The 56,183-nt window shown below is 68.2% G+C and carries 56 protein-coding genes (1 of these 56 running past the window's edge); 32 read left to right on the top strand and 24 right to left on the bottom strand.

Annotated features, from left to right (window positions below; all coding sequences use genetic code 11):
• The 3 genes in view from AC5592_RS23980 to AC5592_RS23970 are tightly spaced (each overlapping or abutting the next) and all read left to right on the top strand, a layout consistent with a single transcriptional unit that may run on beyond the window.
• Positions 1-788, top strand: the 3' portion of a protein-coding gene (locus tag AC5592_RS23980) for a bifunctional MaoC family dehydratase N-terminal/OB-fold nucleic acid binding domain-containing protein (protein WP_083870558.1). The gene continues 160 nt to the left of window position 1, outside the view; only the last 788 of its 948 coding nucleotides appear in the window; the start codon falls outside the window, past its left edge; its stop codon occupies positions 786-788.
• Positions 785-1,204, top strand: a complete 420-nt coding sequence (locus AC5592_RS23975; protein WP_036497534.1) for a MaoC family dehydratase — start codon at positions 785-787, stop codon at positions 1,202-1,204. Before AC5592_RS23980 ends, AC5592_RS23975 begins: the two co-directional genes overlap by 4 nt.
• Complete coding sequence (locus tag AC5592_RS23970) at positions 1,201-2,376, top strand: lipid-transfer protein (protein WP_036497536.1); 1,176 nt, start codon at positions 1,201-1,203, stop codon at positions 2,374-2,376. Before AC5592_RS23975 ends, AC5592_RS23970 begins: the two co-directional genes overlap by 4 nt.
• A 123-nt stretch (positions 2,377-2,499) precedes the next feature.
• Here AC5592_RS23970 and AC5592_RS23965 read toward each other — a convergent pair whose 3' ends face one another.
• The gene (locus AC5592_RS23965; protein ID WP_063065479.1) at positions 2,500-3,096 is read right to left on the bottom strand and encodes a TetR/AcrR family transcriptional regulator; all 597 of its coding nucleotides are present in this window, start codon (positions 3,094-3,096) and stop codon (positions 2,500-2,502) included.
• Positions 3,097-3,183: 87 nt separating this feature from the next.
• Between AC5592_RS23965 and zapE the strand changes: the two genes are divergently transcribed.
• The 6 genes from zapE (at position 3,184) to AC5592_RS23935 (ending at position 8,619) form a co-directional block, all read left to right on the top strand.
• Positions 3,184-4,239, top strand: coding sequence for a cell division protein ZapE (zapE, locus tag AC5592_RS23960; protein WP_232329518.1), 1,056 nt, complete (start codon positions 3,184-3,186; stop codon positions 4,237-4,239).
• A gap of 215 nt (positions 4,240-4,454) precedes the next feature.
• A complete protein-coding gene (locus AC5592_RS23955) occupies positions 4,455-5,393 on the top strand; it encodes a DUF4129 domain-containing protein (RefSeq protein WP_232329517.1) in 939 nt (312 codons plus the stop codon).
• A gap of 5 nt (positions 5,394-5,398) precedes the next feature.
• Entirely contained in the window at positions 5,399-5,890 is a 492-nt protein-coding gene (locus tag AC5592_RS23950) for a hypothetical protein (protein WP_063065510.1), read from the top strand.
• A gap of 49 nt (positions 5,891-5,939) precedes the next feature.
• A complete protein-coding gene (locus AC5592_RS23945) occupies positions 5,940-6,902 on the top strand; it encodes an AAA family ATPase (protein WP_036497539.1) in 963 nt (320 codons plus the stop codon).
• Positions 6,899-8,173, top strand: coding sequence for a DUF58 domain-containing protein (locus tag AC5592_RS23940; RefSeq protein WP_063065478.1), 1,275 nt, complete (start codon positions 6,899-6,901; stop codon positions 8,171-8,173). Before AC5592_RS23945 ends, AC5592_RS23940 begins: the two co-directional genes overlap by 4 nt.
• The gene (locus tag AC5592_RS23935) at positions 8,170-8,619 is read left to right on the top strand and encodes a hypothetical protein (RefSeq protein WP_036497542.1); all 450 of its coding nucleotides are present in this window, start codon (positions 8,170-8,172) and stop codon (positions 8,617-8,619) included. Before AC5592_RS23940 ends, AC5592_RS23935 begins: the two co-directional genes overlap by 4 nt.
• A gap of 270 nt (positions 8,620-8,889) precedes the next feature.
• Here AC5592_RS23935 and chsH3 read toward each other — a convergent pair whose 3' ends face one another.
• Entirely contained in the window at positions 8,890-9,753 is an 864-nt protein-coding gene (chsH3, locus tag AC5592_RS23930) for an enoyl-CoA hydratase ChsH3 (protein WP_036497575.1), read from the bottom strand.
• Positions 9,754-9,938: 185 nt separating this feature from the next.
• Positions 9,939-11,651: a 3-oxosteroid 1-dehydrogenase gene (gene kstD, locus AC5592_RS23925; protein WP_051024162.1), complete on the bottom strand. Its 1,713-nt coding sequence runs from the start codon at positions 11,649-11,651 to the stop codon at positions 9,939-9,941.
• 143 nt (positions 11,652-11,794) lie between these two features.
• Here kstD and AC5592_RS23920 point away from each other — a divergent pair, with 143 nt between their 5' ends.
• From AC5592_RS23920 to AC5592_RS23895, 6 genes are all read left to right on the top strand, one after another.
• Positions 11,795-12,580 carry a 2-keto-4-pentenoate hydratase gene (locus tag AC5592_RS23920; protein ID WP_030517292.1) on the top strand — a complete coding sequence of 262 codons (786 nt, stop codon included), beginning with the start codon at positions 11,795-11,797 and terminating at the stop codon, positions 12,578-12,580.
• A gap of 10 nt (positions 12,581-12,590) precedes the next feature.
• Positions 12,591-13,502, top strand: coding sequence for an acetaldehyde dehydrogenase (acetylating) (locus tag AC5592_RS23915; RefSeq protein ID WP_036497544.1), 912 nt, complete (start codon positions 12,591-12,593; stop codon positions 13,500-13,502).
• 13 nt (positions 13,503-13,515) lie between these two features.
• Entirely contained in the window at positions 13,516-14,568 is a 1,053-nt protein-coding gene (gene dmpG, locus AC5592_RS23910; protein ID WP_036497546.1) for a 4-hydroxy-2-oxovalerate aldolase, read from the top strand.
• Positions 14,569-14,815: 247 nt separating this feature from the next.
• Positions 14,816-15,301: a hypothetical protein gene (locus AC5592_RS23905; protein ID WP_157122156.1), complete on the top strand. Its 486-nt coding sequence runs from the start codon at positions 14,816-14,818 to the stop codon at positions 15,299-15,301.
• A gap of 507 nt (positions 15,302-15,808) precedes the next feature.
• The gene (locus tag AC5592_RS23900) at positions 15,809-16,411 is read left to right on the top strand and encodes a TetR/AcrR family transcriptional regulator (RefSeq protein WP_036497578.1); all 603 of its coding nucleotides are present in this window, start codon (positions 15,809-15,811) and stop codon (positions 16,409-16,411) included.
• A gap of 157 nt (positions 16,412-16,568) precedes the next feature.
• Positions 16,569-16,976 (top strand): cupin domain-containing protein, encoded by a 408-nt coding sequence (locus AC5592_RS23895; protein ID WP_036497550.1) that lies wholly within the window; start codon positions 16,569-16,571, stop codon positions 16,974-16,976.
• 140 nt (positions 16,977-17,116) lie between these two features.
• Here AC5592_RS23895 and AC5592_RS23890 read toward each other — a convergent pair whose 3' ends face one another.
• Complete coding sequence (locus AC5592_RS23890) at positions 17,117-17,434, bottom strand: hypothetical protein (RefSeq protein ID WP_063065477.1); 318 nt, start codon at positions 17,432-17,434, stop codon at positions 17,117-17,119.
• Entirely contained in the window at positions 17,434-18,651 is a 1,218-nt protein-coding gene (locus tag AC5592_RS23885) for a 3-ketosteroid-9-alpha-monooxygenase, oxygenase component (RefSeq protein ID WP_063065509.1), read from the bottom strand. The genes AC5592_RS23890 and AC5592_RS23885 overlap by 1 nt, the downstream gene beginning before the upstream one ends.
• 225 nt (positions 18,652-18,876) lie before the next feature.
• On the opposite strand from AC5592_RS23885, the gene hsaA reads away from it, so the two are divergent.
• The 5 genes from hsaA to AC5592_RS23860 all read left to right on the top strand — a co-directional run bounded on the left by hsaA (position 18,877) and on the right by AC5592_RS23860 (position 23,673).
• Positions 18,877-20,046 (top strand): 3-hydroxy-9,10-secoandrosta-1,3,5(10)-triene-9,17-dione monooxygenase oxygenase subunit, encoded by a 1,170-nt coding sequence (hsaA, locus tag AC5592_RS23880; RefSeq protein ID WP_063065476.1) that lies wholly within the window; start codon positions 18,877-18,879, stop codon positions 20,044-20,046.
• Entirely contained in the window at positions 20,046-20,927 is an 882-nt protein-coding gene (gene hsaD, locus AC5592_RS23875) for a 4,5:9,10-diseco-3-hydroxy-5,9,17-trioxoandrosta-1(10),2-diene-4-oate hydrolase (RefSeq protein WP_063065475.1), read from the top strand. The genes hsaA and hsaD overlap by 1 nt, the downstream gene beginning before the upstream one ends.
• Positions 20,928-20,994: 67 nt before the next feature.
• Positions 20,995-21,894, top strand: coding sequence for an iron-dependent extradiol dioxygenase HsaC (hsaC, locus tag AC5592_RS23870; protein WP_036497555.1), 900 nt, complete (start codon positions 20,995-20,997; stop codon positions 21,892-21,894).
• 24 nt (positions 21,895-21,918) lie between these two features.
• Positions 21,919-22,509 carry a 3-hydroxy-9,10-secoandrosta-1,3,5(10)-triene-9,17-dione monooxygenase reductase subunit gene (gene hsaB / locus AC5592_RS23865; RefSeq protein ID WP_063065474.1) on the top strand — a complete coding sequence of 197 codons (591 nt, stop codon included), beginning with the start codon at positions 21,919-21,921 and terminating at the stop codon, positions 22,507-22,509.
• Positions 22,510-22,764: 255 nt separating this feature from the next.
• Entirely contained in the window at positions 22,765-23,673 is a 909-nt protein-coding gene (locus AC5592_RS23860) for an AraC family transcriptional regulator (protein ID WP_063065473.1), read from the top strand.
• A gap of 57 nt (positions 23,674-23,730) precedes the next feature.
• On the opposite strand, the gene AC5592_RS23855 is transcribed toward AC5592_RS23860, so the two are convergent.
• The 8 genes from AC5592_RS23855 to AC5592_RS23820 form a co-directional block, all read right to left on the bottom strand.
• Positions 23,731-24,480: a DUF427 domain-containing protein gene (locus AC5592_RS23855; RefSeq protein ID WP_036497592.1), complete on the bottom strand. Its 750-nt coding sequence runs from the start codon at positions 24,478-24,480 to the stop codon at positions 23,731-23,733.
• Positions 24,481-24,798: 318 nt separating this feature from the next.
• Positions 24,799-26,052 (bottom strand): MFS transporter, encoded by a 1,254-nt coding sequence (locus AC5592_RS23850; RefSeq protein WP_036497593.1) that lies wholly within the window; start codon positions 26,050-26,052, stop codon positions 24,799-24,801.
• An 8-nt stretch (positions 26,053-26,060) separates the two neighbouring features.
• Positions 26,061-26,561: a MarR family winged helix-turn-helix transcriptional regulator gene (locus AC5592_RS23845; RefSeq protein WP_232329515.1), complete on the bottom strand. Its 501-nt coding sequence runs from the start codon at positions 26,559-26,561 to the stop codon at positions 26,061-26,063.
• A 203-nt stretch (positions 26,562-26,764) separates the two neighbouring features.
• A complete protein-coding gene (locus AC5592_RS23840) occupies positions 26,765-27,850 on the bottom strand; it encodes an acyl-CoA dehydrogenase family protein (protein ID WP_063065472.1) in 1,086 nt (361 codons plus the stop codon).
• Between the two features lie 31 nt (positions 27,851-27,881).
• Complete coding sequence (locus AC5592_RS23835; RefSeq protein ID WP_063065471.1) at positions 27,882-28,886, bottom strand: acyl-CoA dehydrogenase family protein; 1,005 nt, start codon at positions 28,884-28,886, stop codon at positions 27,882-27,884.
• Positions 28,887-28,941: 55 nt separating this feature from the next.
• Positions 28,942-30,072, bottom strand: a complete 1,131-nt coding sequence (locus AC5592_RS23830) for an acyl-CoA dehydrogenase family protein (protein ID WP_063065470.1) — start codon at positions 30,070-30,072, stop codon at positions 28,942-28,944.
• Positions 30,073-30,975 carry an enoyl-CoA hydratase gene (locus AC5592_RS23825; RefSeq protein WP_269750206.1) on the bottom strand — a complete coding sequence of 301 codons (903 nt, stop codon included), beginning with the start codon at positions 30,973-30,975 and terminating at the stop codon, positions 30,073-30,075. It abuts the gene before it with no gap.
• A complete protein-coding gene (locus AC5592_RS23820) occupies positions 30,972-32,519 on the bottom strand; it encodes a FadD3 family acyl-CoA ligase (protein WP_063065469.1) in 1,548 nt (515 codons plus the stop codon). Before AC5592_RS23820 ends, AC5592_RS23825 begins: the two co-directional genes overlap by 4 nt.
• A 243-nt stretch (positions 32,520-32,762) precedes the next feature.
• Here AC5592_RS23820 and AC5592_RS23815 point away from each other — a divergent pair, with 243 nt between their 5' ends.
• The 5 genes from AC5592_RS23815 to AC5592_RS23795 all read left to right on the top strand — a co-directional run bounded on the left by AC5592_RS23815 (position 32,763) and on the right by AC5592_RS23795 (position 37,637).
• Positions 32,763-33,944 carry an acyl-CoA dehydrogenase family protein gene (locus tag AC5592_RS23815; protein WP_036497619.1) on the top strand — a complete coding sequence of 394 codons (1,182 nt, stop codon included), beginning with the start codon at positions 32,763-32,765 and terminating at the stop codon, positions 33,942-33,944.
• 76 nt (positions 33,945-34,020) lie between these two features.
• A complete protein-coding gene (locus AC5592_RS23810; RefSeq protein ID WP_063065468.1) occupies positions 34,021-34,815 on the top strand; it encodes an SDR family oxidoreductase in 795 nt (264 codons plus the stop codon).
• 182 nt (positions 34,816-34,997) lie between these two features.
• On the top strand, positions 34,998-35,732 hold the full coding sequence (locus AC5592_RS23805; RefSeq protein WP_036497603.1) for a hypothetical protein: 735 nt from the start codon (positions 34,998-35,000) through the stop codon (positions 35,730-35,732).
• 45 nt (positions 35,733-35,777) lie between these two features.
• Entirely contained in the window at positions 35,778-36,440 is a 663-nt protein-coding gene (locus tag AC5592_RS23800) for a TetR/AcrR family transcriptional regulator (protein ID WP_036497604.1), read from the top strand.
• A gap of 45 nt (positions 36,441-36,485) precedes the next feature.
• Positions 36,486-37,637, top strand: a complete 1,152-nt coding sequence (locus tag AC5592_RS23795; RefSeq protein ID WP_063065507.1) for an acetyl-CoA C-acetyltransferase — start codon at positions 36,486-36,488, stop codon at positions 37,635-37,637.
• A gap of 88 nt (positions 37,638-37,725) precedes the next feature.
• On the opposite strand, the gene AC5592_RS23790 is transcribed toward AC5592_RS23795, so the two are convergent.
• On the bottom strand, positions 37,726-39,042 hold the full coding sequence (locus AC5592_RS23790; protein ID WP_371507436.1) for a lipase family protein: 1,317 nt from the start codon (positions 39,040-39,042) through the stop codon (positions 37,726-37,728).
• Between the two features lie 543 nt (positions 39,043-39,585).
• Here AC5592_RS23790 and AC5592_RS23785 point away from each other — a divergent pair.
• Together AC5592_RS23785 and AC5592_RS23780 are read left to right on the top strand one after the other, a co-directional pair.
• Complete coding sequence (locus AC5592_RS23785) at positions 39,586-40,491, top strand: cyclase family protein (RefSeq protein WP_063065466.1); 906 nt, start codon at positions 39,586-39,588, stop codon at positions 40,489-40,491.
• 48 nt (positions 40,492-40,539) lie between these two features.
• Positions 40,540-42,060, top strand: a complete 1,521-nt coding sequence (locus tag AC5592_RS23780; protein ID WP_063065465.1) for a long-chain-fatty-acid--CoA ligase — start codon at positions 40,540-40,542, stop codon at positions 42,058-42,060.
• A gap of 126 nt (positions 42,061-42,186) precedes the next feature.
• Here the strand turns inward: AC5592_RS23780 and AC5592_RS23775 are convergent, their stop codons facing one another.
• The 6 genes from AC5592_RS23775 to AC5592_RS23750 are packed head-to-tail and all read right to left on the bottom strand — an operon-like array spanning position 42,187 to position 48,041.
• On the bottom strand, positions 42,187-43,566 hold the full coding sequence (locus tag AC5592_RS23775; protein WP_371507434.1) for a phosphotransferase family protein: 1,380 nt from the start codon (positions 43,564-43,566) through the stop codon (positions 42,187-42,189).
• Complete coding sequence (locus AC5592_RS23770) at positions 43,563-44,750, bottom strand: acyl-CoA dehydrogenase family protein (RefSeq protein WP_198163925.1); 1,188 nt, start codon at positions 44,748-44,750, stop codon at positions 43,563-43,565. The genes AC5592_RS23775 and AC5592_RS23770 overlap by 4 nt, the downstream gene beginning before the upstream one ends.
• Complete coding sequence (locus AC5592_RS23765) at positions 44,747-45,136, bottom strand: nuclear transport factor 2 family protein (protein WP_036497613.1); 390 nt, start codon at positions 45,134-45,136, stop codon at positions 44,747-44,749. Before AC5592_RS23765 ends, AC5592_RS23770 begins: the two co-directional genes overlap by 4 nt.
• 31 nt (positions 45,137-45,167) lie before the next feature.
• Positions 45,168-46,079 carry a hydroxymethylglutaryl-CoA lyase gene (locus AC5592_RS23760; protein WP_036497614.1) on the bottom strand — a complete coding sequence of 304 codons (912 nt, stop codon included), beginning with the start codon at positions 46,077-46,079 and terminating at the stop codon, positions 45,168-45,170.
• Complete coding sequence (locus AC5592_RS23755) at positions 46,076-47,371, bottom strand: CaiB/BaiF CoA transferase family protein (RefSeq protein WP_083870560.1); 1,296 nt, start codon at positions 47,369-47,371, stop codon at positions 46,076-46,078. The genes AC5592_RS23760 and AC5592_RS23755 overlap by 4 nt, the downstream gene beginning before the upstream one ends.
• Positions 47,372-47,405: 34 nt before the next feature.
• Complete coding sequence (locus tag AC5592_RS23750) at positions 47,406-48,041, bottom strand: TetR/AcrR family transcriptional regulator (protein ID WP_036497616.1); 636 nt, start codon at positions 48,039-48,041, stop codon at positions 47,406-47,408.
• A gap of 123 nt (positions 48,042-48,164) precedes the next feature.
• On the opposite strand from AC5592_RS23750, the gene AC5592_RS23745 reads away from it, so the two are divergent.
• Together AC5592_RS23745 and AC5592_RS23740 are read left to right on the top strand one after the other, a co-directional pair.
• Positions 48,165-48,731, top strand: coding sequence for a VOC family protein (locus tag AC5592_RS23745; protein ID WP_036497627.1), 567 nt, complete (start codon positions 48,165-48,167; stop codon positions 48,729-48,731).
• Positions 48,732-48,774: 43 nt separating this feature from the next.
• Positions 48,775-49,413, top strand: coding sequence for a carboxymuconolactone decarboxylase family protein (locus AC5592_RS23740; RefSeq protein WP_036497629.1), 639 nt, complete (start codon positions 48,775-48,777; stop codon positions 49,411-49,413).
• Between the two features lie 73 nt (positions 49,414-49,486).
• On the opposite strand, the gene AC5592_RS23735 is transcribed toward AC5592_RS23740, so the two are convergent.
• The 4 genes from AC5592_RS23735 to AC5592_RS23720 all read right to left on the bottom strand — a co-directional run bounded on the left by AC5592_RS23735 (position 49,487) and on the right by AC5592_RS23720 (position 53,054).
• A complete protein-coding gene (locus AC5592_RS23735; protein WP_036497630.1) occupies positions 49,487-50,578 on the bottom strand; it encodes an NAD(P)H-dependent flavin oxidoreductase in 1,092 nt (363 codons plus the stop codon).
• The gene (locus AC5592_RS23730) at positions 50,575-51,333 is read right to left on the bottom strand and encodes a CoA-transferase subunit beta (RefSeq protein ID WP_036497631.1); all 759 of its coding nucleotides are present in this window, start codon (positions 51,331-51,333) and stop codon (positions 50,575-50,577) included. Before AC5592_RS23730 ends, AC5592_RS23735 begins: the two co-directional genes overlap by 4 nt.
• On the bottom strand, positions 51,330-52,214 hold the full coding sequence (locus AC5592_RS23725) for a CoA transferase subunit A (RefSeq protein WP_036497632.1): 885 nt from the start codon (positions 52,212-52,214) through the stop codon (positions 51,330-51,332). Before AC5592_RS23725 ends, AC5592_RS23730 begins: the two co-directional genes overlap by 4 nt.
• A 75-nt stretch (positions 52,215-52,289) precedes the next feature.
• A complete protein-coding gene (locus AC5592_RS23720; protein WP_063065463.1) occupies positions 52,290-53,054 on the bottom strand; it encodes an enoyl-CoA hydratase family protein in 765 nt (254 codons plus the stop codon).
• 50 nt (positions 53,055-53,104) lie between these two features.
• Between AC5592_RS23720 and AC5592_RS23715 the strand changes: the two genes are divergently transcribed.
• The 3 genes from AC5592_RS23715 to AC5592_RS23705 all read left to right on the top strand — a co-directional run.
• The gene (locus AC5592_RS23715) at positions 53,105-53,899 is read left to right on the top strand and encodes an SDR family oxidoreductase (protein ID WP_371507432.1); all 795 of its coding nucleotides are present in this window, start codon (positions 53,105-53,107) and stop codon (positions 53,897-53,899) included.
• Between the two features lie 69 nt (positions 53,900-53,968).
• Positions 53,969-54,886 (top strand): SDR family oxidoreductase, encoded by a 918-nt coding sequence (locus AC5592_RS23710; RefSeq protein ID WP_063065462.1) that lies wholly within the window; start codon positions 53,969-53,971, stop codon positions 54,884-54,886.
• 328 nt (positions 54,887-55,214) lie between these two features.
• Positions 55,215-56,183, top strand: a 969-nt coding sequence (locus AC5592_RS23705; RefSeq protein ID WP_371507431.1) for a hypothetical protein, incomplete at its 3' end; no start/stop codon positions are given.

Genomic DNA, 56,183 nt, shown 5'->3' with positions numbered 1-56,183 from the left:
GCGCCGCCGGACATCCCGGCATCGTCGCGCCGCCGGCCATGGCCCAGGTGTGGACCATGCCCGGCCTGCACGGATCTCGGCCCGCCGACGATCCGATGAACGCGGTCAACGATCTGCTCGACGCCGCCGGCTACACCTCGGTGGTGGCGACCAACTGTGAGCAGACCTACCACCGCTACCTACGCCTCGGCGAGCGTCCGGTGGCGCGGACCAGGCTGCGAGAACTGGTGGGGCCCAAGCGCACCGGCCTAGGTGAGGGCTGGTTCGCCACCTACCTGCTGACCTGGTACGTCGACGACGAACCGGTCACCGAGATGCTGTTCCGGATGTTGAAATTCGCACCCGGTACGGCCGAGCCCGCCGCGGCCCCCGGCGAGGTGTCGGCGGAGGATCTGGCGAAGCGGGTCCGGCCCACCGTGTCGAAGGACACCGAATTCTTCTGGGACGGAACGAAACTCGGCGAACTGCGGATCCAGCGCCGGCCGGACGGGACGCTGCAGCATCCGCCGGTTCCGGCGCTGTGGAAGGACCACACCGAACAGTCCGATTACGTGGTGGCCTCCGGCCGCGGCACCGTCTTCAGTTTCGTGGTGCACCACGCGCCGAAGGTGCCCGGCCGGCAGGTGCCCTACGCCGTCGCCCTGGTCGAACTCGAGGAGGGCGTGCGCATGCTCGGCGAGCTGCGCGGCATCGACCCCGCCGAGGTCGAGGTGGGGCTGCCCGTCGAAGTGGGCTTCCAGCGGCTCGACGACGACAACACCGTGCCCTACTGGAAGGCCGTGCGATGACCTCCACGATTCAGCCCGCCGCCGTGCAGGTCGGAACCACCCTGCCCGAGTTGGTGATTCACGCCGACCCGACGTTCGTGGTCTCCACCGCGCTGGCCACCCGCGACTTCCAGGACGTGCACCACGACCGCGACAAGGCCGTCGAGCGCGGGTCGAAGGACATCTTCGTCAACATCCTCACCGACACCGGCCTGGTGCAGCGATTCGTCACCGATTGGGCGGGGCCGGGGGCGATCGTGAAATCCGTCGCCCTGCGCCTGGGGGTGCCGCTGTACGCGGGCGACACCTTGACGCTCAGCGGAACCGTGGCGGCCGTGGACGGCGCGGACATCACCATCGATGTGGTCGGCAAGGACAGCCTCGGCGACCACATCACGGCGAAAGCCGTTATCTCCCTGCAGGAGGCACGCCAGTGACGGGTCTGAGCCGCCGCGCCGCGATCGTCGGCATCGGCGCCACCGATTTCTCCAAGGACTCCGGCCGCAGCGAGCTGCGCCTCGCCGCCGAGGCCGTCACCGCCGCCCTCGCGGACGCGGGGCTGACCCCCGCCGATGTGGACGGCCTGACGACCTTCACCATGGATACCAACACCCAGGCCGCGGTCGCGCGGGCCACCGGTATCCCGAGCCTGAAGTTCTTCAGCAACATCCCGTTCGGCGGTGGCGCGGCGGCCGCGACCGTGCAGCAGGCCGCCATGGCCGTCGCCACCGGAGTCGCGGATGTCGTGGTGGCCTACCGCGCGTTCAACGAGCGGTCCGGAAATCGCTTCGGGCAGTTCGCGACTCATCTGGCGACCGGCAATCCCAGCTCGTCGGGTGTGGACAACGCGTTCTCCTATACGCACGGCCTGGGCACTCCGGCCGCGCAGGTCGCCATGGTGGCCCGGCGCTATATGCACGTATACGGCGCGAGCAGTGCGGATTTCGGCCGGGTGGCGGTCGCCGACCGCAAGCACGCCGCGGTGAATCCGGCGGCCCACTTCTACGGCAAGCCGATCACGCTCGACGACCACCAGGCCTCGCGCTGGATCGCCGAACCGTTGCATCTGCTGGATTGCTGCCAGGAGACCGACGGCGGTGTGGCCATCGTGGTCACCAGCGCCGAGCGCGCCCGGGACCTGCCGAACAAGCCCGCGCTGATCGCCGGTGCGGCCCAGGGTTCCGGTGCGGACCAGTACGTGATGACCAGCTATTACCGCGACGCCCTGACCGGTCTGCCGGAGATGGGCCTGGTGGGTGACCAGCTGTGGGCGCAGAGCGAGTTGCGGCCCGACGATATGCAGGCCGCCATTCTCTACGACCACTTCACCCCGTTCGTGCTGATGCAGCTCGAGGAGCTGGGCTTCTGCGGTCGCGGCGAGGGTAAGGATTTCGTCGCCGACGGGGCGATCGAAATCGGCGGCCGGCTGCCGCTCAACACCCACGGCGGCCAGCTGGGCGAGGCCTACATCCACGGCATGAACGGCATCGCCGAGGGGGTGCGCCAGATCCGCGGCAGCTCGGTGAATCAGGTCGAGGGCCTGGAGAACATCGTCGTCACCGCCGGAACCGGCGTGCCGACATCCGGGCTGGTGCTGACCGCGGCCTGACGGACCGGCCGGGCCGGTCGTCTGCTCCGAGCCTGAACTTTTCGTGCAAACCTCCGCGAAATCGGCGGAAAACCGCCGAAATCGCCGAGGTTTGCACGATTAGTTCACGGCACACGCTGTCGCTTATGCAATCGCGGCGCGCAGCTGCGCACGCAACGGCCGGGCCAACTGCTCGGCGCTCTCCCGAGTCCCCGCGGCCGATTCCCTTCGCGCACCGGCGAATCGGTCGAATACCAAGCCCTCGATGACGGCGATGTAATCGGCTGCGGCCGTGTCGGGATCGGCTGCCCCGAGCGCGCGGAACAGTTCACGCGCGTGCCGATGGGAGAACAGGCTCGCGACCAGTCGCGGGTGCAGCTCGCGGTCGCCGAGTAGGTCGGTGATCAGCATGTGGCGGGCGATCAGATGGTTGCGGCGTTGCGCCAGTAGGTCGTCCAGCCATGCGGCCACCGCGGCGGCGATATCGTCCGGGTCGGTGGCCGGCAGGTCGGCGGCGCGGAAATCGGTGCGCGACCGCTCGGTGATCGCGTCCACGATCGCCTCGATCAACGCGCGTTTGGTGCGGAAGTAGTACGAGGTCGAGCCGGGCGGTAGGCCGGCCTCGGTATCGAGTGCCCGATGGGTCAGCGCCCGCAGCCCCTCGCGGGCGATCAGGTCGATCGCCGTGCCGGTGATGAGTTCGCGCCGGTCCGCCGCGCGCACCTCCGGATCTGTGGACATCGTCACCTTCTCTCGTCTCGCACCGAATCATCCTCTACAAGTGTAGAGGTGCTCTACGGATGTAGAGCCCTCAGGAGGGTGGAGATCGTGGACGGACCGGTTCTCGATGACGATCAGCGTGCGGCCGCGGCGGCACTGGCTACGGTGGCCGGACGATTGGGCCGGCGCCGCTGGGCATTTCCGCGCGGCTTCGGTTCGCAGGTCCTGCCGTCGGCGTTCTCGCGGCCGGTGCGCGGGGTGTACCTGCACGGTCGTCCCGGCCGCGGCAAGACGATGCTCATGGACGAATTCTTCGCGCGAGTGGATTCGACACGTAAGTGTCGCTACCACTTTCATCAGTTCTTCGCCCGGCTCCATACCGCGATCGCCGAATCCGGCGGTCTGCCGGCCGCGTTGGACGCACTGCTCGGCGACACCGAACTGATCTGTTTCGACGAATTCCATGTTCACGATGTCGGCGACGCCATGCTGCTGACCCGCCTGCTCCAGACACTGTTCGCGCGCCGCATCGTGCTGGTGGCGACCTCGAACTATCCGCCCGAGCAGCTTCTGCCCAATCCGCTGACGCACGCGAAATTCGAACCCGCCATCGCGCTGCTGCGGGCCCATCTGGCCGTGGTCACCGTCGACGGACCGCAGGATTACCGCGCTCGCGGGTACCGGGACCGGATCTGCGATGGGACCGGATTCTCCAGCGGGCGCTACGTGCGCGGGCACCGGCCCGGCGCCGACCGTCCGGCCGCGATGCCGATCGCCCATCTCCTGCTGCGGGCGAGGGCCGCGGAGGCGGACCTGCTGGTCGTCGATTTCGACGAAATCTGCGGAAAGCCCTTGTCGGCCATCGACTTTCTGGACCTCACCCACACCTACCGGCGCTGGGTGGTGTGTGCGGTGCCCCCGCTGCGGCGGGTTCCGGTCGACGCGGTGACGCGCTTCGTCAACCTCGTCGACGTGCTCTACGACGCCGACCTGCCCCTCACCCTCTACACCGAGGTTTCGCTGCCGGAGTTGGTCCGCGACGTTGCCGCCGCCCCGGATCTCGAGCGCACCGCGAGCCGGCTGAGCCGGTTGCCCGGTGCTCGCCCGGCGAGCGTCGCCGAGCCGGCCGAATCGGCGGGAAGCATGGTGGCCGACCTCTCGTGAGGGTCTGCCGAAGTGAAGTGCACTCGTTTGGACGGATCTGCCGGAGACGAGGCCATTTGCTGTGCGCGGTCACAGTTTCGCCGGCTGTCAACTGGCGGCTAGGGGCATAGACCGCACCGGTCACCGTCCGGTGTCACGATTTCCCTCCTCACGGACCGTTCGGCATGTAACGATGTGCCTGTTTGTGCAGTTCGGATGTTTTCTGGGAGAGGCCCGTGGCCGGGGTGAGAACGGCGATACCACGCGCGATCGGGCTGATCGCATTGATGGCGTGCGTCGTCTTCGCGTTGCGCGGATACCTGCCGGGCACCGGCGGCCCGCATGCGCCGTCCCCGCCCTCGGCGGTGACGGTGGCACTCATGCCGGTGCTGTCGCTGGTATCCGTGGTGATCCTGCTGGCCGGGGTGCTGACCAGCCAGCACCACGCGCCGCTGGCGATGGCCGAGGTCGACCGGGACCGCAAGCGGCAGCCGTTCCGATTGAGCCGGTTCGGGATCGTGATCCTCATCGGCACCGCCGTCGCGGCCGTGCTGACCGCGATCGTGTGGGCGGTGTATCTGCTCGCCGGCGGCCGCGAGGAAGCTCCCGCGCCGCGTTCGAATCCGCCCGCCACCGCACAACAGCCCGAAACGACCGCGCCGCCGACCACCCAGCCGTTCTCCGGCACCCCGGAGCTGAGCGGCCACGCCCTGCTGTTCGTCGGCGTATGCGCCGCGGTGCTGGTGGCGGTCGCGATCCTCGGTCTCGGCGTGGTGGCCTTCGGCGCCCGCGATGGCCGCGGCGCACCGGCGGTTCCGTCGGTGCCCGCACCCGCCGAGGCGCCGGTATCGCTGGCACAGGTTGCCGAAATGGGCCTGGCCGCGATGATGGCCTCCGGAAAGGATGCGCGCGCCGCGATCATCGCCTGCTACGTCGCGATGGAGAGCGGTCTGGCGCAGGCCCGCGAGGTGGCGCCACTGATTTCCGACACCCCCTCGGAGGTGCTGGCGCGGGCCTTCGATCGCGGCGTCCTGCACGACGCCTCGGCCCGCGAACTGGTGACGCTGTTCGAGGAGGCCCGGTTCAGCCCGCATTCGATCCTGGAATGGCAGCGCATGCGTGCCGAACAACTGCTGCGCATCGTGCTGGCGGATCTGCAGGGGGCGCGGCTGTGACCCGGATGACGATCGTGGTCGGCGCGGTGGCGATGATCGCGTTGATCGAGCTGGTCGGTCTGAGCAACCAGCGTGAGATGTTGCCGCTGCTGGTCGGGGTGCCGGTGCTCGGCGCCCTGGCCCTGCTGCTGTGGTCGCTGGTCGAGCGCTCCCGGGCGCGGGACGGTGCCGACGACGACCACGACTTCGAGAACGGCCCGGCCGAAATGCTGAGCCGCTGGCACGCGCGGGCACAGATGCTCGCGACCCGCGCCGACGGCACCCGGGCCGATTGGGATCGCTATCTGCGCCCGCTGCTGGCCAAGGAGTTCGAACTGTCCAGCGGTCATCGGATCGCGAAGAACCGCAAGGCCACCGAGGCCGCCGGACGGCTGCAGTTCGGTCCGGAACTGTGGCGCTGGGTGGATCCGGCCAATTCGTCGCCGCGTGATCAGACCACGCGTGCGCCCGGCCGGGACGCCCTCGACGAGATTCTACGTCGCTTGCAGAGCATGTGAGCAGCTTGCCGAACAGGTGAAATGGGTTGGAACTAATGCGAGATCGGATATGACGACACCTTTGGATGTGACCATCAAACGCACCGATGCGGTGCTGCGGGAGATCGCCCGCGCCGTGGTCGGCAAGCGCGAAGAGCTGCAGCTGATCATGATCGCGGTGCTGTCGGGCGGCCACGTCCTGATCGAGGACCTACCGGGCCTCGGTAAGACACTCATCGCCAGATCCTTCGCCACCGCATTGGGATTGGACTTCACGCGCGTGCAGTTCACCCCGGATCTGCTGCCCGCGGATCTGATCGGCTCGACGATCTACGACATGGCCTCGGGCCGGTTCAACTTCCGGCGCGGGCCCGTATTCACGAATATGCTGCTCGCCGACGAGATCAACCGCACCCCGCCCAAGACACAGGCCGCGCTGCTCGAGGCGATGGCCGAGGGGCAGGTCAGCATCGACGGCGAAACCTTCCCGCTGCCACAGCCTTTCATCGTGCTGGCCACCGACAATCCGATCGAGTACGAGGGCACCTATCCGTTACCGGAGGCCCAGCTGGACCGATTCGCCATGCAGTTACGGCTGGGATATCTGTCGGAGAAGGACGAGACCCAGATGATCCGCCGCCGGCTCGAACGCGGCGCGGTCACCCCGCAGGTGGGGCAGGTGGTGGACGCGCAAGGCCTGGTCGAAATGCGGCAGGCGGTCGAATTCGTCACCGTCCACCCGGATGTGGTGACGTATGTGGTCGCGCTGGCCGCCGCCACCCGCGGTCACCCACAGGTCGAGGTCGGTGCGAGTCCGCGCGCCGAACTGGATCTGGTGCAGATGGCCCGCGCCCGGGCGCTGCTGCTGGGGCGCGACTACGTGATCCCGGAGGATGTGAAGGCGCTGGCGGTTCCGGCGATGGCGCACCGGATCACGCTGCGCCCGGAGATGTGGGTGCGCCGAATCCGCGGCGAGGACGTGATCTCCGAATTGCTGCGCCGACTGCCCGTACCGCGCGCGACGGTGACATGAGACATCGCGACACCACCTCGGCGAGCGAGGTCGATCTGCGCTGGCGGCCAGCACCACTGGTGTACATGCTGGCGGTGGCCGCCGCGGTCGCGCTGGTGCCGGCGATCATGCTGGATCGGTGGCAGCTGGCGGTCTTCGCGGCGCCGATGCTGGGCGTGCTGGCCACCGCGCCGATTCAATCGGCGCGCACCAGGGTTCAGGTCGACGGTGGCGGGATTCTGCGCTGCTTCGAATCCGAGGAGGTCGAGCTGCCGGTCGCCGCGTTCGTCGAACACGGGCACGCGCTGCTGCGCTGTCGTCCCGAGGAGGCGAGCGGGCTGGAGCTGCGGGTCGAGGAGTCCTCCGATTCCGGGCCCGCGCCGGCCGGTCTGCGGCTGGCGCTGTCGACCCAGCGCTGGGGCCGCTATCCGGTGACTGTCCGGCTGACGGCGTTGAGCCCGGCGGGGCTGGCCCAGGCCTCCGCGAGTGTCGCGGCCGGTGAGGTGTATGTGTACCCGATCGCCGATCCGCAGCGAATGCGATTGCCGCGCACCGAACTTCCGGAACGGATCGGCACCCATCTGACCCGCCGGCACGGGCCCGGCGTGGAGTACGCCGATATCCGCGCCTATGCGCCCGGCGACCAGTTGCGCATCGTCAACTGGCCGGTGAGCGCACGCCGCGGCCGCCTCTACGTCACCGAGCGGCTCACCAACCGGGCCGCGGATGTCGTTGTGCTGGTGGATACTTCGCTACAGGCTCCGGGTCCGGCCTCGGATTCGATGGAGCTGACCGTGCGCGGTGCGGCGCAGGTCGCGCAGACCGCGCTGCAGGCGGGCGACCGCACCGCCGTGGTGTGCCTGGGCCGCGCGCCGCGCTGGCTGCGGCCCGATATCGGGCGGCGCCAGTTCTATCGCATCGTCGACACGGTGCTCGGCGTGGGCGACGAGCACATCCCGAATGTCGGCACGCTGGCCCCGCATACGGCCGTGCCGATCGGCGCGATCGTGGTCGCGTTCTCGACCCTGCTCGACACCGAATTCGCGCTGGCCCTGATCGATCTGCGCAAGCGCGGCCACGCCGTGGTGGTTGTCGACGTGCTGCGCGGCACGCCGTTCAAGGACGGCCTGGATCCGACGCTGGCCCGGATGTGGCAGTTGGAACGCACCGCGATGTACCGCGATATGGGCACCGTCGGAGTGGATATCGTGGCCTGGCCCGACGGTGCCCGCCTCGACCAGGCGATGCGGCTGCTGCCCGACCATCGGCGCATGGTGCGGGTGAAGCGATGACGCGATTTCTGGCCGTACTGTCCGGGCTGCTGCTGACCACCGCGGTCGGCATCGTGCTGCCGTGGGCGGCGATTCCGGTTTTCGTCGCGGTGGTCGTCGGCTGGCGGTTCCGCACGGTGGCGGTGGTGGCGGTGCTGGTCGCCCTGGGTGCGCTGGCGTGGGCCGATACCGGTGCGCTGGCCGCCGCCGGGACGGGTCTGGTCGCGACCACCTATCTGCTCAACACCGCCACGCTGCACGCCCCGGCCGGTGTGGTTCCCACCACATTGCCGTCGGTCGTCGGGGCGCTCGGATTCGCGGCGGCGGCGGTGCTGGCGACGCTGATTCCGGGACGGCTGGCGTGGCTGCCGCTGCTGGCCCCGGTGCTGGTCATCGTGTTGTACGCGGCGATCGTGCAGGGCCTGATCGGGCACGACGACGCCCCGGATACCGCCGAACCGACGTAGTCGACCGAGCGTGATATACCCCACAACCAGGGTGTTTGCCCTACTACGCGATGTCGTGGTTTCCTACTACACCTTGTAGTCTGGTGGCATGTGGATTATCCCGATCATCGCCGTCATCTGTTCCGTCGCGATCGCCGGCCTGTTCGCCACCGGCTTCCCGGACTGACGCCGACAGGCCCCGCCCGGAACATCAGCGAACCGGGATAGAAGAAACCGCCCGACCGGCACTGCCGGTCGGGCGGTTCTTCGTTCGGTGGCCAGTCGCGCCGATCAGGCGGTGAAGCTCAGCCGCACGTCGCTCAGTACCGGGGCGTCCTCGCGTTCGACCACGGTCGCGCCGATGACGAGCTCGTCGCCCTCGCGCCAGATCCGCGACCGGATCGTCTCGCCCGGATACAGCACGCCGGCGAAGCGCGCCCGGAAGCCGGTCACCCGGCTCGCGTCCGAGTCCAGCACGGTATCGGTCGCGGTCTTGCAGACCAGGCCGTAGGTGCACAGGCCGTGCAGGATCGGGTTGGGAAAGCCTGCGGCACGGGCGAATTCGGGGTCCGAATGCAGCGGGTTGCGGTCACCGCACATGCGGTACAGCAGTGCCTGCTGCGGCAGCGTCGGCGTGAGGACCTCGAAATCCGGGGCCCGGTCGGGGAGCACGGCCTTGCTGCTCGGGCCGCGCTCACCACCGAAACCGCCCTCACCCTTGGCGAAGATGGAGGAGCGGGCCGTCCACAGCGGCTGCCCGTCGGATCCGGTGATCACGGTCTCGTGGGCGATCACCGCGGCCGAACCCTTGTCCCACACCTCGGTGATCCGGCCGGTGCTGCTCGCCTTGCCCTCGGCCGGAATCGGCCGGTGCACAACGATTTCCTGGCTGCCGTGCACGACCTTGGCCAGGTCGATCTCCACGCCCGGATAGCTCACCTTCGGTGGTTCGGTGACCCGCATCGTCGGTGCGACGGTCGCGAAGGTCGGCAGCACCTGCGGCTCCCGATCGTCCAGGTATCGCAGTTCGCCCGGGTCGGTCCAGCGGGTACCGGCGCTCAGGCCCAGGTGGTACAGCTGCACATCCGAGGGCGTCCAGGAGAACTCCTGGCTCGGAAGTTCCGCTCCGAGAGCGGTTTTCAGGTCGATAGGCATTGTGTGTTCCTTGTTCGCCGACGTATCACGAGTTCCGATCGAGGGCGTCCGGGATCCGATCCGATCGGCCGGACCACCCTCGATCGGCAGTGGTGTCGCGGACGCCGCCGCGGGTGGCCCGACCGCTCCCATGGTGCCGGGATCGGCCCGGGCCCCCGCTGCGGGTCCCGCTCACCGGTGCCTGCCTACTTGCTCGCCGCGCCGGTGGGGGCCTTCTCCGCGCGCGCCTTCTCGACGATATCCATGACCGCCAGATAGCCGAAGGTCAGCGCGGGCCCGATGGTCGCGCCGGGGCCGGCGTAGGTATGGCCCATCACCGGGGTCGAGGAGTTGCCGGAGGCGTAGAGCCCCTCGATCACGGTGCCGTCCGCGCGCAGCACCCGCGCCGCGGTGTCGGTGACCAGACCGCCCTTGGTGCCCAGGTCGCCGGGCACGATCTTGGCGGCGTAGAACGGGCCCTGCACCAGGGCCGCCAGACACGGGTTCGGCTTCACGGTCGGATCGCCGTAGTAGCGGTCGTAGTGACTCTTGCCGCGGCCGAAGTCCTCGTCCACGCCCTTCTCCGCGAAGGCGTTGAAACGGGCGACGGTGGCGGCGAGATTGTCCGCCGGCACGCCGAGACGCTGGGCCAGCTCCTCGAGGGTGTCGGCCTTGACGATGTTGTCGTTTTCCATCCAGCGGGACGGAAAGCGCTGGCCCGGCTGCAGCCCGGCGAAGATGTAGCGGTTGCGGTAGCGCTGGTCGAACACCAGCCAGGCGGGGATGTTCTCGCCCGGACCGTCGCCCTGACCCCATTTGCCGCCGTACATGGTGTGCACGGCCTCGACGTAAGGAGCGGACTCATTACCGAATCGCTTACCGTCGGCGTTCACCATGATCGCGCCGGGCAGATTGCGCTCGGCCAGCGCGAACCACGGCTTGCCACCCTTGAAAATGGTCGGCCCCCACCAGGAGTCCTCCATGAACCCGATATCGCCGCCGACCTCCATACCGGCCCGGATGCCGTCACCGGTGTTGGCCGCCGCGCCCGTGGTCCACTCGGTGGTGATGGGCTTGCGCTGGTACTGCTCGCGCATCTCGGCGTTGTGCTCGAAACCGCCGGTGCCCAGCACCACGCCGTAGCGGGCCTTGAAGATCGTCGGCTCGCCGTCGACGGTCGCCTCCACGCCGACGACCCGGCCGTCTTCGGTGATCAGCTTGGTCAGGGGAGTGTTGAGCAGCACCGGGACATTCGCGTCCTGCAGGCCCTTGCGCATGGCCGCGATGATGGCCTGGCCCATACCCACGATCTGCTTGCCGGTGAATTTCGCCAGGTAGGTGCGGGCGCCGACCCGCATGGCGCGCATCATGCCCTTCGGATGCCGCTTGATCAGGTTCAGGCGCACGAAGTCGGTCTGCATGACGACGACGTTGAGCGGGGCCTTGGCGTAGGGCGGTTCCAGATTCGCGGCCTCGGCGCCGAGCGTCTTCAGATTGAACGGCTTCGGCTCGCAGGAGCGGCCGGAGCCCAGGCCGCCGGGGGCCTCGGGGTGGTAGTCGGAGTAGCCCGGCACCCAGGTCATCTTCAGCGGGGAGTGATCGAGGACGAAGTCGAATGCCTCGGCACCGCGGTCGATGTAGGTGTCGATCTTCTCCTTCGGCACCACGTCACCGATGATGCTGTGCAGGTAGCGGCGGGCTTCCTCCCGGTCGTCGGGCCGGCCGGACGCCTTGAGCGCCTTGTTGCCCGGGATCCACACACCGCCACCACTACGCGCGGTCGAACCGCCGTAGTGCGCGGCCTTCTCGATGAGCACCGCGCGCAGTCCGTGGTGCGCGGCGGCGAGGGCGGCGGTCATTCCGGCGGCGCCGCTGCCGACCACCACCACGTCGTATTCCCGATCAGTCATGTAGAACACGTTATAGAATCGGATCAGGTTCGGTCTATATTGGTCTGGCAGATGGGACTGCTGACACGAGAAAATGCAGGAAAACTCGTTTCAGTTTGTATCCCGTTCACCGGCTGGTCCCCAGACCGAGCGCCCCAATGGAAGGAACAAGCGTGCTGTCCGACGCGGTACGGAATGAACTGGCCGCGGAGCTCGCGGTCGCCGAACGAGACCGGGTGCCGATCGATCCGCTGGTCACGCGGTACGCGGCGATCGACGTGGTCGACGCCTACGAGATCCAGCTCATCAACATCCGGCAGCGGCTGGCCGACGGCGCGAAGGTGGTCGGTCACAAGGTCGGGCTCTCCTCGAAGGCCATGCAGGAGATGATGGGCGTCGACGAACCCGACTACGGCCATCTGCTCGCCGATATGCAGGTGTTCGAGGACGTTCCGGTCGACACGTCGAAGTACCTGTTCCCGCGCGTCGAGGTCGAGGTCGGTTTCGTGCTCGGCGCGGATCTGCCGGGTGAGGAGTGCACCGAGGCCGACGTGCTGGCCGCGACGGTCGCCTATGCCCCCGCGATCGAGCTGATCGACACCCGCATCAAGAACTGGAATATCGCGTTGTGCGACACCATCGCCGACAATGCGTCTTCGGCCGGCTGGGTGCTCGGGCCGGAGCGGGTGGCGCCGGATGCGCTGGACATCAAGGCCATCGACGCGACTCTGACCCGCAACGGCGAGGTCGTCGCGCAGGGCCGCAGCGACGCGGTGCTCGATGATCCGACCATCGCGGTGGCCTGGCTGGCCCGCAAGGTCGCCTCGTTCGGGGTGCGGCTGAAGGCCGGCGACATCGTGCTGCCGGGTTCGTGCACCCGCGCCATCGACGCCCGTCCGGGTGACGACTTCCATGCCGAGTTCGCTGGACTCGGTTCCGTCCGTTTGACATTCAGCTGAGGGAGATCAAGTGCCTAGCAACGGGAAGGTTACAGCCGCGATCGTCGGCTCCGGCAACATCAGCACCGATCTGCTGTACAAGCTGCTGCGGTCGGAGCGGATCGAGCCGCGCTGGATGATCGGTATCGATCCGGACAGTGAGGGTCTGAAGCGGGCCCGCGGGCTGGGTCTGGAGACCTCGCACGAGGGCGCCGACTGGCTGCTCGCGCTGCCGGAGAAGCCCGACATGCTGTTCGAGGCCACCTCGGCCTACGTGCATCGCGAATACGCGCCGAAGTACGAGGCGGCCGGTATCCGCGCGGTGGATCTCACCCCCGCCGCGGTCGGCCCGGCGGTCGTGCCGCCGGTGAACCTCGGCGCGAATATCGACACCCCGAACGTCAACATGATCACCTGCGGTGGGCAGGCGACGATTCCGATCGTCGCGGCCGTTTCGCGCGTGGTCGAGGTGCCCTACGCCGAGATCGTCGCCTCGGTTTCCTCGGTCTCGGCCGGGCCCGGCACCCGCGCGAACATCGACGAGTTCACCAAGACCACCAGCAAGGGTGTGGAGACCATCGGTGGCGCCAAGCGCGGTAAGGCGATCATCATCCTCAACCCGGCCGAGCCGCCGATGATCATGCGCGACACCATCTTCGCCGCCATTCCCGAGGATGCGGACACCGATGCGATCAGCGAATCCATCCACCGGATGGTCGCCGACATCCAGGAGTACGTGCCCGGCTACCGGCTGCTCAACGAACCGCAGTTCGACGAGCCGAGCGTGATTTCCGGTGGGATGGCGAAGGTTTCGGTCTTCGTGGAGGTCGAGGGCGCGGGCGACTTCCTGCCGCCCTACGCCGGCAACCTCGACATCATGACCGCCGCCGCCACCCGGGTGGGCGAGGTCATGGCCGAACAGATCCTCACGGCTCGGGTCTAGGAGGGACCAGATCATGAACTACGTATTGCAGCCGTTCTCCCAGGAACTCGACGTCCGCGTCACCGACACCTCGCTGCGCGACGGTTCCCATCACAAGCGCCACCAGTTCACCGCCACCGAGGTGCGCGATATCGTCGCGGCCGTCGACGCCGCGGGTGTGCCGGTGATCGAGGTGACCCACGGTGACGGCCTCGGCGGTTCCTCGTTCAACTACGGGTTCTCCAAAACCCCTGAGCAGGAACTGATCACGATCGCGGCGCAGACCGCGAAACAGGCCAAGATCGCGGTCCTCATGCTGCCCGGCGTGGGCGTCAAGGAGGACATCAAGATCTCCCAGGACAACGGCGCGTCCATCGTCCGCATCGCCACCCACTGCACCGAGGCCGACGTCTCGATCCAGCACTTCGGCTATGCCCGCGACCTCGGCATGGAAACCGTCGGCTTCCTGATGATGTCGCATTCGCAGCCGCCGGAGGTGCTCGCCAAGCAGGCGCGCATCATGGCCGACGCCGGATGCCAGTGCGTCTACGTCGTGGACTCCGCGGGTGCGCTGGTACTGGATCAGGTGTCCGACCGCATCGCCGCGGTCGCCGCCGAACTCGGCGACGACGCCCAGGTCGGCTTCCACGGCCACGAGAACCTCGACCTCGCGGTCGCCAACTCGATCTACGCGGTGAAGGCCGGCGCCAAGCAGATCGACGGCAGCGCACGGCGTTTCGGCGCCGGTGCGGGCAACACCCCGGTCGAGGCGTTCGTCGGCGTCGCCGACAAGATCGGCATCAAGACCGGTATCGACTTCTTCGCCATCGCCGATGCCGCCGAGGACGTCGTGCGCCCGGCCATGCCGCAGGAATGCCTGCTCGACCGCCAGGCCCTGATGATGGGCTACGCGGGCGTGTACTCGAGTTTCCTCAAGCACGCCGAGCGCCAAGCCGAACGCTACGGCGTCTCGGCGGCCGAAATGCTGGTGCGCGCCGGTAAGCGCAAGCTGGTCGGCGGCCAGGAGGATCAGCTGATCGACATCGCGCTGGAACTGCAGCGGGAAAAGCAGGGCGCCTCCGCCTGACCATGTCGAAACGACGGGCCGCGAACGGTATTCGTTCGCGGCCCTTTCGCGTTCGGGCGAGCGTCCCACGGTGGTGAATTCACCGGGGGTATGCGGCCGGATGGTGAACGGCAGTTTCGAGGTGACCGTGTGTTAACGCGCGGGTTCTTCCACGCGATCCGAATACGGGTCTGGGAAGCGCTGTACTCTTGCGCGGCAAGCAATTCTGCTCTCGATCATCCGCGCGGACGAAAACATAGGAGTTGCTGTGAACATACGAGCGTTGATCGGCGGATCTGTTGCCGCAGTGGCGATTTCGATGGCCGGTGGGGCGGTGGCGGATGCGCAACCGTTCGTCGCCGCGAACGGGCCCACGGTGCAGAACCCGGCCGATTATCTGGTGGGCGACACGGTGTATTTCAGTGCCGGGTACGCCAATTGCTCGATGCACCCCAACGGTGACGTCGGCTGTGACATCAGCCCCGGAGTCGCCACTCTGTTCGGAATTCCCATCAGCAATGTCGCCATCGACCTGCCGTTCCTCCCGGCGCATCCGACCTTCGGCCTGACCGGCCCGCTGGGTCGCGCCGGCAGCCGATCCATCGACTCGGGGCCCGCCTCCGACGGCTACGACTACGGCGGCGTCATCAATTACGGCGGCGCCACCTGCAGTGCCGGTGGTCGCGGTGCGGTGCAGTGCAGCTCGAAGGGGCACACCTTCAACTTCGGCTGGTCGGGCACCAACCTCAGCTGATACCGGCACGGATTCGGCGCAGCGGGCCGCGAAGGGGGGAGCGTGCGCGGCCCGCGGTCGGCTGCACAGCTTCCCTGAGCCTTGCCGGTGTGCGTTCCGTCGCGATGCGCGGGTCACTGTGCTCGCCGGCACGCTGCCGACCGGCGAGGGGAGGTCGCCCCGGCCACCGCGCCGGCACGGCGGTGCGCCGGCGGCTCGTGATGCTCGACGAAGCCGGGCACCGTCACGGAATCCGGCTCGAGGATCTGGTGCTCGGCGCCGCAGCCTACGCAGGCGGTCGAGAAACCCTCGCGGAACCAGCCGGTTGATACACTCGTGTATCCATATGTCCAGGGAGAGGAAGCGCTCGTGACGTCTCTCGGTGCCCGGCGTTCGTCCGAGCCCGGACACGGCCGCGCGCGGGCACGTCGCGGCGACTCGACCGCCGAATCGGTGCCGGCCGGCGGAGCTCTCCCATCCGTGGACGATGCCGCCGGGGCGAGCGGCGCGTCACGGCGCGAACCGCGAATGACCAAGCGGCGGGCCGAGACTCGGCAACGGTTGCTCGACGCCGCGTTCGACGCGTTCGCCGAAGAGGGGTTCGGCCGGTGCACGGTCGAGCAGATCTGTGAGCGCGCCGGATTCACCCGCGGGGCGTTCTACTCGAACTTCAGCTCGCTGGAGGAACTGTTCCTGGCGATGTGGGAGTTGCGGTCGGCCGAGATGCTGCGCGAACTGACGGGAGTTCTGGAGTCGGAGTCCGGCGCCGATGTCCACGATCTGCGCGCCGGTGTGGAGCGGGTGCTGCGGGCGGTTCCGCTGGACGACAAGTGGTTTCGCATCACCGCCGAATTCACCGCCCACGCCCTGCGCAACCCGTCGCTGCGGCGGGTCATGGTCGCGCGGGAGAACGCGATCGTCGCGGCCCTGCTGCCGGTCCTGGAGGCGCTGCTCAACCGCGCCGGACGCACTGTCACCGACCGCGAGGGCCTCGGCCGCGCGGTGGTCGCGGTCCACGACGGCACCTCGCAGCAGTGCCTGCTCGAACCCGGCGACGCCGCGGTCCGCGAGCAACGCACGACCCTGTTCGCCCACGTCGCGATGGCCTACAGCGCGGCCCGGGACCTGTGATGCGCCCCCATGGTCGGCGTCGACGAGAAGACGCGCGCCGGGTCGTCGGGCGGCCGGGCAGGCGGTAGCAGGGCGTGTGACCACGCCGCCGGGTGCGCGGTATCGCTCCCGACCGCGCAGAATCCGCAAGCAACCGATTACCCCGCAGGAGGCGACGATGTCCGAACGACCCGCGCTGGCCGAGGCACTGGATCTGCAACCGCATCCCGAAGGCGGCTGGTTCCGCGAAACCTACCGCAGCCCGGTCGAATTCGAGCCGGACGGCTACGACGGCCCGCGCGCGTCCGCCACCGCCATCCACTTCCTGCTGCTGCCGCACGAGAAGTCCGCGCCGCATACCGTGCGCTCGGACGAGATCTGGTTGTGGCAGCGCGGTGGCCCGCTACTGCTGAACATCGGCGGCGACGAAGTGATTCTCGGCCCGGACGTCGAACGGGGCCAACTTCTGCAGGCCGTGGTGCCCGCCGGTGTCAGCCAGGCCGCACGCCCGGCCGGTGACGACTACGTGCTGGTGAGCTGCGTGGTCGCGCCCGGATTCGATTTCGCGGACTTCCGGCTGGACTGATCGCCGGGGTGAACAAATCGTGCAAACCTCGCTGATTCGGCGCGATTTCCGCCTTTCGCGCGGAGGTTTGCACGAATAGTTCAGGCCCGCCCACCGTATCCCTGTCGAATACGGTGGGCGGGCCCGAGCAACACGCCTGCTTACTCGTCGATCGCCAGCATGCCCTCATCGATCGCATACTGGATCGACTTCTCCAGGTCCGGGCACGGATCCGGCCGCCCCGGCCCGGCCAGTTTCGCGAAGACCGGGCAGTGTTCGGCCGGGCTGACCGTCCACTGCACCGAACGCTGGTGCGAGGAGGACTTGCGGACCAGGACTTCCACTCCGCATGCCCGGCAGCCCACCGGCGTCAGGCCGTCTTCGAGATAGCGCTGCCTGTCGACGACCGTCTGGGCACGCACCTGTTCCCGGCGTTCCGGGCGGTCCGCGAAATCGGGTGCTTTGGCCCAGGAGACCATCAGGCACCCGCCTCCTGCTTGACGGCAGGGTCCTGCTGTGCCGCGTCCTCTTCCTTCTTGCGCCGCAGATTCTCGGCGACCTCGGCCTCCCAGTGCTCGTTGGCCTTGGTGGTGTCGACCTCGAATTCGAAGCGCTGCACCATCTTCGGGTCGATATCGGCGACGTCGACGTAGAACTGGTCGTACCAGCGGCGCAGCTGGTAGACCGGGCCGTCCTCCTCGCAGAGCAGCGGGTTGTCGATCTTGGACTTGTGCTTCCAGATCTCCACGTCCTGCAGGAAGCCGTCACCGAAGAAGTCGGTCATGGACTTGGCCAGCTTCTCCGCCGTCTCGTCGTCGATGCCCTTGGGCTTCTCGACCGACAGGCCGTACTGCAGCACGAACGAATCCTGCGTCACCGGGTAGTGGCAGTTGATCAGCTGGACCTTGATCTGGTAACCGCCGTAGATATTGGTCAGCGGGTTGATCATGTAGGACGGGCCGAAGTAGGACGCCTCCGACTTCAGCAGCGTCTCCCCGCCGTACTTGGCGGCCATGCCGATGTCCGGACGGCCCTTCGTCTCGAGGAACTGCGTGGCCACGTGGCCTTCGAAGACGTTCTTGAAGTACGTCGGGAAGGCGAAGTGGATGTAGAAGAAGTGGGCCATGTCCACCACGTTGTCCACGATCTCGCGGCAGTTGGCGCCCTCGATCAGCATGGTGTTCCAGGTGAACGGGGTCCAGTCGTTGTTGCGCTCTTCGACCGGGTTGCCGTCGGCGTCGGTGTAGGGCCCCTCGATATAGGGGATGGTGACCTCGTCCGGCGGCGGATTGCCCTCGTGGTCGTGCCAGACGTAGAGCTGGCCGTTGCGCTCGAGGGTGGTCCAGGCGCGGGTGCGGGCCAGCGGCGGCACGCGCCGCGCGTACGGGATCGAGGTGCAGCGGCCGTTGCCGCCCCAGCGCCAGTCGTGGAACGGGCACGCGATGGAGTCGCCCTTGATCTCGCCCATGCTGAGATCGCCGCCGAGGTGGCGGCAGTAGGCGTCGAGCACCTTCAGCTCGTCGTTGCTGTCGGCCCACACCACGAGTTTGGTGCCGAAAGCCTGCACGGCATGTGGCTTACCGTCGCGAAACGTCTCGGCCAGGCCCAGGCAATGCCAGCCCCGCGCGTACCGCGTCGGTGTCGAGCCGACGTCGATCTCGCGGACCTTCCCGCTCCGCTGTGCGGTTTCTGCCATCGTCATCCCTCCTCTGGAAGTACTAGAACACGTTACAAAATTGAGCGGCCCAGCGCCAGCTATTCCGTTGACTACCAGGCAAAGGTGTTCGTTATGGGACAATGAACACCCGTTCTCGACATAAATAAGAACGTGTTCTAGTCTCAAGACAAGTATCGGTTCCGCAGAACGGAATGCGACCGATACACCCGTTCCGATTTCGACCAGGCAGGAGCAGCCCCCGAGATGACGCAAGAAGTAACCGAGCGGGTCGAAGCACTGTTGCCGAAGCTGCGCGAACAAGCGCAGGAGGCAGAAGATCTGCGCCGCATCCCAGACGAGACCATGAAGGCGCTGCAAGAGACCGGTTTCTTCAAGCTGCTGCAGCCGCGCCAGTGGGGCGGATACGCCGCCGACCCGGTCGTGTTCTACGACACCGTGCGCAAGATCGCCAGCGCCTGCGGTTCCACCGGCTGGGTGGCCGGCATCATCGGCGTGCACAACTGGCATCTGGCGCTGTTCGACCAGCAGGCGCAAGGGGAGGTCTGGGGCGAGGACACCCAGGTCCGCATCTCCTCCTCCTACGCCCCGATGGGCGCCGGCGTGGTGACCGAGAGCGGCGACGGCTACATCGTCAACGGCTCCTGGGCCTGGTCGTCGGGTAGCGATCACGCCACCTGGACCTTCGTCGGTGGTCCGGTGATCAAGGACGGGAAGCCGGTCGACTTCGGCAGCTTCCTGGTTCCGCGCACCGACTACCGCATCGACGACGTGTGGAATGTGGTGGGCCTCAAGGGCACCGGCTCCAACACCCTGGTGCTGGAGAACGTCTTCGTGCCGCGGCACCGCTTCCTCAGTTACAAGAGCATGAACGACCTGACCGCGCCCGGTCTGCAGCAGAACACGGACCCGGTCTACAAGATGCCGTGGGGCACCATCCATCCCACCACCATCTCCACGCCGATCGTCGGCATGGCCTACGGTGCGCTGGACGCGCACGTGGAGCATCAGGGCAAGCGCCTGCGCGCGGCCTACGCCGGGGAGAAGGCCAAGGACGACCCGTTCGCCAAGGTGCGCATCGCCGAGGCCGCCAGCGATATCGACGCCGCGTGGCGGCAGCTGTCGGGCAATGTCGCCGACGAGTACAAGCTGCTGGTCGCCGGCGAGGAGATTCCGTTCGACCTGCGCGTGGCGGCCCGTCGCGATCAGGTTCGCGCCACCGGCCGGGCCATCGCCTCGATCGACAAGCTGTTCGAGAGCTCGGGTGCGACCGCGCTCGCGAACGGCACTCCGCTGCAGCGTTTCTGGCGCGACGCACACGCCGGCCGCGTGCACGCCGCCAACGATCCCGAGCGCGCCTACATGATGTACGGCACCCACGCGTTCGGCCTGCCGGTCACCGACGGGATGGTGTGATGACCGCCGTCTCCGAGTTGACCTACGAGTCCACCTCGAAGTTCGCCCAGGTCCGCCCGGATCTGAAGCTGCACTATCACGAGGCCGGCGAGGGCAACGGTCCCACCATCGTGCTGCTGCACGGCGGTGGCCCGGGCGCTTCGTCGTGGTCGAACTTCGCGCGCAACATTCCGGTGCTGGCGCGGCACTTCCACGTGCTGGCGGTGGATCAGCCGGGCTTCGGGCAGTCGGACAAGCCGACCGACCACCCGCAGTACTTCGTGCACAGCGCCTCGGCGCTGAAGGATCTGCTCGACACCCTCGGCATCACCGAACGCGTTCACCTGCTGGGCAATTCGCTCGGCGGCGGCGCGGCGGTGCGCTTCGCGCTCGACTATCCGGACCGGGCCGGCAAGCTGGTTCTGATGGGTCCCGGCGGACTGAGCACCAACCTGTTCGCGCCGGATCCCACCGAGGGCGTCAAGGCGCTGGGCAAGTTCAACGTCGAGCCCACCCGCGACAATCTGGAGAAGTTCCTGCGGATCATGGTCTTCGACCAGTCGCTGATCACGCCGGAACTGCTCGACGAGCGCTTCGCCTCGGCCGGCACGCCCGAAGCGCTGGCCGCGACCCGCGCGATGGGTAAGTCGTTCGCCAGTGCGGATTTCGAGAAGGGCATGCTGTGGCGGGAGGCGTACAAGTTGCGCCAGCCGGTGCTGCTCATCTGGGGCCGTGAGGACCGGGTGAATCCGCTCGACGGTGCCCTGGTGGCGCTGAAGACCATCCCGCGCGCGCAACTGCACGTGTTCGGCGGGTGCGGACACTGGGCGCAGCTGGAGAAGTTCGACGAATTCAACCGGCTGGCAACCGATTTCCTCTTCGGTGTGAAGGAGGCACGATGACCTACCATTGCGCAGCCGGTCATCGGGCCGATCGGGTGCGGGTGTCCCGCAAAGCGAAGGAGGCACGATGAGTATTCGTGCGCTCGGGTACATGCGCATCGAGGCGACCGACGTGGCCGCCTGGCGCGAGTACGGGCTCAAGGTGCTCGGCATGATGGAGGCCGACGGACCCGACCCGGATGCCCTCTATCTGCGGATGGACGATTTTCCCGCCCGCCTGGTGATCGTGCCGGGTGAGCAGGACCGCCTGCAGGTCTCGGGCTGGGAGGTCACCGATGCCCCAGGGCTGCAACGGCTTCGGGAGACGCTGACCAAGGCCGACGTCGCCTTCGACGAGGGCACCAAGGACGAGCTCGCGGAGCGGCGCGTCGAGGGCATGATCCGCTTCCAGGACCCCTCCGGCAATACGCTCGAGGCGTTCTACGGCGCCCAGTACCTTGCCCGGCGTTTCGTCAGCCCCTACGGTCACAAGTTCGTCACCGCCGAACAGGGCCTGGGACACGTCGTGCTGACCTGCTCCGACGATGCCGAAGCGCAGGCGTTCTATCAGGACGTCCTGGGGTTCCGGCTGCGCGATTCGATGCGGCTGCCACCGCAGGTCGTCGGCCGGCCCGCCGACGGTGACCCGGCGTGGCTGCGCTTCTACGGCTGCAATCCGCGCCACCACGCGCTGGCGTTCCTGCCGCTGCCGAATCCGACCGGCATCGTGCACCTCATGGTCGAGGTGGAGAATTCCGACGACGTCGGTCTCTGCCTGGATCGCGCGCTGCGCAAGAAGGTCAAGATGTCGGCCACCCTCGGCCGCCACATCAACGACAAGATGTTGTCGTTCTACATGAAGACCCCCGGCGGATTCGACATCGAATTCGGCTGTGAGGGTTTGGAAGTCGATGACCACTCCTGGATCGCGCGGGAATCCACCGCGGTGAGCCTGTGGGGTCACGACTTCACGGTGGGATTCAAGTAGCGAAGCGCGGAGAGGGCGACAACCATGACCGCCACGGGCGAATACCCGGAGATCGACGGCCGGCAGTTCCGGAATGTGCTGGGACAGTTCTGCACCGGCATCACGGTGATCACCACCTTCACCGAGGCCGAGGACGCCGAGCGGGCGCCGATCGGTTTCGCCTGTCAGTCCTTCGCCGCCCTCTCCCTCGACCCGCCGCTGGTACTGTTCTGCCCCACCAAAGGGTCGCGGTCCTGGGCCGCGATCGAGCAGTCGGGACGGTTCTGCGTGAACGTCCTGGCCGAGGAGCAGCAAAAGGTGTGTGCCCGCTTCGGTTCCCGCGAACCCGACAAGTTCGCCGGAATCGGCTGGAGCACTTCGGATCTGGGACTTCCGGTCCTGGGCGACGCGCTGGCCACGATCCAGTGCACGGTGGACAGCGTCGTCGACGGCGGCGATCACTACATCGTGATCGGCCGGGTACTGGCCCTGTCGGAGTCCACGGACTCCGGCAGGCCGCTTCTCTTCTACCGCGGCCAGTACACCGCCATCGAACCCGAGAAGACCACCCCGGCCCCCTGGCGGGCCGACCTCGAGCACTTCCTCACCACGACCACCCTGGATACCTGGTTGTAGATCTCGCGAACACAGAACGAGGGCGGTCACCTTTCGCGGTGGCCGCCCTCCGCTGTTTCGCGCGGCCGAGGCCGTAGTGGGCCCGCACGTCGGCGTAGCACGGTGACAGTTCGGTCATGGTGACCTCCGATGGTCGGCGCGGACGGGCTCGGATTCGTCAGGCGCTGCCGTGTCCGGTGGGTGCGTTGACCGTGACCGGATCGGTCAGCATGCTGGTGATCGTCGCGGTGTGAGTTCTGTCGATCGGGGCAGTGTGTGGATATCTTGAGTGAGACGGTGGCGGCTGTGCGAACCGGAATGCCCGCCTCGGGCCTGTTCGTGCGGCACGCGCCGTGGGGAAGGCGGTATCCGCTGGTCCCGGGCGCCGGTTTCCATATCGTGCTGCAGGGCGAATGCTGGTTGCTGGCACCGGATTCGGAGCCGGTGCGGATGGGGCCCGGCGATGTGTTGTTCATGCCCCGTGGTGCCGCGCATGTGATCGCGGACAGTCCGCACAGTGCGATCACCGAGGTGGCGACCCCCGGAGAGCCGCGTGAGATTACCGGGCCGGGATCACGGACCACCCTGTTGTGCGGGGCATACGAGGTCAGCCGGAGTCGTCGTCATCCGCTGCTGGACCAACTGCCCGACTTCCTGCACCTACCCGCCGATCCGGACCGCTACCCGGCCCTGCGTGCCGCGGTGGATCTGCTCGTCGGCGAGCTCACCGAACCGCGGCCGGGCACCGACGCCGCCGTACCCGCGCTGTTGGATACGCTGCTGTTGTTCGTCCTGCGCTCCTGGTACGAGCAGGCCGAAACCTCGGGGTGGGCGGGCGCTTTCGCCGATCCGGCGGTGTCGGCCGCGCTGCGCTCCATCCACGCCGACCCCGCGCGAGCCTGGACCGTGCCCGAGCTGAGCGCGATGGCGGGAGTATCTCGCGCCACCCTGGCCCGCCGATTCGCCGCGACCGTGGGTGAAGCGCCGCTGGCGTATCTGACCCGCTGGCGCATGCTCACCGCCGCACGCCTGCTGCGCGAGACGGACCTGCCGATCGCGGCGATCGCGCACCGGGTCGGCTACGGCTCCGAATTCGCCTTCGCCAAGGCGTTCAAGCGCGAGTACACCCTCGCGCCCGGGCGTTATCGCCGCGCCGAGGAGTTGCCGCCCGTCCTCGCGGTGTGAGGAGGCCGAATGCGTCCGGAAAACCCTGTGCCGCTGGGCCGGAGGTAGCGCCGTGATTCAGCTGAACGGGGTCGAGTGTTCCTGCCGGACCCCGTCCACGTACAGCTCGACCTTCTCGTTGTAGAAGCAGACCAGCCCGGCGACCTTCTGACTCTCCGGCAGGGGCGTGCGGTAGTACCAGACCAGATCGGGATAGTCGGTGTCGCCGACGCGGATGTTGTAGTACTCGGCGGTGCCCTTGTAGGGGCAGCTCGTCGTGGTGGCCGAGGGCGTGAGCAGATCCATCCGCACATCGGTCAGCGGCAGGTAATAGCGCGGGACGAGACCGGTCTCGTAGAGAATGTGCGGCGAATTCGATTCCGCCACAACCTCTCCGCCGATCTCCACCCGCACCGTGCGGGAACTGGCGAGGATGTCGACGCGCGTATAGGGATTGCGCGGATGGACGTAGATCGGCTCGTCCTCCTCGAACCACCGGTCCATCTGTTCCCAGTCCAAGCGGATGTGCTCGCGCAACTCCGGGATCGGCGACTCCGGATAGCGAAGGGCCGCAGCAGGTCTGGTGCTTCCGCCGATCACCACGTCGTAGATGTCGCCCTCGCCGCGACTGGTGGAATGTTTGGTCGATCCGGTCGCGACCAGTTCCGCGCGAACGTCCTCGGCCGGCACATAGTAGGTGGGATAGTAGGGACTCTCCCAGACCAGCAGCGGACGGATGGTATCCGCGACGACCTGCCCGTCCACATAGGCCCGAATCCGCCGATGCCCCGCCTCGGTCCGTACCCGCCCCCGATTCGTCTCGGTCATCTCACCACGGTACGCGCGGAAGGTGACAACCCCGGGTAAGTGGTCGACGGGGCACCGGCCCGCAGCGATGTGCCCGAACTTTTCGTGCAAACCTTGGCGGAAATGCGAGGAAACTGCCCAGAACGGCTGGGTTTGCACGATTTGTTCACCGCTACCCGACGCACGAGCGACAACTGGCCGTGGACAGGAAAAGGCCGGAATCCCCTGCGGGTTTCGCGAGGGGATTCCGGCTCACCGCCGTTGCGGTCAGAGAAGGGGTACCGCAGCGGAGGGTGCCGTCGGGGCGAGGGGGTGGGTCGCCCGCGACGACGAGTTCGGTCAGTCGTCGCCGACGGTGATCGCTTCGGCTTCGGCCGGGCTGTGTTCGGCCGGGTCGTGGTCGTCCACGTGGGACAGGGCCGACCGGCCGCCGAGCAGTACCAGCACGCCGACCGCGGTACACGCGGCGCCGACCCAGAACGGGAGGGCCATCTGATGTTCGCCGAGCTTGCCGGCCAGATACGGGGCGGCGGCGCCACCGACGAAGCGGACGAAGCTGTAGGCGGCCGATGCGGTGGAGCGTTCCACCGGGGCGGAGATCATCACGGCCTCGGTGATGAGGGTGTTGTTCACGCCGAGGAACAGGCCCGCCAGTACGGTGCCCACGATCAGCACGGGCTTGTGGTCGGCCCAGATCGCCATGGCGGCCAGATCGGCGGCGAACAGCGCCAGCGCCGTCGCGATCATCGGGACGGTGCCGAACATGCGCTGCAGTCGCGGCGCGAACACCACCGACGCCAGCGCCAGCAGCAGACCCCAGCCGAAGAAGATGAACCCGATCGAATAGGTACCCATGTTCAGCGGGAACGGGGTGTAGGCCAGCAGCGTGAAGAAGCCGTAGTTGTAGAGCAGCGCGGTGATGCTGACGAGCAACAGTCCGCGGTGTCGTAAAGCCTTGAACGGGGCCGTGATCGAGGTGTGGTGGGCCGGTTTCGGCATCTCCGGCAGCAGCACGACGATCGCGACGAACGCGACCGCCATCAGGACGGCGACGCCGAAGAACGGTGCGCGCCAGCTGAATCCGCCCAGGAACCCGCCGACCAGCGGTCCGGCGGCGATACCGATGCCCAGTGCCGCCTCGTACAGGATGATGGCGCGGGCGACCCCGCCGCTGGCCGCGCCCACGATGGTGGCCAACGCGGTCGCGATGAACAGCGCGTTACCCAGTCCCCATCCGGCGCGGAACCCGACGATCTGCCCGACCGTGCCCGACGATCCGGCCAGCGCGGCGAACACGACGATGATGGCCAGGCCGGCGAGCAGCGTCTTCTTGGCGCCGAAACGGCTCGACACCACGCCGGTGATCAGCATCGCGACACCGGTGACCAGCATGTAACTGGTGAACAGCAGGGTGACCTGAGAGGGTGACGCGTGCAGTTGTTCGCCGATCGGTTTCAGGATCGGATCCACCAGGCCGATACCCATGAAGGCGATGACCGAGGCGAAAGCTACTGCCCATACCGATTTGGGCTGCTTGGTCTTCGGAGTGGTCGTCGCCTCGGTCGCGGTCGGTGATGAGAGAGTGGTGCTCATCAACGCTCCTACTTCGAGACAGTGTGTGGTGCAGCCGATTTCAGGGCTTCGAGGAGATCGGTCAGCTCACTTTCGAGGTGGCTGAGCCGGTCGATGCCGAAGTCGGGCAACCGGGCCGCGAGGGCGGTGCCGAACGCGCGACGGGACACGGACAGCTGTTCGCGTCCCGCCGGCGTCAGCTCGACGACCACTGCTCTGGAGTCGTCGGGGTCTTTGGTGCGGGCCGCGAGTCCGGCGGCTGTCAGCCGGCCGATCAGCGCCGTTGCCGAGGGCTGGGAGCAACCGTCGATCTCCGCGAATTCGCTGATTCGCAGCGGACCGTGCTCTTCGAGCGTGGACAGCGCCCGCACCATCGCGCGCGGGAGCGCTCGGGTTCCCAGCGTGCCTGCCAGTCGAGTGAGCCGCGCGGCGGTGACGGCGATGTCGACCATGAGCACCTCGGCCGGATCCGGGGCGGAGACCGAGCTCCGGACCGGATCGGGGAGGGTGGGCGACTCGTTCGACTGCACGAGAATTATGTTACATAAGCTAACTATGTATGTACATAGCCTAACTATCTATTTCCGCGTGACGTCGCGCACAGCTCGTTTCGGCAGGTCGGCGACAGTGGTGGCAGAGTCGGACGGCCGGGTCGCGAACACGACTCGACCCCGCGACCGTAGGGGCGCGGGGTCGGAGTACGCGAATACGGCCGCGTGGATTGTCGGTCGGATCAGGCGGGTCGGGCCAGCGGCCGTCCCGGCATTCCGAACAGTTCGGCATCGCCGTGCGCCCGCTTGAAGAACAGATGCGCGTCGTGCTCCCAGGTGATGGCGATACCACCGTGCATCTGCACGGTCTCCGACACCACCGAACGGAACGCGTGCGAGCAGTGGATGCGCGCCGATTCGAGGTCGAGCGTCGTCTCGGCGGACACCGGTCGATCGAGATCCGCGATCGCGGCGTACGCGGCCGAGCGGGCCGACTCCACCAGCACGTACATATCGGCCATGCGGTGCTTGAGTGCCTGGAAACTGCCGATCGCGCGGCCGAACTGTACGCGCGACTTGCTGTACTCCACGGTCAGGTCGAGGCATTGATCGGTCGCGCCGACCTGTTCGGCGGCCAGGGCGGCCCAGGCGACCGCGCGCAGGCGGGCCGTGATCGCAGCCGCATCACCGCCCAGCCGGGTGGCCGCCGCGCCGTCGAAGGCGACGGTGCTCAGGCGCCGGGTCGGATCCATGGTCCGGACGACGGTGCGGGTGACTCCCGCTGCGGTGGCATCGATTTCGTAGAGCCCGTCGGCCGTCACCACCAGCAGGGTGTCGGCATTGACGCCGTCCAGGACGTAGTGCGCCGTTCCTGTCAGGGTGCCGCCGTCCGCCCGCACGGCGTATTCCGCCGCCGCGTTTGCGTGTGCCCCCGTGGCCCAGCCCTTGTCGTCCGCCCAGCACACCGCGAGCGTCCGGGTACCCTCGGCGACGCCGGGCAGCAATCGTTGCGCCGCATCGGCATCACCCGTCGCGAGCAGCGCCTGGACGCCGAGGACGGCCGACCCGAGCATCGGCGGGTTGTGCAGCGTGCGCCCGAGTTCCTCGAGCACCACCAGCGCCGTATCGAGGTCGGCCCCGACGCCGCCGTACTCCTCCGGAATCGCCAGCGCGGCCACACCCACCTGCTCGCACAGCAGTTGCCACAACCGCTCGTCGTAGCCGAGTTCGCTGTCGATCGCCTGCCGCAGGGCGGCCCGGTCGCCGTGGCGGGTGAGGACGGCGCGGACGGTCGCGGCCAATTCCTGCAGTTCCGCGGTATCGGTCATCGCCGTACTCCCGTCTCGTCGTATCGGTGGTTCACGCGCCGGCCGCCGCCGGCGTACGCAGCGCCGCGGCGACCCGGGCGCGATGGAAATCGGCGGTGCCCCAGGCGGATCGGAGCGCGGTCACCTTGGCCAGCCACAGCGACAGATCGCATTCGGACGTGTAGCCGATGGCGCCGTGCACCTGCAGGGCGATCCGTGCCGTCCGGTACGCGGCCTCCGCGCAGGCGAATTTGGCCGCCGAGACATCGCGGGCGCGGTCGGCGGTATCGAAGCTCAGTGCCGCGCGGTACAGCAGCGGTTCGGCCATGTCGAGGCCGATCTTCGCGTCGGCCAGATGGTGTTTGATGGCCTGATAGCGCCCGATCGGCTGCCCGAACTGATGCCGCTGGATCACATAGGCGACGCTGGTGGCCAGCATCGCGTTACCCGCGCCCAGCAGTTGCGCCGCGGCCGCCAGCGCACCGGCGTCGAACGCCGTCTCGGCCGCCGCGAGCACCGAATCACCTTGCGCCACAACCTCGTCCGGGTTCACCGAGTAGAGCCGCCGCGCCGCGTCCACCGATTCGATCCGGTCGCCGCGGCGAGCCGTGCACAGCTTGTCACCGTCCACGACCAGCACCACGTCGGCGGAATCGGCGTCGAGAGCGGGCGTCTGCGGCGAGAGCGCGATGGTGCCGAGCGATTCACCCTCGGCGAAGCCGGGCAGCCAGCGCCGCGCCGGGCCGGAATCATCGAGGGCCTGCAACAGCGCCGGAATCACCGCGGCGGTCTCGATCACCGGTCCCGGTACCGCGGCCCGGCCGAATTCCCGGCACGCCACCACCAGGTCGATGGTCTCGGCGCCCATCCCGTCGTATTCCTCGGCAACGGCCAGGCCCAGCGCGCCGGCGCCGGCCAACTGCCGGATCAGTGCCCGGCCGCCGCGGGCGCCGCCGCCGTTCCAGTTGCGGATGACGGCGGGCGTACCCGCGGCATCGCACATCTTGCGCAGGCTGTCGGCGAAGTCGCGTTGTTCGGGGGACAGTGCAAATCTCATCGTTGGGTCCATTCGGGGGTGCGGCGCGGGGAGGCGGGATGGCACATGGCGGATCTCAACGCGGTAGCCCGAGCAGGCGCTCGGCGACGATATTGCGCTGAATCTCGTTGGTACCGGCGTAGATCGGGCCCGCCAGCGAGAACAGGTAGCCGTCGGTCCAGGCGCTGCTGTGCTCTGCGGAGGCGCCGAGCAGATCCAGGGCGGTCTCGTGCATCGCGATATCGAGTTCGGACCAGAAGACCTTGTTGATCGACGATTCCGCGCCGAGTTTGCCGCCCTCCGACAACCGGGTCACGGTGCCGAGCGTGTTGAGCCGGTAGGCCTCCGCGCCGATCCACGCGTCGACCACACGATTGCGGGCCGCGGTGTCGGCCGGATCGGCGGTCTCGCGCCACAGCTCGATCAAGCGCGCGGCCGTGGCGTTGAAGCGGCCGGGGCTGCGCAGCGAGAGGCCGCGCTCGTTGCTGGAGGTGCTCATCGCCACCCGCCAGCCCGCGCCCGGTTCGCCGATCACGTCGCGATCGGGGACGAAGACGTTGTCCAGGAAGATCTCCGCGAAACCGGGCTCGCCGTCGAGCTGCGGGATGGGCCGAACGGTCACACCGGCGGCCGACAGCGGGAACATCACATAGGTGAGGCCCTTGTGCCGCTCCGCCTCCGGATCGCTGCGGAACAGGCCGAAGGCCCAGTCCGCGAACGAGGCTCGCGAACTCCACGTCTTCTGCCCGTTGAGTACCCAGCCGCCCTCGACCCGCTTCGCGCTGGAGCGAATGCCCGCCAGGTCGCTACCGGCCTCCGGTTCCGACCACGCCTGCGCCCAGATGTCGTCGGCGCGAGCCATTCTCGGCAGAATGCGCTCGAGCTGTTCGGGCGTGCCGTGTTCGAACAGGGTGGGGGCCAGCAGGAAGATGCCGTTCTGGCTCACCCGCCCGGGCGCGCCCGCGGCGTAGTACTCCTCCTCGAACAGCACCCACTCGAGCAGCGAGGCGTCACGCCCGCCGTATTCGCGCTGCCATGACACCACCGAGAGCCGCGCCTCGGCGAGGGTGTGCTCCCAGGCCCGATGCGCCTCGAAACCCTCCCGGGTGTCCATCGACGGCAGCGGTTCGGCGGGGACGTTCGCGCGCAGGAATTCCCGTACTTCGAGCTGGAATTGCGCTGCGGCCGAATCGAGTTCGAGATCCATCTACTTGCCGCTCCGTTCTGCGGTCGTGGCGGTCGTTGCGGTCGTCTTCATCGACTTGGCGTTCATTCCGGCCAGCGAGTCGGTGCCGACCTCGGCGTTGTGGGCGTGGGCGAAGTGGTGCAGGCCGAAGACCGAGTCCATGCCGGCGCGCATGCCCATCAGGTCCTCGCACTGGTTGACGGCCTTCTTGGTGAGCGCCAGGCCGAATTGCGGCATGGTGGCGATCTTCTCGGCCAGTTCGAGGGTGTGCGATTCCAGCTCGGCGCGCGGCACGACCCGGTTGACCATGCCCCATTCGTAGGCCTGCTCGGCGCTGAACCGATCACCGGTGAACAGCACCTCCTTGGCCCGCCGCGGTCCCAGCACCCACGGGTGCGCGAAGTACTCGACGCCCGGAATGCCCATCCGCACAACCGGATCGGAGAAGAACGCGTCGTCGGCGGCGACGATCAGGTCGCACACCCACGCCAGCATCATCGCACCGGCGATGCAGGCGCCCTGCACCATCGCGATGGTGGGCTTGGGGATCTCGCGCCAGCGCCGGCACATGCCGAGGTAGACCTCGAGCTCCCGGGCGAAGCGCTGATCGCCGCCGGGCCGGTCGACGTGGTCCCACCACAGCGCGGCCTTGTTGTCGTATTCGATGTGATGATCGCGTCCGGGCGTGCCGATGTCGTGCCCCGCGCTGAAGTGTTTTCCGCTGCCCGCCAGGATGATCACCTTGACCTCGGCGTCCTCGACCGCGCGGGTGAAGGCGGCGTCGAGTGCGTAGGTCATCACCGAATTCTGGGCGTTGCGGTAGTCCGGCCGGTTCATCGTGACCAGGGCGATCGGACCGCGGCGCTCGTAGGTGACGACCTCGCCCTCGTCCGGAATCGGCGCGGGGGTTGCGTCTGTGGTCACGAGATCTCCTCACGTAGTTGCCGCTTGAGCACCTTTCCGGCGGCGCTGTAGGGCAGCCGGTCCCGGAACTCCACGAATCGCGGCACCTTGAAATTGGCCAGGGTCTTCTTCGCGTAGGCGATGACGTCGTCTTCGGACAGGTCGGCGCCCGCCCGGCGCACGATGTAGGCCTTGCCGACCTCGCCCATCCGCTCGTCCGGCACCCCGATCACGGCGGATTCGGCGACGCCGTCGAGCCGGGCGAGGGTCTGTTCGATCTCGGCCGGGTAGACGTTGAAGCCGCCGGAGATGTACATGTCCTTGAGCCGGTCGGTGATCTTGAGATATCCGCGCTCGTCGAGGATGCCGACGTCGCCGGTGTGCAACCAGCCCTCGGCGTCGATGGTCTTGGCGGTGGCCTCGGGATCGTCGAGGTAGCCGACCATCACGTTCGGCCCACGCAGCAACACCTCGCCGTGATCGCCGATGCGCACCTCGAATCCGGCCATGGCCGCACCCGAGGTGTTGGCGATGGTCTCGGGATCGTCGTCGGGCAGGCACATGGTGCCGAAGCCGGAGGATTCCGAGAGGCCGTAGGCGGTGACGACCACCTCGAATTCCAGTTCGCTGCGCATTCTTTCGACCAGCACCACCGGTACGGTCGCCGCGCCGGTGACCGCCACCCGCAGGCTGCTCAGATCGAAATCGGCGCGGGCGGGATGTTCCAGGATGGTCTGGTAGATCGTCGGCGGGCCGGTCAATACGGTGATGGCCTGTTCCTGCACCATCCGCATCGTCTGCGGCACGTCGAAGGTCGCCTGCGGGACGATGGTCGCGCCGGTGACCAGGCAGGCCAGGATCGCCGCCTTGTAACCGAAGTTGTGGAAGAACGGCGGGATCACCAGATAGCGATCGGAACTGTTCAGCGTCGACCGCTGCACCCAGGCGCGCACCACATCGAGCGCCTGGCGCTGGGCGACCAGCGTGCCCTTGCTGCGGCCGGTGGTGCCGGAGGTGAACAGGATGTCGGCGATGTCGTCGGGCTCGACCGATTCCGCGCGGGCGATCACCTTCTCCACCGGCGTCTGCGCGGCCAGTTCGGCGAGTTGCGACCAGGCGATGGCGTCGTCGTAGGCCGACTCGCCCTCGGCCGGAACGACGATGACCGTTCCGACGGCCAAATCCGGTGCGGCGGCGCGCAATTCCGCGAGGCGCTGCCGGCCCAGGAACGGATCGGCGATGAACAGTGCCTTCGCGTCCACTCGGGCGATCACATCGGCGGCCTCGTCGGCGACGTAGCGGGTGTTGAGCGGGACCAGCGCGGCGCCGGTGTAGTGCGTGGCCAGCGCGGCCACCACCCAGTGCCAGGTGTTGGGCGCCCAGATCGCGATCCGATCGCCGCGCTGGATTCCGCGCGCGATCAGCGCCCCGGCCGTCTCCCGCACGGCGTCGAGTAGTTGCGCCCAGCTCAGCTGCACCTCGCCGTCGCTCACCGCCGGCGCATCGCCGTGGATGCGCGCGGCTTCGTGCAGGGCGAGAGGGGTGGTCTGCACAGGGGGTGTCACGTCGTCCTCGTCTTCTACACGCTGGTCGACGGGCCGAGCAGCCGGCTTCTCCGGCGTGGTGACGGCTCGGTCCGTCGGTCGATTCGCGCTGCAGGGCTCACCGCCCTACAAAGCAAGTGCTTGGTAGGTTACTCTACCGGAGTGAGTGCGATCCAGACCCCCGATTCCGCCGCCGGTGCGGATGCCTCCCCCGCGGCGGCCCCCGGTACGGAAAACGCAGCCGACCAGGAATTCCGCACCGAAGTGCGGGAATGGCTGGCCGAGAATCTGAACGGACAGTTCCGCGAGCTGCGCGGGCTCGGCGGGCCCGGAAGCGAGCACGAAGCCTTCGACGAGCGGCTGGAATGGGACCGCCACCTCGCCGCGGCGGGGCTGACCTGCCTGGGCTGGCCGGTCGAGTACGGCGGCCGGGCGGCGACCCTGCGCCAGCAGGTGATCTTCCACGAGGAATACGCGAGTGCGAACGCCCCGGCGCGCGTCTCACACCTGGGGGAGGAGCTGCTCGGCCCGACCCTGCTCGCCTTCGGCACCGAGGAGCAGAAACAGCGCTTCCTGCCCGGCATCCGCTCGGTCACCGAACTATGGTGTCAGGGATATTCCGAGCCCGGGGCCGGTTCGGACCTGGCGAACGTGTCGACCAGCGCGCGGCTCGACGGTGACGAATGGTCGATCAACGGCCAGAAGATCTGGACCTCGCTGGCGCATCTGTCGGACTGGTGCTTCGTCATCGCCCGCACCGAACCCGGCTCGACCCGCCACCACGGCCTGTCCTATCTGCTGGTGCCGATGAAACAGCCCGGTATCGAGGTGCGCCCGATCATCCAGCTCACCGGAACCGCCGAATTCAACGAGGTGTTCTTCGACAACGCCCGCACCGCCGCCGACCTGGTGGTGGGCGAGCCAGGTGAAGGCTGGCGGGTCGCCATGGGCACCCTGACCTTCGAGCGCGGCATCTCCACCGTCGGCCAGCAGATCCGCTTCGCGCGCGAACTGTCGAATCTGGAAGCGGTGGCGAAAGCCAATGGCGCGCTGGAGGACCCGTCGCTGGCCGAGCGCATCGACCAGGCCTGGGTGGGATTGCGCGTCCTGCGCGCCCACGCCCTGCGGACCCTGGAATCGGCGCATCAGAACGTCGACGCCCGCACCGCCGCGGGCCAGGCCTCGGTCTCGAAGTTGTTGTGGGCCAACTGGCATCGCGGCCTCGGCGACCTGGCCATGGACGTGCTGGGCGCCGAAGGCCTGGTCGCCCGGCCTCCGGTCGGCGGCACCGGATCCGCCCTCGATCCGCATCCCGCGGACGACCTGAACCAATGGCAGCGCCTCTATCTGTTCACCCGCGCCGACACGATCTACGGCGGCTCGAACGAGGTGCAGCGCAACATCATCTCCGAACGCGTGCTCGGCCTGCCCCGGGAAGCCCGCTGACCACTCCGCCCGGCCGGACAGCCGGCCGGAAACCATTGGCCGAAGCCGATATTCGGTCGTAAGGAAGGACCTACAAGTGCCTGATCTCTCGGTTCCGCCCCAGCCGGTCTCCGGTCACGGGCTGCTCGCCGGCCGGGTCGCCGTGATCACCGCCGCCGCCGGTACGGGTATCGGATCGGCCACCGCGCGCCGCATGCTCGACGAGGGCGCCGACGTGGTGGTCTCCGACTGGCACGAACGCCGGCTGAAGCAGACCGAGGAGGAGCTGGCCGCGGAATTCCCGCAGCGCAAGGTCGCCTCGGTGGTCTGCGATGTGACCAGCACCGAACAGGTCGACGAACTGATCCGGTCCGCGGCGCAGCGGCTGGGTCGCATCGACATCATGGTCAACAACGCCGGCCTGGGCGGTGAGACACCGGTCGTCGACATGACCGACGAACAGTGGGACCGCGTCCTCGACATCACCTTGAACGGCACCTTCCGCTGCACCCGCGCCGCGCTGAAGTACTTCCGCACCGCCGGGCACGGCGGCGTGATCGTCAACAACGCCAGCGTGCTCGGCTGGCGGGCGCAGCACGGCCAGGCCCACTACGCCGCCGCCAAGGCCGGTGTCATGGCATTGACCCGCTGCAGTGCCGTGGAGGCCGCGGAACTGGGCGTGCGGATCAACGCCGTCGCGCCGAGCATCGCCCGCCACCCGTTCCTGGACAAGGTGAGCTCCACCGAACTGCTCGACCGGCTGGCCGCGGGCGAGGCGTTCGGCCGGGCCGCCGAGCCGTGGGAGGTCGCGGCCACCATCGCGATGCTCGCCAGCGACTACACCTCCTATATGACGGGCGAAGTCGTCTCGGTGAGCAGCCAGCGCGCTTGAGTTTTTGGCCTCCGCTCCGCTCCGGCGGGGTTTCGGCCCCTTGGGCCGAAACCCATGTGGGCGCACCGACCTCTCGGGGTTGTCCTTGGTGGGGTCGGTGCGGAAATTGGGTGGCGCCACCTGCCCCTAGCTGTGCGATCCTGAAAACGTCCGGTTCCCACAGTTCGAAGGGACCACGACCCATGGGTCTGGACGGTCGACAGGAAGACAACGACGTACTGGAACTCGAGTTGATCCGCGAGGTGGTGCTCGCGCGGCGGCGGCAGGACGAGATCGTGCTCGCCGCTCTCACCCTCGGCGCCGAATTGCTCGATCACGCCGGTGCGCGCGCGACCGCGACGCGTGCCGCGCAGATCCTGCGCGAGCACGAGGTGGACGAGGCCGAGGTGGCGCGTGATCCGCGTGCCGCTCTGCGTGCGGATATGGCCCGCGATCGGCGCCGGGTGCGGCGCATCGGCGCCGGCTGCGGCCCGGGGGAGGCCGATCCCGGCGGGGAGCGGCGGCGGCAGCAGACCGCCCTGCTGTGCGAGGTGCGCGCCGATCTGCTGGAGGTGGTGCGGCGCTGCCGCCGGTTCCGATTCGATCGCCTCGCCTTCGCCGACGGCATCGATCGGGGGCTGGCCGCGGCCACCGGCAAATTGGAGGGCGCCGCCGACCGCGACACCTATCTGGCGTGGCGGCGCGGCATCGTGCTCAAACTCAGCGAGATTCCGGAACCCGGCGGCCCACCGCGGGCGATGGCGACCGTGGACGCGGGACCCGGCCGGGGACCGCTGCTCGTGGAATGGGACAGCTGTGAGCGGCGGCTCGCGCTGGTGGCCCGGATGAAACGGGCCGGAATCCCGCCGCCCGAGATCTGCGATCGGTTGCTCGCCGATCTGTCGATGTCCTCGCCGCTGCGCTATTCCATTCGGTGAGCCACCACCATGGACCAAGCAAATGCTTGGTTGTATTATGGCCGAGTGACCGCATCCGAGGCCTCCAAATCCGCACGCCGCAACGAGTTGCTCGGCCTGGCCGCCGGCCTGTTCGCCGAGCGCGGCCTGCGTGCGACCACGGTCCGCGATATCGCCGATGCGGCGGGGATTCTATCCGGCAGTCTCTACCACCACTTCGACTCGAAAGAGGCGATGGTGGACGAGATCCTGCGCGGCTTCCTCGACGATCTGTTCGGCCGCTACCGCGAGATCGTCGCCTCCAACCTCTCGCCGCGAGCCACCCTCGAGGCGCTGGTCATCGCGTCCTGTGAATCGTTCGACCGCTGGCATTCGGCGGTCGCGATCTATCAGGCCGAGGCCAAAAGGCTCAGTGACACACCGCGTTTCGACTACATCGCGGAATACAACCGGGAATTCCGTGAGCTGTGGCGCAATGTGCTCACCGAGGGCGTGCGCGACGGCAGCTTCCGTCCCGAACTCGATGTCGAACTCGCCTTCCGCTTCCTGCGCGACACCGTGTGGGTGGCGGTGCGCTGGTATCAGCCCGGCGGCCGCATCACCGCGGACACCCTCGCCAAGCAGTATCTGACCATCGTGCTCGATGGGCTCACCAACCCCGAGAACCGTTCCGGCGCAGTCCATTCCGGAGCATCGCAATCCGGCGCCGAATCCGGCACATCCGAATAGGAGCGTTACATGTCCACACCGTCCGATCGCCGCCGGTACGCACCGGTGCGCGAGGCCTACGTCATCGATGCCGTGCGGACGCCGATCGGTAAGCGCGGCGGTGCGCTGGCCGGGGTGCATCCCGCCGATCTCGGCGCGGCGGCACTGCAGGGCTTGCTGGGCCGCAACGCCATCGACCCCGGCAATGTCGACGATGTGATCTTCGGCTGTGTCGACGCCATCGGCCCGCAGGCCGGCAACATCGCCCGGACAGCCTGGCTGGCGGCCGGATATCCGGAGGAGGTCCCCGGTACCACGGTGGACCGCCAGTGCGGATCTAGCCAGCAGGCGATCAATTTCGGCGCGCAGGCCATCATGAGCGGCACCGCCGAGGTGATCGTCGCCGGTGGCGTGCAGAACATGAGCGCGATCCCGATCTCGGCCGCCATGCTGGCCGGTAAGGAATACGGTTTCGAGTCGCCGTTCGTCGGCGCCAAGGGCTGGGACCACCGCTACGGCACCGGTGAGGTCTCGCAGTTCAACGGCGCGCAGCTGATCGCCGAGAAGTGGGACATCAGCCGGGAAGATATGGAGCGCTGGGCACTTCGCAGCCACGAGCGCGCCCGCAAGGCCATCGCCGAGGGCGCCTTCGATCGCGAGATCGTGCCGGTCGGCGACTTCTGGATCGACGAGGGACCGCGCGAGACCAGCCTGGAGAAGATGGCGGGACTCAAGCCGCTCAGCGAGGGCAGCCGCCTGACCGCCGCGGTCGCCAGCCAGATCTCCGACGGCGCCAGCGCCACCCTGCTGGCCTCCGACTGGGCCGTCGCCGAATACGGCCTGAAGCCGCGCGCCCGCATCCACCACGTCAGCGCCCGCGGCGCCGATCCGATCTACATGCTCACCGCGCCGATCCCGGCGACCAAGTGGGCGTTGGAGCAGACCGGGCTGACCATCGACGATATCGACGTCGTCGAGATCAACGAGGCCTTCGCCTCGGTGGTGCTGGCCTGGTTGAAGGAGACCGGCGCGAACCCCGACAAGGTGAACGTGCACGGCGGCGCGATCGCCCTCGGACATCCGCTCGGTGCCACCGGCGCGAAGCTGTTCGCCACCCTGCTCAACGAGCTCGAGCGCGTGAACGGCCGCTACGGCCTGCTCACCATCTGCGAGGGCGGCGGCACGGCCAACGTCACCATCATCGAGCGAATCTTCTGAGCCGCTTCGTCTTTCGGGCGAAACCGGTCCGGTGAAACGGAAGAGGCCCCGCGTACCGCGGGGCCTCTTCGCATAGGTCCGCGCGGACTCAGATCACCGGGTCCAGCGAGTTGCCCGGAGCGATGGCGCCGCAGTTGGCCGGCGCCGGCCGGCCCGCGAACCGGTCGTTGAGCCACAGCAGGGCCTCCGGCAGCCACGCGATGGTCGAGGGGGTGTGGCTGAGCAGGTCGTACTGCCGGTACAGGATCGCGGAGTTCCCGGTATCGCAGTACTGCCGGGCCAGGCTGCGGACATCGCCGGCGACCATCACGCCGTCACCCGGCCCGGACACCGGCTTACCGTTGTCGGTCCCTTCCAGCACGCCGTTGGCGCCCTGCCCGATGAGCATCGGAATCGTCGGCGTCGGCGCCAGTCCGAGGTCGACCTTGCGCACCGCCTCGACGAACGGCGCCACGCTGTTGGGATCGGCGTACTCCGGTTTGACCATCTGCGCCCAGGTCAGGCCCGGGTACTGGAACAGCACATTGGCGATGGACGCGTATTGCATCTTGTTCAGGATCTCGGCACCGAACGGGCTCATATAGGGCGAGAAGTCGATGTCGTAGGAGCGGCCGATGCCGATCACCGCCATCGCCGCCACTCCGGCCCAGCCGAAGCTGCCGTCGATGTAGCGCAGGTTGCGCGCGGGGTTGACCAGAACGCCACCCTCCGCCGCCCCGACCAGCTGCCGGTCGACGTCCGGGGCGTAGACCGGCGCCAGGGCCGCGGCCCAGTTGGTGGCGATCGCGCCGCCGGAATATCCGAACAGCGCGACGCGGGCCTGCTCGTTCAGCCCGATCTGCGCCGAGTGGGTGGCCGCCCGGATCGAGTCCAGGGTGTTCATCCCGTATTCGGGACCGGCGGCGAAATCGGCCGCCTGGCCCTCGGTGTCGGCGACGATGATCGTGTAGCCCTGGGCCAGCAGGGGCGCGACCAGCTGACCTTCCACATTGTTCACCGCCCCGCCGAAGGACACATTGCCCGCCACCGACCGCGACGGCCCGTCCTCGGGATTCAGCGAATCGTAGAAGGACTGGTAGGCAACGGCTTTCGCGGGATCGACGCCGGTCGGCGGCAGGAGTACGGAGGTGACGTTCACGGCCGGGCGCTGCTGGGCGTCGGTCGTGCGGTACTGCAACTGCACCGCCGTGACGGGCGTCGGGATGCCGGCGAAGTGGTACGGCATCGTGCGGGTCTGCAACACGGTTCCCGGGGCGATCGAGGACAGCGGCGCCGCGCCCGTGTACTCGTAGAACGAATCGGATGCCGCACGCGCACTCGGTGCGAGACCGGTCGCGGAGCCGACAAGCAATGACATGGCCGCGACGGCGGTCGCGATCTGCAGGACTGCGCGTCCTCGTTTCACCAGGAGTCCCCTTCTACCAAACCGGACACCGTCGTCCGGTTACGCGTTGGTAGTGTGAACCCAATCACCCTCGCACGTCAATACGGCCGAAATCAACTGTGTGGTGTCGGAAATCGACCGCTGTCAATGGGGGTGTTCCTGTCGCGATTCCTGTGGCTCAACCGCTGCGACGTACCTGCTTCATGAAAGCTGTTGCAGAGCAGCGATTCTCGGGCGTCACTGGCGAATTGCCGGCCGCCCATCCGGCCGTTGAATTTTGGGTGTGAAGTGAAACCGCATCGTCTCGAATATTGGGCCGCAGTGCGTGGGCGCCCTTTCTTGTATAGCTGCGCGCTATCGCGTCTCGCGGTGTCCGGCCCGCCCGCGCCGTCCGGGGTACCGCCGTCCCGCCTGGTCCGGAAGTCGCCCCCGGTTGCGATCGGCGTGAAGCTGACATCCGCCTATTGACACCGAAAGTGCTGTCGGACACACTTGCGGCACGAAGTTGACATGACTGTCACGTCATAAATAGTTCAGGAGGCAACGGTGCCCGAAGTTCCCGAGATGCGCGCGCTGGGCCGGAAGGTCAGCAATTGGGGTCGGTGGGGGACCGACGACGAGCGCGGAACCACGAATCTGATCACGCCGGAGCGGGTGGTGGCCGCCGCGGCGCTGATTCGCACCGGTGAGACCTTCAAACTCGGTATCCCGCTCGACGGGGACGGTCCGCAGCCCGGTGGTGCGCGCATCAATCCGATCCGGTTGATGTCGGAGAACGGCCAGGAACAGGTGCTTCCCGGCGGTTTCAAATGGGCCGACGATTTCGTCTTCATGCCGCTGCAGGCCGGTTCCCAGTACGACTCGCTGGCGCACGTGCACTACGACGACGAGCTGTACAACGGCCACCCCGGCTCCGGAGTGACGGTCAAGGGCGCCGACAAATGCGGTATCCACACCCAGTCCGGCGGTATCGCCGGGCGCGGCGTGCTGCTGGACGTGGCTCGTCATCGCGGCGTGGACTGGCTCGAGGCCGGAACCGCGATCGGCCCCGACGAACTCGACGCCGTCGCGGCCGCGCAGGGCGTGGATGTCGGCGCCGGTGACATCCTGTTGATCCGCACGGGCTGGCGCAAGAAATTCCTCACCGACGGTGATCCGCACGGCTTCATGGCCGGTGAGCCGGGTCTGAGCCTGGCGTGCGCGACCTGGCTGCGCGACAAGGACGTCGCCGTCGTCGGCTCCGACAACTGGGCGGTCGAGGTGATGCCCGGCGAACATCCGGGAACCGCGTTCGAACTGCATATGGTGCTCATCCGCGATATGGGCCTGACCCTCGCGGAAATGCTCGACTTCGAGGATCTGGCGCAGGCCTGCGCGGGCGACGGGCGCTGGGACTTCTTCTACGCCGGGCCGCCCCTGCAGTTCACGCGCGGCGTCGGCTCACCGATCAACCCGCTCGCGATCCGGTGAGAAGGGCGCACCTGCCATGGATTTCGAATCGGCAAGGAGTTCGGACAGATGCTGATCGGTGACATCGTCGAATACGGGGCGCGTAAACATCCCGATCGGATCGCGGTGCGCTTCGAGCAGGAGGTGATCGATTACCGGCAATTGCGTGACGGCTGCCGCCGCCTCGCGAACGCGCTGCTCAGCGTGGCCGAGCCGGGTGACCGGGTGGCGATCCTGTCGGCGAACTGCCCGCAGTATCTGGAGTGCTACTACGGCGTACCGATGGCGGGAATGGCGTTGACGATCCTCAACTTCCGGTTGCACGAGGATCAGCTCGTCGGCCTGATCGAGCATTCCGGTGCTCGGGTGCTGATCGTCGCCGCGGAATTCGCCGACCTGGTGGACCGCATCCGTGACCGGATCCCGTCGGTGACCACGGTGGTGTCGATCGGCGCCGCACCGGGCACGCTCGGATGGGACGAGTTCGTCGGCGCGGCGTCGGCCGCGGCGCCTGTCTACCGTCCCGATCCCGACGATGTGGCGTGGCTGGTCTACACCAGCGGGACGACCGGCACGCCGAAGGGCGTCATGGTCTCGCATCGCAATCTGCTCGCGGGCGTGACCTCTTCGGCTCTGCAGTGGACCGTCGCCGAGGACACGGTATTCCTGTTCTGCTTCCCGCTGTGCCACGTCGGCGGGTACGTGGTGCTGGTCAATCACCTGATCGGCGCCACCGTGGGCATCCTGCGCGCCTACGACAACGCGACCTTCCTGCGGCTGGTCGACGAATGGCAGGTGACCCAGACCGGCCTGGCTCCCACGATGATCAACTTCCTGCTGCAGGATCCGGCGTTGGAGCGACATTCGCTGAAGACGCTGCGGGCGATCGGCTACGGCTCCTCCGCCATTCCGTCCGCGGTGCTGCGTGCGGGTCTGGAGCGGTTCGGCTGCGATTTCTACCAGGGCATGGGGATGACCGAACTCGCCGGCAACGTCCTGCATCTGGACGAACAGGCGCACCGGCGGGCGGCGCGCGGGGAGACCCATCTGCTCGCCTCGGCGGGAAAACCGATGCGGCTGGCGGATATTCGCATCGTCGACGAGGATTTCGCCGATGTCGCGCGGGGGCAGATCGGCGAGATGGTGGTGCGCGCGGATCAGGTGACCGTCGGCTACTGGAACGATCCCCGGGCCACCGCGGAGTCGTTCACCGACGGCTGGTTCCGCACCGGCGATATGGTCCGCCAGGACGAGGAGGGCTTCGTCTACATCGTCGATCGGAAGAAGGATCTGATCATCAGCGGCGGTGAGAATGTCGCCTCGCTGACGGTCGAACAGGCGCTGTACCGGAACCCGCAGGTCGCCGAGGCCGCCGCGATCGGCGTCCGGGACGACACCTGGGGCGAGGTGGTGTGCGCGGTGGTCGTCCTGCGCGACGGGACGACCGCCACGGCCGACGACATCATCGCCGGTTGTCGCGAACACCTGGGCGGGTTCCAGGTGCCGCGGCGAGTGGAATTCGTCGACGCGCTCCCCAAGAACGTCACCGGCAAAATTCTCAAACGCGATCTCCGCGAACAGTTCTCCTGATCCGTGCCGGACCCGGCGGTCCGGTGGTGACGCTGATACGTCGCCACCGGGCCGCCGCTTTGCGTTTCCCGACGACGCTGGATTCCCATGGTCGTACCGACACGGCCGATCGCCGCCGTGGTGCGATTACCTCAGGTGGCGCGGATTCGCGATCCGCAGGCGGGCCAGGACCGCGGCGGAGATCGCCCGGCGCACGGCCTCGTCGGTATACGACACCGCGCCGGAGCGCAGCCGCGCGGCCAGATCCGCCTCGGACTCGCAGCCCAGCGCCGCCAGATGACCGCGCACCGCGTCGGTGGCGGCGGGGCCGGCGGCCGATTCGCGCGCGGCTATGCCGAGCAGATTCGCGCAGACCCGAAGGAGGTAGCGCGCGCGTGATTGCTCCGCCGGGAGTGCGGGCCCGATCTCCGCGGTGAGCGTTTCGGCGACCAGTTCCATGATTTCGGCCGGGTGCGGCCGATCGTGCACGGTCGCAGGCGTTTCCGAGGGCGAAGGAGTCGGCACGGTGTCGTCGAGCAGGTCCAGGACGGTGAGCAGATCGTATTCCGATTCGCAGACCCGGCGCCCGATCGCGGCGAGTTCGAGCGAGCGTTCGTCCCCACTGAGATGCCGCTGCGCCTGAAAGCGGCTGAGCACCAGCCATTTCAGCGTGCCGAAGGCTTCCCACCAGTGCAGTTCCGCCGCGGTGGGCCGGTAGCCCGCGGACCGTTCGTAACCGTCCAGGAGTTGCTGCCGGCTGCCCAGCCCGCCCACCGGCGCCTCGGCGCCGAACCGCCAGGCTCGCACACACAACCAGCCCAGATCCTCGATCGGATTGCCGAGATGGGCCAGCTCCCAGTCCAGCACCGCGCGCACGCCGTCCGGCCGGATCAGAAAGTTTCCCAGCCGGAAGTCGCCGTGCACCAACGCCTTCGGGCGTTCGTCGGGCCGATGTTCGCGCAGCCAGCGCAGTCCGGCCTCGACCGCCGGCCGCGGATCGTCCAGGTCGCGATAGATCTGCTCGAGGGCGTCGAGCGGATCGTGATCGTCGAGGATGTCCAGGGTGTCCAACGGGGTGCGGTGGATCAGCCCCAGGACGTAGCCGAGATCGCCGGCCAGCCGGTCGCGTACCGCGGCGAAGGCCGGATCCCGTTGCAGTTTCCGGGGAATCGACTCGCCGTCGACACGCTCCATCAGCAGATACGGGGCGTCGATCCCGGGCGCGGTCGCCCCGTCCGCGAGGACGGCGGGCACCGACACTCCGGCGGCACCGGCCGCCCGCAGACAGACCGCCTCGGCGTGCATACGCGCCGAATCGCCGTGGCCGGGCGGGTCCCGCCGCAGCACGGCCCGCACCGCGGCGCCGGTGCCGTCGCGGGCCTCGACCGCGTACACCTGCCGGCTCGCGCCCCCGGTGAACTGCCGCAACGCGACATCGGTGATCGAGGTGCCGAGGGAGTCCGCCAGTACCGCACGAACCCCCTCGGTGAGCGTAACCGATTCGGCGGCAGCCGATTCCGTGCTCACAGCCACGGCGCCGCGTCGGGGGAGCGCAGCAACCGGCGCGCGGTCGACATGCGATGGACCTCGTCGGGGCCGTCGTAGACGCGGGCGTAGCGGGCCTGCCGGTACATCCGCTCCAGCGGGGTGTCGGCGGTCAGCCCGAGGGCCCCGTGTACCTGGATGGCACGATCGATCACATCGTGCAACATCCGCGCACCCCAGAATTTGATCAACCCGACCCGCACCCGATAGTCCTCACCGGCATCCATGGCGCGAGCGGCGTCGAGCGTCATCAGCCGGGCCGCGTGGATCTCGGCCGCGGATTCGGCGATGTACCGGTGGATTTCGCCTTTCTCGGCGAGTAGCGATCCGTGCACGTACCGGGTATTCGCCCGCTCGCACATCAGCTCGTAGGCGCGCTGGGCCTGGCCGAGCCAGCGCATGCAGTGGAAGATCCGGCCGGGACCGAGGCGGTCCTGTGCCACCACGAAACCCTGGCCGCGTTCGCCCAGCAGGTTCGCCGCCGGCACCCGCACATCGGTGAGCCGCACCTCGTAGTGATCGCTCGGATCGTGGCCCATGGTCGGGATGGAGCGGACGATCTCGAAGCCCGGGGTGTCGGTCGGCACGATGATCGCGCTGATCCGGGAGTGCCGCGGCACCGATTCGGGTTCGGTCCGGGCGAAGACGGTGCAGTACGCCGCCTGGGCGGCGCCGGTGGTGAACCACTTGTGCCCGTTGATGACCCACATGTCGGCGTCCAGTTCGGCGGCGGTGGCGATCAAGGTGGGGTCGGATCCGGCGACCTCGGGTTCGGTGAGGCCGACCGAGGGCAGGATGTCACCGGACACCATCGGCGGAATCCAGCGCGCCCGCTGCTCCTCGGTGCCGTGCCGGTACAACATGAGCGTGTCCTGCATGGAAACCGAACCGACGGCCAGCATGCCGAATTCGGAGCGGCCGATGATCTCGTTCAGATAGACGAAGTCGAGGAACGGCACACCGCCGCCGCCGAGTTCGGCCGGATGGCCCAGCGCCCAGAGTCCGAGTTCCTTCGCTCGATCCTTCAAGCGGGCGAGGGTGGCGTGTGCGGTGTCGTCCTCGCGGGCCAGCGCCGACTCCGCGGGAACGACCTCGGTATCGATGAATGCGCGCATCCGTGCGGACAATTCGGCGATCTCGCCCTCCGGGCGGTTGAGCGACGTCATCGGTAACCTCCGCTCGCCGCCGACACCTCGCGCAGCGGCTGCGTCGCCGCCGAGTCGACGTATTCGTCGATCCTGGTGATGTGCCCGTCCCGGACACGCACGAACAGGCTCGCGGGAACCTCCAGCTCGCCGTGGCCGGGCAGATGGCCGCGCACGACATGCTGCTGAGCGAAGCCGTCCGGCAGCACATAACGCCGAATATCCTCGTACCGCAGGTTTTCCACGGTGCGCGACAGCCAGCGCAGTACCCGCAGATTGTCCGCGACGGTCTCCTCGGCGTTCGTGTCGTTGTGCCAGATCCGGGCCTCGGGCGCGTAGAGCGCGGTCAGGGCCGCGGTATCGCCCGCGCTGACCGCGGCGAAGAAGCGGTCGGCCAGTTCATCCATGCGAAGGACCTCCGGGTAATTCTCGTGCGACTCAGTGTGATGCCGCATTCCTGGGCCGCAGGCGACCGCCCGCGGCGAGCAGATTGCTGTCGACCGGCTTGCCGAGCAGGCGTGAGATGAGCCGGGCGGCGTCGAGCGCCCGGTCGATGTCGATGCCGGTCTCGATGCCGCCGTCGGAGAACAGATAGACCAATTCCTCGGTCGCGATATTGCCGCTCGCGCCGGGGGCGAACGGGCATCCGCCGAGACCGCCTGCGGCGGAGTCGAATCGGCGCACACCGTGTTCGTAGGCGGCCCAAGCGTTGGCGAGCCCCTGTCCACGCGTGTCGTGCAGATGGATGCCGAGTTCGGTATCGGGCGCCGCCGCCCGCACCCGGTCGATCACGTCGGCGGTCCGGACCGGTGAGGCGGTGCCCACCGTGTCGGCGACGGCGAGCGAATCGGCGCCGCAAGCCACGGCCCGCGCGGCGATCTCGGCCACCCGCTGCGGCGGGGTGCGGCCGTCGAACGGGCAGTCGAAGGCGATGGCGACGATCACCTCCAGCCGGCCGCCGGCCGCATGCACCTGCTCGGCGATGGGCTCGATCAGCGCGACCGATTCGGCGCTGTCACGTCCCACATTGGCCCGGCTGTGCCCGTCCGATGCCGAGACGACGTATTCGAGCCGATGCACACCCGCGGCGAGGGCGCGCCCCACCCCGCCGAGACCGGCGACCAGGGCGGAGAACTCCACGCCGGGCCACCGATATAGTTGCGCGGCAACGGCTTCGGCGTCGGCGAGCGCCGGGATGGCGCGCGGTGAGACGAACGAGGTGGCCTCGATCCGGCGCACTCCGGTGGCGACGAGCGCGTCGATGAAGGCGAGTTTGGCTTCGGTGGGAATCGGCTCCTCGATCTGCAGGCCGTCGCGCGGTCCCACCTCGCGGATGTCGACGGCGGTCATCCGATCGTGCCTTCGCCGCGCAATCCGGCCAGCCGGTCGGAGTCGTATCCGAGCAGCTCACCCAGTACCTCGTCGGTATGCGTGCCGGGCCGGCTCGGACCACCCCAGCGCACGCCACCGGCGGTGGCGCTGAGCCGCGGCACGACGCCGACACCCTTGACCGGGACGGGATCGTATCCGGCGTCGTCGCGTCCGACGGACGGATCGACGTGGTCGACGAAGATGCCGCGCGCGGTGAACTGCGGATCCGCCATCACCTCGGCGACGGTGTTCACCGGGCCCGCGACCACGCCGTGCCGATTCAGCAGATCGATCAGATCGGCGGCGGTGAAATCGCCGGCCCATGCCGCGATCATCTCGTCGAGTTCGTCCTGCCGTTCACCCCGCGCGGAATGGGTGGAATACCGTGGGTCGGAAGCGAGTTCGGGCCGGCCCATCGCGGTGACCAGCCGCCCGAAGACGGTGTCCTGGTTGGCCGCGATGATCACCCACAGCCCGTCCTTGGCCTTGTACAGATTCGACGGCGCCACCCGGTCCAGCCGGGTGCCCGAGGGCTGGCGCACATGTCCGGTCTTGTGGAAATCCGGGACCGTGGACTCCTGGATCGCCAGCGACGCCTCGGTCAGCGCCGCGTCGACCACCTGCCCGCGCCCGGTCCGCTCCCGCACCAGCAGCGCGGCGAGCACACCCTGGAAGGCGAACAGCCCGGCCAGGCTGTCGCCCAGCGACAACGCCATCCGCGGCGGCGCCTGTCCCGGGAATCCGTTGAGGTGGCGCAGCCCGCTGATGCCCTCGGCCACCGACGCGTAACCCGCCCGGGACGCGTACGGCCCGGTCTGCCCGTAGCCGGAGACGCGGGCCAGCACCAGCCCCGGATTCAGCTCGCTGAGCACGTCGTAGCCGATACCCCAGCGCTCCAGCGTGCCGGGCCGGAAACTCTCCACCACGACATCGGCCGTGCGAGCCAATTCCAGGAAGATGTCGCGTCCCGCCGGGACGCGCAGATCGAGACTCACACACCGCTTGTTGCGGGCGTGCACGGTCCAGAAGTACTGGTGGCCGCCGCCGGCCGCCTGACCCCAATCACGAAGCGGGTCGGGACGATCCGGCGCTTCGATCTTGATGACGTCGGCCCCCATGTCACCGAGCAGGCGTCCGCAGTACGGCCCCGCGATCAGCGTCCCCAGCTCGAGCACCCGGAAGCCGTCGAGCGGTCCGGCCGCCCCGCGCGCGGCCGCAGCTTCGCTGTCGTGCGTTTCGGGATGTGCGGTGGTCGGTGGGTCCGTTCTCATACTGCCTCCTGAGATGTGTCCCCGGACGGATGCGTTATTTCTCGTCCGGGTCGAGCCCGAGTGCGCCGACCGACATCTGGTCGAGGGTTTCCAGCAACGCCTGCTCATCGGCGTCCTCGCCCTGGATCAGCCACAGGTACAGCGTGTGGTCGACCATCGCGGACATGGCCCGGGCGGCCAGTTCCGGATCCAGCGACGCGCGGACCATCCCGTCGCGCTGCCAGCGGGCGATCGCCTGCGCGGTGCGATCGATGAGCCGGCGCCGATGTTCGTGGCGCAGCTGCCGGAACTCTTCGTTGAAGGTCGCGACCTGCTCCACGATCGCCATCATCCGGGCGTTGCGCCGGTAGGCCGCGTAATAGGACCGGTTGGCCGCGATGAGCCGGGCGGCCGGCGAGAGCTGCGCGGGCGCGGGTTCGCGGCGGTGCATATCTTCGAACAACCGCGTGCTCAGCTCGCCGAACACATGGTCCTTGGATTCGAAGTAGCGGTAGAAGGTGCCGTAGGAGACGCCTGCCTCCTCGCTGATCTGTTCCACTCGCGTATCGAGGAATCCGACGGTCTCGAACACCTTGCGCGCCGCGTCCAGCAATGCGTCGCGTGTCTTGCGCCCCCGCGGCGTCAGATTGTCGACGGGGGTGGGCGCGCTATTGACAGATGACTTCGGCACGGCTCAAACTATCCACGAACATGACATGACTGTCAAGTCAGTTCAGTTGGGAGAATCCCAGCTCACAGTAATGGTGCGGACCCGTCACGGAGGTCGAATCGGCACCACAGCGGAAGGACTGCAATGAGCGCCGCCAACCCGAAATACGAACTACGCGGAATCAACCATCTGGCCCTCGTGTGCTCCGATATGCGCCGGACGATCGAGTTCTACTCCGGCACGCTGGGCATGCCGTTGGTCAAGACCATCGAACTGCCGCACAACCTCGGCCAGCACTTCTTCTTCGACTGCGGGGGCGGCAACACCATCGCCTTCTTCTGGCTCGCCGACGCACCCGACGCCACCCCCGGACTGGCCGCGCCCAAGGGACTTCCGGACGATGGGGAGTTGGTCAGCGGCGTGGGCTCGATGAACCACGTGGCCTTCGCCGTGCCGCCGGAACGATTCGACGACTACTACCAGCGGGTGCAGGCCGAGGGCATCAAGGTCAGCCGGGTCCTCAATCACGACGACAGCCCCGCGGGAGTTTCCCGGGATGTGCACCCCGGAACCTTCGTGCGGTCGTTCTACTTCCAGGACCCGGACGGGGTGCTGCTCGAATTCGCCTGCTGGACCCGGACTTTCACCGAGGCCGACGTATCGCACGAGCCGAAGACCGCTGCCGACCGCCGCGCCGCCGCCGAACTCTGATCACCCACCAGTCGCGAAACCGCCCTACCGAGAGGTTCGAAGCATGCCCCGCCTGCGTGAAGTTCCGCGCGCCGAAGTCACCGACGAGCGAATCCTGTTCTACTACGACCGGCTGTTCGGGCCCGACCGCGATCCGGCCGTCGACCACGGCACCGTCCACGCCACCCCCGGCGACTGGTGGACCGTCTTCGCGCAGTCACCCGAGGTGTTCCGGCACGCGGTCCGGGGATTCGCCGTCTACCGCAACTCACGCCTGGATCCGCTGCTGCGCGAACTGGGGCAGTGCCGCGCCGGATACGCGCGCGGCAGTCAGTTCGTGTTCTCCCAGCACTGTAAGCAGATGCGTTCGCTGGGCGCTCCCGAGGAGAAGATCGCGGCCATCCCGTCCTGGCAGGTCAGCGACTGTTTCTCCGAACTCGAACGCGCGATTCTCGCCTACACCGACTGCCTGGTCCACGACGGTGGCCGGGTGCCCGACGAAGTGTTCGCGGTGCTGCGAGCCAACCTCAGCGATCCGGAAATCCTGGAACTGACCTACATCACGGCGTTGTACGACATGCACGCCACCATATGCCGCGCCCTGCGGCTGGAATTCGACGATCGCCCGGAACCCGTTGCGGAGGTCCGAATTCCGGAGGGCGTGGAGGTCCGCGACCTGTCGGCCGATCTGTCGGGGGAGTAGCCGGAAACCGCACAGGCCGCCCCGCCGGTTGTCGGCGAGGCGGCCTGTGTCGTTGCGACCGAACCTTTTTCGGTTACGCGGACGCGCCGGGGGTCGCCGCGGCGCCGTCTCTGAGCGCGGCGATCGTGTCGATCCGCGCGACCGCATCGTCGATGATGCGGTCGATGAGCTCTTGCACGGTGGGCAGATCGTCGATGATTCCGGTGACCTGTCCCGCGGCCAGCACGCCGGCCTGCGTATTGCCCTCGACCAGACCGGCCTTGAGCAGCATCGGCGTATTGGCGGCCATGATCACCTGAGACCAGGTGAGGTCCTTGGCCTTTCGCATCGCCAGACCGTCGCGGACCATGGTGGACCACTTCATACCGGTCATCGATTTGAACTTCGCGGCATTGGCGACCGCGGCGGACAGTCCGCGCCAGCTGCCCGAATGTTCCAGCCGGTCCACCAGATCGGTGTTGAGCACCCGATGCGGCATGCCGTCCACCTTCAGCGAGACGACGGTGTCCTGCAGCCCACGGCGCAGATACTCCTGTTTCACCTCGTCGGGCACGCTGCTGTCCTGCGTGAGCAGGAAGCGGGTGCCCATCGCCACGCCCGCGGCACCGTAGGCCAGGGCGGCCGCCAGTCCGCGGCCGTCGAAGAAGCCGCCGGCGGCGACCACCGGAATGTCGACCGCGTCGAGTACCGAGGGCAACAGCAGCGTGGTGGCCACCGGGCCGGTGTGCCCGCCGCCCTCGCCGCCCTGCACGATCACCGCGTCGGCGCCCCACGAGGCCACCTTCACCGCATGCTTGGCGGCGCCGATGGACGGCACCACCACCACACCGGCGTCCTTGAGCCGCGCGATGAGCTCCTTCTTCGGCGCCAGCGCGAACGAGGCGACCCGGACCTTCTCGCGGATCAGCAGTTCGATCCGTTCGGCGGCGTCGGAGGCGTCGGCGCGGATGTTCACACCGAACGGCTTGTCGGTGTGCGCCTTGGTCTTCGCGATGGCCGCCTCGAGTTCGGCGTAGGTCATCGTGGCCGAGGCCAGAATGCCGAGGCCGCCGGCCTGGGAGGTCGCCGCCACCAAGCGCGGCCCGGCCACCCAGCCCATTCCGGTCTGCACGATCGGATGCTCGATGCCGACCAGTTCGGTCAGCGGAGTCCGCAGCCGGCTCATGATGCCACTTCCTTTTCCCGGATTCCCTTGGGATCCAGCACCGTCCGGATGATCCGCAGCTCCTCGTCGGTGGGCGTGCGGGTCACCTCGGCGCTGTCCAGTCCGGCCACCTCGAACGCGGTGTTCTCGGCGACCTCGTCGGCGCTCACGCCCGGATGCAGCGACAGCGCCCGCAGGGTGTGGCCGGGCCCGCCGAAGTCGAACACGCCCAGATTGCTGATCACCCGATGCAGGTGGTGGAACCGGTACGCCGGATTCTCCGGATCGATCTTGTCGTAACCGATTCCGCACACGATGTCGACGGTCTCGCAGAACACGCGCGTGCTGTGCTTGGGCACGAAATAGCTGGTCGCGTGGTTGATGGTGTTGCCCGGCGCGCCGCGCACACCGAACATCTGCCGCTTCGGCTGCTGCAGCGCGCCGAAGGCGGACAGATTCTGGTTGCCGTAGCGGTCGATCTGGTTGGCGCCCATGACGACATGGCGCCGCCCGGAAGCCACGACGTCGAACACCTTGCCGAACGGAATCCAGCCCTCGGTGGGAGCCTTGGCGCCCAGCGCGGGGGTATCGGCCAGCAACAGCGACTCGCCGTCGGAGATCAGCAGATCCGGTTCGAAGGTCAGCCGCGCCAGCCGCGCCCCGATGGTGGGGGTCGGCGACATCGGGCTGGCCATGATCTCGCCCGCACCCCGGAAGATCTCGGCGCAGGCGACCGCGCACACCTCGGCGCGGGTCACGGTTGTGGTCTCGCTCATCGGCGCTCCTCCTCGGCAGCGAATTCGGCCACCGCGGAACGGTATTCGTCCTCGGTGACGTCCAGATAGCGCGCCTTGAAGGCCGCCCAGGTCTCGGGATCCTTGGCCGCCTCGACGTAGTGGCGCTGGAACTTCTCGTCGCGGCCGTAGCTGCCGGAGAAGGTGAAATGCGCGCCGTCCGGCGCCTCCACGACGCCGTCGACCATCATGCGATTGAGGATGATCGCCTGGTTCGGAACGGCCTTCACCAGTTCCTCGGTCTCGACCAGCCGATCCACCGACAGGAACCGCCGCTCGGCGGCCAGGCAGTACAGATCGTCCATGTACGGGTCGACGCCGGTGTAGGCGGCGTTGCCGTGCTTGTCGCCGATGTCGAGGTGGACGAACGCGGCGTCCAGGGCGAGTGCCGGCATCGCGACCAGGGTCTCGACGCGGCCGTCGGCATCCGGATACGGGGACTGCACCGTGCGCAGTTCACCGTCCCAGAAATTCAGCACGTCCGAGCCCAGTCCGGCGCGGGTGGGCAGGAACGGCAGCCGGGCCGCGGCCGCCTGCAGGCCGGACTTGACCATGCCCTCGTCCATTTCGCGGGAGATCAGCTCGCCACCGGTGCGGGCCTTGGCGAACCAGGGATCGTAGAACGGCGCCGAATCGAGGGAGACGAATCCGTAGTAGGCCTTGCGCACCTTGCCCGCCGAACACAGCAGGCCCAGATCCGGCCCGCCGTAGGTCACGACGGTCAGATCGGTGACGTCCGAGCGCAGCAGCGCCCGCACGAACGCCATCGGCTTACGCCGCGAACCCCAGCCGCCGAGGCCGATGGTCATCCCGCTGCGCAGCTGGGAAACCGCGTCCTCCAACGACATCCGCTTGTCGCGCATGCTATTTCGCCTCCTGCTGTGTCTTGCGGGACACCCGCACCCGGTCGGCCCGATGCGCGGGCTGCGCATTGTGGCTCATCGTGCCTCCTTCTTGGCAGCCAGATCCTCGTCGAACCGCGCCCGGATCTCATCGGCCACACCGGCGAGATTCAGCTCGAAGGTGAAGCCCTGTTCGAAGCGGTAGCTGCGGTGCACGTCCTGCAGGTCGATACCGTTGAGCGCGCGCTTCGCGGCCCGGATGACCCGTCCGTCCTTGGTGGCGATGTTCTTCGCGACTTCCATCGCGGCGGAATCGAGTTCGGCTCGCGGTACCACCTTGTGCACCGAGCCGAAGTGGTGCAGCTGCTGCGCGGTCACGGTGGAGGCGGTGTAGAACAGCGTGCGCATCATGTGCTGGGGGACCAGCCGGGCCAGGTGGGTGGCCGCGCCCAGGGCGCCGCGCTCGACCTCGGGCAGCCCGAAGGTGGCGTCGTCGGAGGCGACGATGACGTCGGCGTTGCCCACCAGGCCGATGCCGCCGCCGAGGCAGAAGCCGTTCACCGCCGCGATCACCGGCACCGGGCACTCGTAGACCGCGCCGAAGGCGTCGTAACAGCCGTGATTGGCGTCGATGAGCGTCTGATGGCCCGGGTTGCGCTGGATCTCCTTGATGTCGACCCCGGCATTGAAGCCGCGGCCCTCGGCGCGCAGCACGACGACCTTGGTCTCCGGGTCGCGCCCGGCCTCGCGAATCGCATCGGCCACGCCGAACCAGCCCGCGGTGGGCAGTGCGTTGACCGGCGGATAGTCGATCGTGACGACCTCGATACCCGAGGTCTCGGTGTGACGGTTGATCCCCATCGCATGTCCATTCGTTGGCAAAACAAGCAAGTGCTTGGTAGGTTAGCACGGTGGCAATCGAAGTGGACCTGTCCGGATCGGTAGTTCTCGTGACGGGCGGGGTCAGAGGCGTAGGCGCCGGCATCAGCCGGGTGTATCTGGACGCCGGCGCGACGGTGGTGGTGTGTGCCCGCCGCCCCGGCGAGGTGGCGATCGAGAGTTCCGGGCGCACCGCCGAATTTCTGCCGTGCGATGTGCGCGACGGCGAGGCGGTGACCGGGCTGATCGAGACGATCGTGCAGCGGCACGGCCGGATCGACCATGTGGTGAACAATGCCGGTGGGGCGCCGTTCGCCCCCGCCGCCACCGCCTCCCGCAACTTCCACGCCAAGATCGTGGAGCTGAATCTGCTGGCCCCGCTGCTGGTTTCGCAGGCGGCCAATGCCGTGATGCAGCAGCAGCCCGAGGGCGGTTCGATCGTGATGGTCTCGAGTGTGAGCGGCCACCGGCCCTCGCCCGGCACCGCCGCCTACGGTGCGGCCAAGGCCGGCCTGGACAGTCTGGTGTCCTCGCTGGCGATCGAGTGGGCGCCGAAGGTGCGGGTCAATTCGGTGATCGTCGGAATGGTCGGCACCGAATCCAGTCATCTGCACTACGGCGACGACGCCGGGATCGCCGCCGTCGAGGCGACCGTGCCACTGGGTCGGCTGGCGACCCCCGAGGACATCGGCCGGGTCGCGGTCTTCCTGTCCTCGCCGCTGGCCGGCTACGTCAACGGCGGATCGCTCATCGTGCACGGCGGCGGGGAACGTCCCGCATTCCTGGACGCGGCGACCGTCAACGACGCCGAGCCCGCCGCGCGTTAGCCGTTGTCGCGCGCGATCACCGATCACAGCGAAAACCCTTACCGCACCGAGGAAATGAGAGCAGCAGATATGACCGACAACTCCGAGCTGATCTGTGCAGGACGCACCGTGATCGTCACCGGCGCCGGCCGCGGTATCGGCCGGGCCCACGCCTTGGCCTTCGCCGCGGCGGGCGCCAACGTGGTGGTCAACGATCTGGGTGCGGAACTGGACGGCGCGCCCAGCGTCGATTCGCCTGCCGCCCAGGTGGTCGAGGAGATCGTGCAGGCCGGGGGCCGGGCCGTCGTCAACGGTGACGACGTCGCGGACTGGGCCGGTGCGAAGCGGCTGATCGCCCAGGCCGTGGAGACCTTCGGCGGACTGGACGTGGTCGTGAACAACGCCGGGATCGTGCGCGACCGGATGCTGGTCAACCTGGCCGAGGACGAGTGGGATGCCGTGATCCGCGTCCACCTCAAGGGCCACTTCGCCACCATGCGGCATGCCATCGAGTACTGGCGTGCGGAATCCAAGGCCGGTCGTGCCCGCGACGCCCGCATCATCAACACCAGCTCCGGTGCCGGTCTGCAGGGCAGCGTCGGCCAGGGCAACTACGCGGCGGCCAAGGCCGGTATCGCGGCTCTGACCATCACCGCCGCAGCGGAATTCGGGCGCTACGGGGTCACCGTCAACGCCATCGCCCCCTCCGCGCGCACCCGAATGACCGAAACCGTCTTCGCCGACATGATGGCCCGCCCCGATGACGGTTTCGACGCGATGGCGCCGGAAAACGTCTCCCCCCTGGTGGTGTGGCTGGGCAGCCCGGACTCGGCGGGTGTCACCGGCCGCATGTTCGAGGTCGAAGGCGGGAAGGTGGCGTTGGCCGACGGCTGGCGCCACGGTGTCGCCGAGGACCGCGGAGCGCGCTGGCAGCCGTCCGAATTGGGACCGGTGGTACGCGAGTTGATCGCCAAGGCAACCGATCCCGAGCCGGTCTACGGAGCCTGAGCACCGCAACCCGCACAGCAACGATCCGCGCCGGTGAGATCGCGCTCCGCCGCCTCCTTCCCGCGGCCGCGATCCGCCGGCGTCGCTGTATCCAATACCCCTGTGCCAGTAGGGATGACGTCGGTTTTTCGACTTTCCGGCAGTGCGTGGGCGCGGTCACCGCGGCGTCCGGTTTCAATCCCCGTGGCCCCCGGGGTGATCGGGCTCACATGATCTCGCTGCGCGAGCAAACTGCCGGCAGTTAAGATGGGCCGCATTCGTTCGGTCCCGGAGAGGTTGTAGCGACCGGGGAGAAATCTGCGCTGAGAAGTTGAGGGAAGGCAAGCGCATGACCATGGGTCGCATCGCGCGCGTTGTCGCGGTGGCCGGATTGATCGGCAGTTGCGGGGTCCTCGGCCCCCTGGTGGCCAACGCACAACCAGCCGGCCCCGCGCCGTCCGGCCCCGTCGGCGCCCCCCTGCCGGGCACGCAATCCCGTCAGCAGAACCCCGCGGTTTCCCCGCAGCAGGTCATCGCGGTTTCGCGACCGACAGGTCCAGGTGTCGCGGCGCAACAGGGACCAACCGCGCCGGAACCGGGGGCAGCGGGATCTCCGACCGACGACGACCGGTACGACGGCGACCTGGCCATCCCCGGACGTGCTACCAGCTCTTCCACCAGCTCCTCGACGCAGGCGCCGGCGCAGGTGTCCGGACCGGCCGGGCCGCCGATCACGCCGACGCCGGTCGTCGGCGAGGGATTTGCCGGATTGGCGAGCATTCTCGGGTCCGGTTCGGCGGCGGTGGGATCGGCGGCCGCCGGTTCGGCGGCGTCCGGCTCGGCACTGACCGGCTCCGCGCTCGGCGGGACCGGTTCCGCCGCAACGGGTTCGGTTGGAGCAGCGACCGGGTCGGCGTTGGCCGGGGCCGGTTCCGCGGCTGCGGGCACCGGATCCGCTGCCGCCGCAACGGGTTCCGCCGCTACCGGATCGGCGCTGGCCACCACCGGTTCCGCGGCGGCGGGCGTCGGCTCGCTGCTCGCCGGGATTCTCGGAACGGGTTCGGCGGCAACGGGTTCCGCGCTAGCCGGGCTGGCCGGTACGGGTTCCGTCGCGACGGGTTCCGCCTTGGCCGCTCTGCTCGGCACCGGGTCCGCGGTCACCGGATCCGCCGCGGTCGGCTCCGCGGCCGCGATGTCGCCGCTGCTGCTTCTGCTTCTGCTGCAACCGGTTCCGCCGCCTGCGGCCCCGGCCGCACCGCCGTTGGCCATTCCGCCGGTACCCGCGGTTCCGGGTGCTCCGGTTGTCGCCGCCGCACCC

The sequence above is a fragment of the Nocardia violaceofusca NBRC 14427 genome, from assembly GCF_963869435.1.
GTDB lineage: Bacteria > Actinomycetota > Actinomycetes > Mycobacteriales > Mycobacteriaceae > Nocardia > Nocardia aobensis.
The sequence above is the reverse complement of the archived record's forward strand: the minus strand, read 5'-3'. Positions and strand labels throughout refer to the sequence as shown.

Bases quoted from the DNA above. Each gene is read 5' to 3' on its own strand.
- AC5592_RS23760 (WP_036497614.1), bottom strand. From the start codon at position 46,079: ATGACCGCCGTCGACATCCGCGAGGTGGGACCGCGCGACGGCCTGCAG.
- AC5592_RS23740 (WP_036497629.1), top strand. From the start codon at position 48,775: ATGCCCCGCCTGCGTGAAGTTCCGCGCGCCGAAGTCACCGACGAGCGA.
- hsaB (WP_063065474.1), top strand. From the start codon at position 21,919: ATGACCGCCACGGGCGAATACCCGGAGATCGACGGCCGGCAGTTCCGG.
- AC5592_RS23720 (WP_063065463.1), bottom strand. From the start codon at position 53,054: ATGGGGATCAACCGTCACACCGAGACCTCGGGTATCGAGGTCGTCACG.
- AC5592_RS23725 (WP_036497632.1), bottom strand. From the start codon at position 52,214: ATGCGCGACAAGCGGATGTCGTTGGAGGACGCGGTTTCCCAGCTGCGC.
- hsaA (WP_063065476.1), top strand. From the start codon at position 18,877: ATGACGCAAGAAGTAACCGAGCGGGTCGAAGCACTGTTGCCGAAGCTG.
- AC5592_RS23830 (WP_063065470.1), bottom strand. From the start codon at position 30,072: ATGGATCTCGAACTCGATTCGGCCGCAGCGCAATTCCAGCTCGAAGTA.
- AC5592_RS23950 (WP_063065510.1), top strand. From the start codon at position 5,399: ATGACGATCGTGGTCGGCGCGGTGGCGATGATCGCGTTGATCGAGCTG.
- hsaD (WP_063065475.1), top strand. From the start codon at position 20,046: ATGACCGCCGTCTCCGAGTTGACCTACGAGTCCACCTCGAAGTTCGCC.
- AC5592_RS23840 (WP_063065472.1), bottom strand. From the start codon at position 27,850: ATGACCGATACCGCGGAACTGCAGGAATTGGCCGCGACCGTCCGCGCC.
- dmpG (WP_036497546.1), top strand. From the start codon at position 13,516: ATGAACTACGTATTGCAGCCGTTCTCCCAGGAACTCGACGTCCGCGTC.
- AC5592_RS23855 (WP_036497592.1), bottom strand. From the start codon at position 24,480: ATGACCGAGACGAATCGGGGGCGGGTACGGACCGAGGCGGGGCATCGG.
- AC5592_RS23850 (WP_036497593.1), bottom strand. From the start codon at position 26,052: ATGAGCACCACTCTCTCATCACCGACCGCGACCGAGGCGACGACCACT.
- AC5592_RS23730 (WP_036497631.1), bottom strand. From the start codon at position 51,333: ATGAGCGAGACCACAACCGTGACCCGCGCCGAGGTGTGCGCGGTCGCC.
- AC5592_RS23890 (WP_063065477.1), bottom strand. From the start codon at position 17,434: ATGGTCTCCTGGGCCAAAGCACCCGATTTCGCGGACCGCCCGGAACGC.
- AC5592_RS23755 (WP_083870560.1), bottom strand. From the start codon at position 47,371: ATGAGAACGGACCCACCGACCACCGCACATCCCGAAACGCACGACAGC.
- AC5592_RS23780 (WP_063065465.1), top strand. From the start codon at position 40,540: ATGCTGATCGGTGACATCGTCGAATACGGGGCGCGTAAACATCCCGAT.
- AC5592_RS23735 (WP_036497630.1), bottom strand. From the start codon at position 50,578: ATGAGCCGGCTGCGGACTCCGCTGACCGAACTGGTCGGCATCGAGCAT.
- AC5592_RS23895 (WP_036497550.1), top strand. From the start codon at position 16,569: ATGTCCGAACGACCCGCGCTGGCCGAGGCACTGGATCTGCAACCGCAT.
- AC5592_RS23940 (WP_063065478.1), top strand. From the start codon at position 6,899: ATGAGACATCGCGACACCACCTCGGCGAGCGAGGTCGATCTGCGCTGG.
- AC5592_RS23770 (WP_198163925.1), bottom strand. From the start codon at position 44,750: ATGACGTCGCTCAACCGCCCGGAGGGCGAGATCGCCGAATTGTCCGCA.
- AC5592_RS23935 (WP_036497542.1), top strand. From the start codon at position 8,170: ATGACGCGATTTCTGGCCGTACTGTCCGGGCTGCTGCTGACCACCGCG.
- AC5592_RS23975 (WP_036497534.1), top strand. From the start codon at position 785: ATGACCTCCACGATTCAGCCCGCCGCCGTGCAGGTCGGAACCACCCTG.
- AC5592_RS23945 (WP_036497539.1), top strand. From the start codon at position 5,940: ATGACGACACCTTTGGATGTGACCATCAAACGCACCGATGCGGTGCTG.
- AC5592_RS23900 (WP_036497578.1), top strand. From the start codon at position 15,809: ATGACCAAGCGGCGGGCCGAGACTCGGCAACGGTTGCTCGACGCCGCG.
- AC5592_RS23805 (WP_036497603.1), top strand. From the start codon at position 34,998: ATGGGTCTGGACGGTCGACAGGAAGACAACGACGTACTGGAACTCGAG.
- AC5592_RS23785 (WP_063065466.1), top strand. From the start codon at position 39,586: ATGCGCGCGCTGGGCCGGAAGGTCAGCAATTGGGGTCGGTGGGGGACC.
- AC5592_RS23885 (WP_063065509.1), bottom strand. From the start codon at position 18,651: ATGGCAGAAACCGCACAGCGGAGCGGGAAGGTCCGCGAGATCGACGTC.
- AC5592_RS23765 (WP_036497613.1), bottom strand. From the start codon at position 45,136: ATGGATGAACTGGCCGACCGCTTCTTCGCCGCGGTCAGCGCGGGCGAT.
- chsH3 (WP_036497575.1), bottom strand. From the start codon at position 9,753: ATGCCTATCGACCTGAAAACCGCTCTCGGAGCGGAACTTCCGAGCCAG.
- hsaC (WP_036497555.1), top strand. From the start codon at position 20,995: ATGAGTATTCGTGCGCTCGGGTACATGCGCATCGAGGCGACCGACGTG.
- AC5592_RS23745 (WP_036497627.1), top strand. From the start codon at position 48,165: ATGAGCGCCGCCAACCCGAAATACGAACTACGCGGAATCAACCATCTG.
- AC5592_RS23965 (WP_063065479.1), bottom strand. From the start codon at position 3,096: ATGTCCACAGATCCGGAGGTGCGCGCGGCGGACCGGCGCGAACTCATC.
- AC5592_RS23710 (WP_063065462.1), top strand. From the start codon at position 53,969: ATGACCGACAACTCCGAGCTGATCTGTGCAGGACGCACCGTGATCGTC.
- AC5592_RS23835 (WP_063065471.1), bottom strand. From the start codon at position 28,886: ATGAGATTTGCACTGTCCCCCGAACAACGCGACTTCGCCGACAGCCTG.